Origin of the sequence: Roseiflexus sp. RS-1 (assembly GCF_000016665.1) — a bacterium.
In the GTDB taxonomy this organism is placed as follows: domain Bacteria; phylum Chloroflexota; class Chloroflexia; order Chloroflexales; family Roseiflexaceae; genus Roseiflexus.
The window spans coordinates 2,420,086-2,477,756 of the sequence record NC_009523.1 but is presented as its reverse complement, the minus strand read 5'-3'; the positions used below and the strand labels follow the sequence as shown (position 1 = coordinate 2,477,756).

The window sequence follows — 57,671 nt, the reverse complement described above, 5'->3', positions numbered from 1 at the left end:
CATCGCTGTTCGACAATGGCATCGACCGCGCCACGCTCGATGCCATGATGACCACAGCGCGCGAGTTCTTTCCCGATTTTCGGCGCTACCTGCGCGCCAAAGCCAGGCTCCTCGGTCTTGAACGCCTCGCCTGGTACGATCTCTTCGCCCCGGTCGGCAGCGGTGGACGCAGCTGGCGCTTCAGCGATGCAGAGGCGTTTATCGTGGCGCAGTTCACGCGCTACTCGACGCGCATGGGCGATTTTGCTGCGCGCGCATTCCGCGAACGCTGGATCGACGCCGAACCGCGCGCAGGAAAAGTCGGCGGCGCGTTCTGTATGTCGCTCCGCCGCGATGAGTCGCGCATTCTGCTGAACCACGATCCCACAGCGGACAGCATGTTTACGCTGGCGCACGAACTCGGGCATGGCTACCACAACCTCAACCTGGCGCAGCAGACGATGCTCAACCGTGATACGCCGATGACCCTGGCAGAAACGGCGAGCATTTTCTGTGAGACGATTGTGCGCAATGCGGCGCTCCAGGACGCCAGCCGCGATGAGACGCTCGAAATCCTCGAGGCGTTCCTCAGCGGCGCGTGTCAGGTGGTGGTTGATATTACGTCACGCTTCCTGTTTGAAACCGCGCTGTTCGAACAACGCGCCACGCGCGATCTGTCGGTCGCCGAGTTGTGCGTGCTGATGATCGACGCGCAGAAACAAACGTATGGCGATGCGCTCGATGAACAAACATTGCATCCATTTATGTGGGCGGTCAAGGGGCACTACTACAGCAGCGGCTTTTCCTTCTACAATTACCCTTACATGTTCGGCTTGCTGTTCGGGTTGGGGCTGTATGCCGCCTATCAGCGTGCGCCCGACGCTTTTCAGGCGCGCTACGACGATCTGCTGGCTTCGACCGGGCTGGCAAGCCCGCTCGAACTGGCAGCGCGCATGGAGATCGATCTGCGCTCACCCGCATTCTGGCGCGCCAGTCTCGAGGTCATTCGCTACGATATTGATCGCTTCGAGTCGCTGGCAGTTGCGACATGAACCCGGAACGTTTGTGGACTGCGACACTGCGCGAACTGCCGCATGGCGCGGCAGTGACGCGCATCCTGGCAGCAGCAATCGCCGCCGTCGAGCCGGGCGCTGCGGTCCGCCGCTTTCTGCGTCGTGAGGGAGAAACGCTGGTTGCCGGAGACGTTACATACGACCTCCGCGCATTTGATCGAGTCTGGATCATTGGCGCCGGCAAGGCAGGGGCGCCAATGGCAGTCGCTGCCGCCGGGATCGTCGGTGAACGCCTGACCGGTGGGACAGTCGTCGTCAAAGAAGGGCACCTGACGGCAGACCACGTCGCGGCGCTGCAACCGCAGGTTGAGCTGCTCGAAGCCGGTCATCCGCTCCCCGATACGCGCGGCGTCGCTGCCGGCGAACGCATTGCCGCGCTGCTCACGCAGTTGGGCGAACGCGACCTGGTGCTGGCGTTGATCTCCGGCGGCGGCTCGGCGCTGTTGACACGACCGGCGCCGGGGATAAGCCTGGACGACATGCAAAAACTGACAGGGGTGTTGCTGGCATGTGGCGCATCGATCAACGAAATCAACACCCTTCGTCGCCACCTCGACACCCTGAAGGGCGGCGGGCTGGCGCGCCTGGCAGCGCCGGCAACCGTCATCACCCTCGTGCTGTCCGATGTCGTCGGCGACCCGCTCGACGTTATCGCCTCCGGTCCCACCGTCGCCGACCCGACAACCTTTGCCGATGCACTTGACGTGCTTGAACGCTACAACGTCCTGCACCAGACTCCGGTCGCTATTCTCAGGCGGCTGGAAAGCGGCGTGCGCGGCGAGATCGCCGAGACCCCCAAGCCAGGCGATCCGGCGCTGGCGCGGGTCGGCAACCTGATCATCGGCAGCAACCGTCTGGCGGCGGAAGCCGCACTGGCAGCGGCGCACCGTGAAGGTTTCAACGCATTGATCCTGACGACATTTCTACAGGGTGAGGCGCGGGTCGTTGGACGGGTCCTGGCAGCCATTGCCCGCGAGATCGCAGACAACAATCGTCCGATCAGTCGCCCCGCATGCGTCATCGCAGGTGGCGAGACCACCGTCACCCTGCGTGGTGACGGACGCGGCGGGCGCAACCAGGAACTGGCGCTCGCCGCAGTCGCCGATCTCGCCGCTGCACCGGGGGCGCTGCTGGTCGCGCTGGCGACCGATGGCGGCGATGGCCCGACCGACGCGGCGGGAGCGGTGGTCAGCGCCGCGACCCTCCAGCGCGCCAGAGATCTGGGACTCGACGTTGCCGCAGCACTGGCGCGCAACGACAGCTACCCCTTCTTCGATGCCCTGGGCGATCTGCTGCGACCCGGATCAACCCATACCAACGTCAACGATCTGGCGCTCGTCGTGGTGGTGTGACCGCCGGGTAAGAGCAGTCGAGGTCGTAGATGCGCAGGCGGAGAGCTTCGCCGAGGCGGTCGGCGAGTTTCTTCTGCAACATCGCTGTGCTCCGCTTCCGTGTGCTATACTATATTCACGATACAAGATACAGCACAGATGTAGCGCCAGGGGAAGAGCGGCATGCACCAGGTCAAACTTGATGAAGCGACGACCCGGCTATCGAGCTTGATCGATGCCGCCGTCCGTGGCGAGGTCGTCTTGATCACAACCGATGATCAGCAGATCGTCCAGCTCGTGCCGGTCAAACATGCCAGGCGCCTGCGTCGCTTTGGCAGCGCCAAAGGGCTGATCCACATGGCGGATGACTTTGATGCTCCGCTCGACGACTTTGGCGAGTACATGGCGTGAAACTGCTCCTCGATACCCATAGCTTCATCTGGTTCGTGGAGGGCAATCCCGCGCTCAGCTCGCACGCACGAACGCTCATCGAAGAACCGACCAATGAAGTATTCCTGAGCATGGCTAGCGTGTGGGAGATGGCGATCAAAGTGAGCCTGGGCAAGCTGCGCTTGAGCCAGCCCTTCGACTTGTTTATTCCCTACCAACTCTTGTTGAACGACATTATCTTGCTCGACATCGCGGTGCGGCATGCGTTGCTGGTCGCCACACTGCCCTTTCATCATCGTGATCCATTTGATCGCCTGCTGATCGCCCAAATTCTGGTCGAAGGCTGGCCCCTTATCAGTGCTGATAGCATCTTTGACACATATGGGGTGAATCGGCTCTGGTAAGAGTCGTCGTACAACTGTCACAACGTGACAGAACTTTTCTTGAACGATTTGCTGCCCTGCCCAAACACGGGCGTACACGCCGTTATCTTGCCCGAAGGCCGGAAGATCTTTATCCGGGACACCCTGATCTATGCTACAAATACTCAGTACAATTGAGTGCCGGATGGTGGCCTGGCACTAACCTGAGCCGAGTCCAGATAGAGCGCATCATTGAAATGGCTTGTGAGGTAGCCGGGGTCAAATACGGGCGCGAGCTTTCAGTCAATCTCGGTGAATGAAGGCGCAGTCTAACACCACACCGTGCTCAACCTGACCCGGCACGTCGGCTCTTTCTACACCAACGTCAGCTATCTGGCGCTCGTCGTGGTGGTGTGACCGCCGGGTAAGAGCAGTCGAGGTCGTAGATGCGCAGGCGGAGAGCTTCGCCGAGGCGGTCGGCGATTTTCTTCTGCAACATCGCTGTGCTCCGCTTTGACTGGATTTCTCTCTGTGGTATGATGAGAAGCGGGATGGCAAGTCCACGATCAACCGATCATCATGCAAAATAAGGCATCGTAAAATGACCTGTTTCGACGACGAGGAGATGACCTATGCCCAGACCAATACAAGTCAAACCACTCGAAAACTACCGAATCTGGGTAAAGTTTTCAGATGGCGTCGAAGGAACCATTGATTTATCCTATCTCGTTGGTCACGGTGTTTTTGCTCTCTGGAATGATTACCAGGAATTTCAGAAGGTTCGCATCGGATCGAGCGGCGAGATTGCCTGGAGCGAGGATATTGATATCTGTCCAGACGCAATCTATCTCAAAATTACTGGACAAAAGCCCGAAGACCTTTTTCCCAGGCTACGCGAGTTGAGTGTCCAGCATGCCTGAAATCAGCCGATTCTTCGGCATTGTTATCAAGATATACTATGAAGATCATCCACCGCCTCATTTTCATGCAGAGTATGGTGAACACGAAGCCTTGATAGATATTCGCACGCTTGTTGTCATCGGAGGTCACCTCCCGCCTCGCGCACTGGGACTTGTTGTGGAGTGGGCTTCTCAGCATCAAACGCAATTGCTGGTTTTGTGGGAACGGGCAGTCCAGCAACAGTCGTTGTATAAACTCCCGCCGCTCACCTGACCTGCGCTTCCAGCCGACCGCTTCGCTCGCTGCGCTCTGCACGGCGCCTCATCTGCGAACCGTCATAGCGACGCGCAGCATGATCGAACTATGAACGAATTCAGAACTGGATTCGGTGCAACAAGACTCTGAGCATAGCTTCTATCATCTTTCCTGGGAACAGGGTGACTTCTTATGATTCTGGAAGAACACATCGAAGAAATCCGATCAGGGATTAAGGCTGGCCGTTTTACCAACGAAGCTGCGGTATCGCAGGGCATTGTACTGCGCTTGTTGCATGCCCTTTCGTGGCCGTCTTACGACACTCAGGTCGTATGGACTGAATACTCATTGGAAGGAAGGATTTTCACACACGTCTCTGTCTGCTGATATATGATCACAGTTGAAATCATTGTGACCGGCAATGAGGTGCTGCTGGGCGATGTGCTGGACACAAACACGAACTGGATGTGCAAACGAATCACCGCTTTTGGGGGACGTGTCGAGCGCGCCGTGATCGTCCGCGATGAAATGGACGCAATCGTCCGCGAGGTCCGATCAAGCCTGGAACGCTCCGTCAGATTGATCGTCACAATTGGCGGCATGGGACCGACGTGGGACGATATAACAGTCGCCGCAGTTGCGCACGCCGTCAATCGACCCTTGCTGCTGCACCCGCAGGCGCTCGCCATCGTGCAACAGCGATACGAGCATTTTGCCCGTGAGGGCGCAGTGCACGATCCAGCGATCACCCCTGAACGCGAGAAAATGGCGTATCTGCCCGAAGGCGCATATCCGCTCGACAATCCGATCGGCGCAGCGCTGGGCGTAGTGCTCGACCTGGAATCCTCCACGATCATCTGCCTCCCCGGCGTCCCGGCAGAACTGAAGGGGATCGTTGAAGGACCACTGCAACCGCTGCTTCGACGCCTGTTCGGCGAGCGCGTCTTCATCGAGCGCCTGGTGATCGTCAACTGCACCGACGAATCGATCCTGGCGCCTGCGCTTCACACAGTAGCAGAGCGTCATCCCGACGTATACATCAAGTCCAGAGCGCAACGCTTCGGTCCTGACGTAACGTTCCGGATCACCCTCTCAACAACCGGGCGTTCCAGGGAGATCGCAGAACAACAGATTGCAGCGGCGATCCAGGAACTGGGGCAGACGTTGAGCGCCGTCGGCATCTCGATAGATGCGATTGAGGAGCAGTGATATGGGACAACTTCCAGTCTCACATCAAAAACCATTGATGGAGGCAGCGGACAGGGCAGCTGCCTCCATCGAGCTTATGGTCTTTGAGCAATTATTCTGCTCCAGCCCGCGCAGGCGGGCTTTGCTCCGTATAGCCGAGGGCTCCAGCCCCACGGCTATACGGGATACCGGATTTATAGCAGTTCTCAAATACGTTGACTCTCGTCCGGGTCTGCCGCGTTGCGCGAGGCGCCCACTTCCAGCGACGGGTGTGGGGGCACGGCATGCCGTGCCCCCCACGGCGCCGCCTCGAGGTGGCACGTGAAGCGCTCGTTTCCAGCGACGGGTGCAGCCCCGTCTGACAGACCTTGCAAGACCTGCGCGCGCTCTCCGCGCCTCCGCGCCTCCGCGTGAGCCGGTCTGATGCACACGGAGACGCGGAACACGCGAAGGGATGGCGTACACGGCGTCCGCTTTCGATGGCGGGTGCAACCCTGCCCAACAAGACCAATCTTTATGAGAACTGCTATAATGCTCAATCTTCATGAGCCTTCTACCGGTCAGGCGCCTCCTGACCGACCGACGACGGCAGCGCCGTGCCGAAGAGGGACAGGTACATCAGACGGTAGACATCAGTGTTGTCGAAGCGCCCGCGGAACGTGCGCCGCAGTTCCGCAGCGTTCAGACCCTGAGCACGCGAGAGGATACCACCCGATACGTCGGGCGTGCCCACCCAGCTTACCGCGAATGCCATTCGCCTGCCATACGCATCAGGCTCGCTCAGGAACGGCGGCGAGTTGCGCCCGTAGCGCCCATCGAGCGGTGAACGCACATTTTGCGCACTGACACCAGTCGGGTTGTTATTGTAGTCCGCCACATTCCTGGCCGGATCCCACGCGCCAACCTGCAAGCCACCCGCATCGCTATCCGCTGCGGTAAGGATCAGCGTGTTGCGATTGCGCTGCTGGAAGCGCTGCACAACCTCGATCACATCATTCGCATGCTTCAGACCGGTAAGCGTACCGATCGCGTTGTCGTTGTTACCGAAGTTGTCCACGCTTTCCGTTTCGACAACCATCATGAACGGCTTTCCTGCCTGCCGTGAGCAGCGCTGAATGATCGTCAGCGCAAGATCGGTCATCTCAGCGGCGGTTGGCGGGTTATAACCGAGCGTGCCGGGGCGGCTGCCAAAGAGGATCAGGTTGGTGCGCTTGTCGTTGACATCGATGGAAGGATCGACCAGACCCGCGCTGATCAGGCGTTCCTCTGGCACGTCGTTGAAAATATCATCGGCAGCGAACAGACCGAGCACATACGGCGCATACCGGCGGTCGCTATTCACGCGCTCACGCAGCGCCTCGAACTCGGCGCGGGTGCGCACGATCACATACCCCTTCGCCTCGAACTCTTTGAGCAGGTTGCGACCATCCGTGCGGCTGGGACCGGCGCCGGTGATCGGATCGAGGTGGACATGACAGTCGAGCGTTATGGCATCCGGCGCACACTGCGGCGTGCCGACCGGCAGGAAGAAACTCTCGCCGCCAGCAAGAATGATGTGTGGCGGCTGCTCGCCCTCGAAACCTGGACGACCGTCGAGGATCTGGCGGACAATTTCGTTGTCGAGGTTGCGGTTGCCGACCTCAGAGACGAAAGCGGCTGTGCCAGGCTCGGCAATATCGCCATCGTTTACCAGCGCCACCGGGTGACCGTTATTGATCGCTTCGCGCATGATACTGCCGGGATAGCCGGAGAGCGCTCGAATGCTGCGAGCGGCATCACCGTCGCCATCCTTGCCAAACGATCCAAGACCTTCGACTTTGTAGCCAAAGGCGTGGGTGGTCGCGCCGCCATTCGACGTTCCCGTCAGAATGTCCTCCATGTGCCCCCGATAGGCCGCCATCTCAGGCAGTGTGTCCCAGGGGCTCAGCGCATCAGGACCGTACCAGTAGATGCGCGCGGCGCTCCAGTGGTTCAAGCCAGCGCCGTCGGGATGGATGAAGATGACGTTGCCGGTGCGCCGCGAACCCTGCAATTCCGGGATGCCCGTACCTGCCGCTGTCGCAGAGACCGTTGCGATCAGCAGGATAACTGTACCAATCAGACCGAGCGTGCGTTTTCCTCCGAACATGGCGTTCCACTCCTTACTGCTGTCTGTTTCCACAGCCACGCGAGCCACGCATACAATTGCACGGTGAACCGGCCGGTCATTCGGTTAGAAGATGCCGGGGAACATGCCGTGAATGCCGGGCAAAGACTTTACGGCGGCGCGATCTATCGGCGACGCAAATACCATCCGCATTCGCGACTCACCGGTGAACAGCGCGAGAAGCCAGGATGACCTGGCACACTCACACGTGCAAATTTGACTTCAGGCTCAGGAGGAAGTATAACCAGTGCAACTTAAGCAGCATTCAATGAGAGGTAAAGAGGAGGTTATCAAGTGTCAGTAAATGGTTAATTATTAAAAAATTGTAATTATTGGAAAGATTCACAAAAAAGATGCATCCACTTTATATTTTTCTTCGTAAACGTCAGCCCCATATCCTTTGAGAAGAAGCAAGGGGATCACACAATGAAATCATACTGGCTTCTGATCCTGATCGTCATTGGTTTCATCCTGATTATTACCGGTTTCGTGTACAACGTCGTGTTTGCTGGCATTCCATACCAGGATCCGCCGCCTGAGCTGGTTGCGCGCTACAACATGCACGCTACGATTGCTCAGACGATAACTACGACCGGAATAATTACTATGCTTGCAGGGATTGTTGGGAGTATCGTTCTTCGGCTCTTGCGACGATAAGCAACGTAGATTCTGTCATTGTTTCCACCTTCAGCGTTCCCCGCGTTTGCCCTGCCATTCGGCGCGCAACAGGTCGGTAAGGATGCTCATAAACCGGAGATTATGGATCGTCGCCAGGCGATAGAAGAGGGTTTCGCCGATTGCGTGCAAATGGTGCAGATAGCCAAGCGAATAGTGCGTACAGGTGTAGCAGTCGCAACCGGGAAAGATCGGCAAGGTGGACTTGATATACCGATCGTCCTGGATGTAGATGGAGTGAAACCAGCGATCAACGAGGCGAAACGCAGGCGTGTGCGGATCGGCAGCAAAGGCGTACAGGCGTCCATTCCGCGCATCGCGCGTCGGCAGAGCGCTATCGAACATCTGATAGCCCATTCGCGCGCAGGCCGCCACATACTCCGGGTGACCGACGCCAAGCGCGTGGAGCGGTAGATGCGCCGGGATCAGTTCGCGGGTGAGCGCCAGCATGTCGGTCAGCAGGTTACCCGCCGAGTCGAGGGGCCATCCGCCATAGCCATACCCGTCGAAACCGATCTCGAGCAATGCTTCAGCGCATTCGCGCCGTAATTCGGCGATGCCTCCGCCCTGGACGACCGCAAACAGCAGCGGACGTTCATCGTCCATTCGACGCATCGCAAGTTGACGTTCAAACTCCTGTTTGCAACGCGCCGCCCAACGGATGGTTCGCCGTACCGAGGCGCGCTGTTCGGTCGGTGTATCATCCACGTGGGTGCAATCGTCCAGACAGACCACAATATCGGCGCCATATGCCAGTTGCAACTGAATGCATTTCTCCGGCGTTAACTGAAATTTGCGCCCTGCACCTTCCGGCTGGAATACGATCCCCTGGTCACTGAGCCGACCCTGCTTCGGATTCTGGCGGATCAGCGAGTATGCCTGAAAACCACCCGAATCGGTCATGATCGGACCGTCCCAGCCAGCCATTGCGTGAAGACCACCCAGCGCCTGAATGGTCGATGAGCCTGGCTTCTGCATCAGGTGGAATGTGTTCATCACCAGCGCATGCACGCCAGCAGCCCGCACATCGCCAGCATCGGCGGCGCGCACCGTGCCGAATGTGGCGTCCGGCAGAAAGGCGGGCAGTGGCAATCTTCCCCGGCGTGTCGGCAATTCGTCGCTGTGTGCAGACATGGCTGGCAGTATACCACGCAGATGCGGAGATGCGTCAGGTTGCAACTTTTAACGCTTTCTCTACGTCTTTTCGACAGTACGTACTGTTTTGATCACGCAGGAAGAGGTTTTTCATGAACCGTCCATGGCAGCGTCGTCTCATTGCATTTGGCGCGATCGCGCTCGGTATCGTCTACCTGATCAATCCTACAGCAGGATTCCTCGAGTTGATTCCCGATGCTCTGCCATTCGTCGGTAATCTCGACGAGGCAGCGGCGACCACCCTGGTGATCTGGGGGATTCAGGCATGGCGTCAGGCGCCTCTGGCGTTACCGGCATTGCCAGAAAAACGCGATCCATCGAAACCGGCGCACAACCGGTAAACGTGTGGCGCGTGATCCACAGATCCTGAAGCGCAAAACCCGACGCCGGTCGTTCACCATCCGGTCGCAACCAGCATCAGCGGGAGCAGTTCCATATCGGCGTCAGCAACAAGCGCGTCATACTCGCGCAACCTGGCTGGCGTCAACTGCTGTCGCGCACTGTTCTGCGAGATCAACGGCAATACACGCCGCGACATCTCATCACCCGTTTCAATGACAAACGCTCCGGCGCGCACCTCCCGCCACCCTGCATCCCGGATCAGCGTGGCAAGATCGACAGCCGGTTCGGGGGTCGTCAGCAGCAGATCCACTCTTCTGCGCTCACGTTCTGCAAGCAATGCCTGGATCCAATCGCGTAGACGAACTGACCAGAACGTCCAGGCAGTGGTTGCCGTAACAACGACCAGCCATCCTCCGGGTCGCACGACGCGCCGCAGTTCGCGGAGCGCCGTGCGTTGATCATGCAGCATCCCCAGCGTCGCCAGGCATACTGCCGCGCCGCAGCACGCCGTGCGTAGCGGCAGCATATGCGCATCACCTGCGATTGCCCACATTCCGCCGCGCGCCGCCGCCGACAACGCTTCCCGGTCGCAATCAATGCCGACAAGAGATCCGGCAACGTTGAGCGTTGAGCGAAGGAGCGCCGTCTTGTGCCCGGCGCCGCACCCCACATCGAGGAGCGGACCTTCCGGCAACGGCAGAGCGCCGAGGATCATCTCCAAAACCGACGCCATCGGCGCATGAAGCGCTGCACTATTGTCGATATTCATCGTAAAACTGATATGTATACGCTATCGATATAATAGGCACTAAAGCCGTAGCCTTGTCGCCATGCACCCTGGGATGCGCTGGCGATGCAGGTTGTAGACATGAGGATGCCCTGATGGATTTCTTCGAACTGATACGCCTCAACCTTCTCTCACCAATGGCACTCGCATTTGTACTGGGAATCGTCGCCACTCTGGTACGAAGTGACCTTCACTTCCCGGATGCATTGTACACGGCATTATCGATCTATCTGTTGCTGGCGATCGGATTGAAGGGCGGCGCGGAACTTTCGGTGACGCCCCTGGCGCAGTTGTGGGCGCCGCTCCTGGCAGCTCTCCTGCTCGGCGTTGGCATTCCTATCTGGTGCTATGCCATCCTTCGTGCACTGGGCAGGTTCGGCGTCGCCGATGCCGCCGCGATTGCCGCACACTATGGCTCGGTGTCCGCCGTGACATTTGGCGCCAGCCTGACGTTTCTGGAAAGCGTTCGAATGCCGTATGAAGGATTCGCGCCAACGCTGGTCGCCGTCATGGAAATTCCCGGCATCATTGTCGCGCTGGTCATTGCACGTCTGCGTCTCGGTCAGGTTGGCTCGTGGCGCAGCGTATTGCACGAGGTGTTGGCTGGCAGGAGCATTCTGCTCCTGTTTGGCGGTCTGGTGATCGGTGCAGCCGCGGGCAAAGAAGGAGTCGCCCAGGTGGCGCCGCTGTTCGTGGACCCATTCAAGGGCGCATTGACCTTCTTCCTGCTCGAAATGGGCATGGTTGCTGCCCGCCAGTTCCGCGATGTTGCCAGAGCCGGGAAGTTTCTGATCGGCTTCGGTATTGTTATGCCTGTTCTGCATGGCATACTCGGCATCTGGCTCGGCAGTCTTGCGGGCCTGTCACCCGGCGGCAGCATGGTGCTGGGGGTGCTGGCTGCCAGTGCATCCTACATCGCTGCGCCAGCGGCAGTGCGCATCGCGTTGCCGCAAGCCAATCCAGGGTATTATTTGACTGCTTCGCTGGTGATCACTTTTCCATTCAACCTGACGCTTGGGTTACCACTCTATCTTGCGATCACCCGCGCAATCTTCGGCATCTAGCCCGGAACCGCTCCTGATCACTCCGCCTCCGGTTTCGGCGGAGCGATCAGGCCGCGCTGCACGGCAACCAGCGCCGCCTGCGTGCGATTGCTGACCCCAAGTTTCTGGAAGATCTCACTCAGGCGGTTGCCGACCGTCTTTTCCGAAAGAAACAGGCGCTGCGCGATGGTGCGGTTGTCGTAGCCAGCCGCCAGGAGGGTGAGAATGTCCCGTTCGCGCTCTGTCAACTGTTCGGCATCCTGATCAACACTCAGGCGACGAAACTCATCGAATACCTTCAACGTCACGGTTGGATCGAGCGCCGCCTCACCGCGATACACCCGCTCGATCACGTCGATCAGTTCGTCGGCGTCGGCATCTTTCAGCAGATAGGCGCGCGCACCGGCTTTGATGGCTTCGAACAGGTGCTGATCCTGACGATACATGGTCAGCATAATGATCTTGACCTCCGGGTGCGATTGGGCAAGTTGACGCGCCACGGCGACACCGTCGATCTCCGGCATCTGAATATCGAGCAGCACAATGTCGGGCTGAAGCGCTGCAACCTGCGCCAGCACCTCGCGTCCGGTGGACGCTTCGCCGACGATGACGAATCCTGCTTTGCGCTCCAGCAGTTCGCGCAACCCCTGACGAAACATGCGATGGTCGTCGGCGAGGAGAATACGAATTTCACTGCTCATATGCGTCCCCTATTTCGCTTGATTTGACGCGGCAACTCTGCCGTTCAGAGGAAAGCGCAGCCATGCTGCACTCCAGAATTCCAACCTTCAACCTTGAACCGCCTTCTCCCTGGCGCCCATCGGCAGGGGGATCCAGGCGCGCAACTCCGTCCCTGCGCCGGGACGCGAGAGGATCGTCAGTTGCCCGCGCAACGCTGCCAGACGTTCACGCATCTGGCGCAACCCTACATGCCCCGGCGCGTCAGGCAACGCACCCGGATCAAACCCCCGTCCATCGTCGCGCACCACAATTTGCAACCCTTCATCGACCCGTCCGATCATCACCTCGACGCGCGTTGCCGCCGCGTGTTTGGCGACATTGGTCAACGCTTCCTGGACGACACGGAATGCAACTGCTTCAATCTCCGGCGGAATGGTGGACGGCGTACCCGTCAGATCAACATCGATGTCCCAGTTATGTTGACCGGCAAACTCAACGATATAGCGCCGCAACCCGCCCACGAAGCCCAATTCGTCGAACTGCACCGGGCGCAGTGCAAAGATCGCCCGTCGTAATTCGCGGATCTGCTCACGCAGCGTGGTTTTCAGTTCCAGCAATTCGGCGCGTAAACGCTGCGGATCATGCTCGATCCAGTCCAGCCACAGATCGACGCGCATGCGCATAAACGCCAGGCTCTGCGCAATACCATCGTGAATATCACGTGCGATACGGGCGCGCTCTTCGGCGATTGCGCGTTCCAGCTGATAGATAGCGCGCTCCTCGCGTGAACGTCGCCGGGCGCTGGCGATTGCTTCGGCAACCTCGTTCGCAATGGTTTCCAGCAATGCCAGTTCATCGCTGGCAACGGGGAGTGAATCTTCAAGATGGAGTTCAATCCAACCCAGCAACGCCATACCGTCGTGGAGCGGCAACACCAGGCAGGCGCAGCCGGATCTTTCGATCATCTGCGGTTGACGGGCGGTCGCCACGCTATCGGCGATACCCAACGCTCTGCGTAAACGGGAGAGTTCCTCTCCCGGCATCCCCTGGGCGCGCGCCTCGACAAACCCGTTCGGGTTGAGCAGCACCACTGCCGTCGCCCGCGCCGGAACCAGACGCCGCGGGAACGTCATCGCCGCATCGAGAATGTCATCGAGGGTCGCCGAATCGACAATCCGCCGGTTGACTTCGCTGAGCAGCGCCAGCTGGCTGTAGGCGCGCTGCTGGTCGCGCAACGCCTGTTCCAGTCCGGTCTGGTACCGCTGCTCCTGGCGACTGACCCATGTCAGCGTCAACCAGACCGCCAGACCGCCAAGAAGCCCCCAGGCTGCTACATCGCCGAGGACGCGCGTGATCGGTGTGTCGGGTTCGAACCATAATGCCTCGAGCATCCGTCCGATGGCAAACGCCAGACCAATGGCGCCTCCGAGCAACCAGCGCAGGCGCAGCAGAACCTGCCAGTACATTTTTGGCGCTTCATCTGCACGCGGGGTCAGCTCTGAATCGATCACGTCCATCCCCGTCCTGCGCTTGTGTTCAGCCACGCTTTCCCCAGTGGTTCCCGGTTCTCAGTTCCTGGTTCCTGGTTCCTGGTTCTCTCATTGTAGCGTAAAACGAAAAACGCGGACGACCTGAATGCCGCCCGCGTCTGACCACTACATCGTCTCACCTCTACGCCGCCAGCGCGCCGCGACCACGTTCCTGACGCGCCATCGCGCGCAGTCGGGCAATGCGCTCTTCGGTGGGCGGATGGGTGCTGAACCAGCGCATCATCCCGCCAGCGCCGCTCAGCGGATTCACAATGTAGAGCGAAGCTGTCGCCGGGTTCATCTGCATAACCCCTCGCTGCGCCGCCCACTCAATCTTCTCCAGCGCGCTCGCCAGCGGCAACGGATCGCCCAGGATGCGGGCGCCGAGTTCGTCCGCCTGGAATTCGCGCGCCCGCGAGATGCCGAGCTGGATGAGCGTTGCCGCGATCGGTGCAACAATCACGAGCAGCAGTTCACCAATCGGGTTGCCGCCTTCGTCGTCATCACCGCCGCTAAACATGCTGAAGATCTGGCTCCACATCCACATATCGGCGATTGCCGCAATAGCGCCTGCGATTGTCGCCGTCACTGCTGAGATCAGCGTGTCGCGGTTCTTGATATGCGCCAGTTCGTGCGCAATAACCCCGGCAAGCTCCTCTTTCGTCAGCAGGCGGCTGATGCCGGTGGTTACCGCCACAACCCCTTTGCTGGGGCTACGACCGGTTGCGAACGCATTCGGCACATCTTCATCAATGATGTAGAGCCTGGGCATGGGCAACCCGGCGCGCGCACTCAACTGCTCGACCGTCTGGTAGAACCACGGCGCTTCCTCGCGGCTCACCTCGCGGGCGCCCGCCATGCGCAGCACAATGCTGTCGGAGAACCAGTACGCGCCCAGATTCATTACAGCCGCAAAAACAACCGCGATGATCAGTCCGAATGTTCCACCCAACGCATTGCCGATGACCAGAAACAACGCGGTCAGCGCTGCCATCAGCGCAAAAAGTTTGATAACGTTTTTTCCCATGCAACCCCTCCCACCGGTTACCGGATTGTGTCGTTCTTCACGCACCCCATGGTAGCGCACTGCATCAGAAGACGACAGGGTAGGAATACCCGCTCTCGAACAGGAACCTTCCCGCATTTTCCCGGAAGAACAATGTCGAGAAACCAGCATCAACAGAATATTATGTCAAATAAACCCCGGATCAGCATCATCACCCCCAGAGCGCCGCAGAGAGATGCCTGCTACGGTTAACAGGATGACGCCGATGACTTCCAGGGCAGTCTGCTATCCTTTCTGATCAAAAACGCGAGTTCGCCGGGGAAGACGAAACGCTGCACGTCCCACTGCCTGCCAGCGACGAGCGCCTCAAACTGGCGTTCGTAGGTTGCACCCATCCCCTTGCGTCGCCCGCCCAGGGTCTGCACCGGGTACGACACCAGCACGAATGGCGCATCGAGCGTTTCCACGAGACGCGCCGCAGCGCCACGCTCGATCTGATCCAGCACCGGCGCTATCTTCAACGCCAGCGCCAGATCAACCGGCGGACCGCCGGGATCGGTCGTCTGATCGCGCACCTCTGCGTTACCGGGAATGCCGATGAGCGCCATAAAGCGTCCGATGAACTCGATGAGGGCGCTATCGATGTCGCTGGCATAGTAGACGGCGTCATCGGCAAGCGGCATCCAGGGTATCGCCAGCGGGTTCAGCCCACAGCCAACATCCAGGACCGACCGGATGGGTGGAAGGGCGGCATATATGGTGGCGTAAAAATGGAGCAGGAACGGCAGTCGTTCGCGGGTCGACGCATGCTGCGCCATCAGGTACAGCGTAGCGCGCAGGAAGGAAGCATCGAGATGCGCCACGCGTGGGTTCGCCTGCGCCGCCTGGAGAAGCGTCTCGTCGGAAGGGGTCACCGGCGGGAGCGCAGTACCCCTCTGTAAAAGCGTCAACCAGCGCTCCACGTCGATCCGCTGTTCGACATACGCTCCGACAACCTGATGCAACCGGTTCTTCGTCGCCTTGATCGCCTCCCGGAGATTGCGACGAACGGCGAGTTCGCGCACTGCAAGGGTGCGCACCAGGGTTGGGGCGATGGAGCGGTACTTTGGCGCCGCCAGGATGGCATCGACGACAGCATCGATCTGACCGGCATCGCTCAGCGCCTTGCGTCCTGGCGGTGAATGTTCAGCATCTTCGGGCATTGCGAGTACGGGCACGGCATGCCGTGCCCCAACAGGCGGTGACGGTACAGGCACGGCATGCCCTGCCGCAACACGACCGGCGGTGACGGTACGGGCACGGCATGCCCTGCCGCAACAGGAGTACGGGCACGGCATGCCGTGCCCCAACTTGACGTTCAACCTCCCTCCGCCTTCCCGCGCATCCGAGGGCTTTCCCACGGCACATCGGGGACGCCAGCGTTCGCATTCGCAAACCGCGCAGCAACGAACAGCAGGTCTGAAAGGCGATTCAGATACACAGCGACCTGCGGATTGACCGGTTCGTTGTGGCTCAGCGCCACAACCCGCCGTTCGGCGCGGCGACAGATCGTGCGCGCCAGATGAAGGTAAGCGGCAGATAACGAACCACCCGGCAGAATGAACTGGCGCAATGGTTCCAATCGCGCCTCCAGTTCATCGATTGCCTGCTCCAACGCCTGCACCGCCTCCTGGTCGATACGTGGAATATTCGCCGCCTCCCCAGGCGTCGCCAGGTCGGCGCCGACGACGAAGAGATCGTTCTGAACCCGCGCCAGCAGCGCGTCGAGTTCTGCGCCGACGCCTGCCGCGCGCGCGACGCCGATTGCCGCATTGCACTCATCGACAGTGCCGTATGCCTGAACGCGGGGCGCATCCTTGGGGACGCGCAACCCGCCCCACAACCCGGTTTCGCCCTCGTCGCCCGTTCGCGTATAGATCTTCACTGCACCACTCCTCTCTCAGTCGAGCCGCAGCGCAATATGCAACTCGCGCAACTGACGCTCATCGACCGGTGATGGCGCATTGGTCATCAGATCGACCGCCTGCTGCGTCTTCGGGAATGCCATCACCTCGCGGATCGTGACTTCATCGGCAAGGATCATGCAAATGCGGTCGATGCCGGGGGCAATGCCGCCGTGCGGCGGTGCGCCGTACTCGAACGCTTCCAGCATATGCCCGAACTGACGCATTGCCGTTTCGCGGTCGATGCCGAGCAGGTCGAACAGGCGTTGCTGCACATCACGGCGATGGATACGGATCGATCCGCCGCCAGCTTCGTATCCGTTCAGGATCAGGTCATACGCTTTGGCGCGCACCCTGCCGGGGTCGGTGTCCATCAGGTGCAGGTCCTCATCCTTTGGCGCTGTGAATGGGTGATGCACTGCATCCCAGCGCTGCTCCTCCTCGTTCCACTCGACGAGCGGAAAATCGATCACCCAGGCCCACGCCAGCACATTCGGATCGGCAAGGTTAAGGCGTGCACCAAATTCGCGCCGCAGGCGATCCAGGGTTTGCGCCACAATCTTCGGCGGATCTGCAACGATCAGCAACAGATCGCCGGGTGCGCCTTCCATGCGGCGAATGATGGCAGCCATTTCATCGGGTGACACCTGCCTGCCAAAACTGGAGCGCACCTCGCCCCCTTCGCCTGGCACAACCGCCCACAGCAATCCTCTGGCGCCCGCCTGCTTCGCCAGTTCAACCACCTCGTCGATCTGTTTGCGCGAGTAACTCCCGGCGCCGGGAATGCGCAATCCCTTCACCTGCCCGCCGGTATCGAGCGCTGCGCGAAAGACGCCGAACGAACTGGCAGCCACCACATCGCTCACATCGACCAGTTCCAGACCGTAGCGCAGATCCGGCTTGTCCGACCCAAAACGCTCCATCGCCTCGGCGTATGTCAGGCGCGGGAAGGGCGTCACTAACCGCTTATGCGGTACAATTTCACGACACAACGCAGTGAACAGACGCTCAATGATATCGAGCACATCGCCCTGATCGACAAAACTCATCTCCATGTCGAGTTGCGTGAATTCGGGCTGCCGGTCGGCGCGCTGATCCTCATCGCGGAAGCAGCGCGCGATCTGGAAGTAGCGATCGAATCCGGCGACCATGAGCAGTTGCTTCAACTGCTGCGGCGACTGCGGCAACGCATAGAATTTGCCCGGATGCAATCGACTCGGCACCAGATAGTCGCGCGCACCCTCTGGCGTCGATTTGATCAGGATCGGCGTCTCGATCTCGACAAACCCCTCGCGGTCGAGGAAATCGCGGATGAACTTGACGATCCGATGGCGCAGCATGATATTCCGCTGCATCCGTTCGCGCCGGAGATCGAGATAGCGATATTTCAGGCGAAGCGTCTCCTCTTCACCACCTTCCTTATTGATGTAGAGCGGCGGCGTTTTTGCCGGGTTGAGCACCGTCGCCTCGGTTGCGTGGACTTCGATCATACCGGTGGCAATATCGGGATTGTACGCCTCCTCCGGGCGCTGCACCACCCTGCCGCGCACTTGAAGCACGTACTCCACGCGCGCATCGCTGGCGACAGCATGCGCCACCGGCGAATCAGCCGAGTCAAAGACAATCTGTGTGATACCATACCGGTCGCGCAGGTCAATAAAAATCAACGGACCGTGGTCGCGGCGGCGATGCACCCAACCAGCGAGCAGCACCTCCTGACCGATGTGTTCTGCACGCAACTCGCCGCAGGTGTGGCTGCGGTACATGATGGAACTCCTTTATAATCGCATATCGGGATATCGACGATCCTGTGCAATCGTAGAGATCGCCATTATAGCCGCACAAGAAAGGGCTGTCCAACACCATGCGCAAGCGTGTCGTCATTCTTGGCGTCGCTATCGATGATGTGCTGATGGATGAAGCCATTGCCGCAGTTGCCCGGTTCATTGACGAAGGCGGTCCACACCAGATCGTGACGGTCAATCCGGAGTTTGTGATGGAAGCGCGACGCAATCGCGCCTTTCGACGGGTGCTTGCCGCTGCCGACCTGGCAACACCCGACGGGTTTGGGATCATCCTGGCGGCGCGCTGGCGCGGGACGCCGTTGCGCGGGCGCGTGACCGGCATCGACCTGACCGAACGCATTGCTGCTGAGGCGGCGCGACGCGGTTGGTCGCTGTTCCTCCTCGGCGCGGCGCCAGGCGTCGCAGAGCGCGCTGCGGCAGCCCTGCAACGGGCGAATCCGGGTCTGCGCATCGCCGGATGCTACGCTGGCTCGCCGCGCCCGTCCGACGAACCGCTGATCCGCGAACGCATCCTTGCCGCCAGACCCGACGTGCTCCTGGTGGCATATGGGCACCCGGCGCAGGATCTGTGGATTGCACGCAATCAACCGCTCCTGCGTGTGCCGGTCGCCATCGGCGTCGGGGGAACCTTCGATGAACTGGCAGGCGTCGTGCCGCGTGCACCGGCGCTGATGCAACGCCTGGGGTTGAAATGGCTCTATCGCCTGATCGTGCAACCCTGGCGCTGGCGACGGATTATGACGGCGGCACCGCTCTTTCTATGGACGGTGCTGCGCGAGGGGCGCGCCTTCGATGCGCTGCACGCTGAATAGTAGCGCACGCGGCACATGGAAGAAACCCTTGTAATTGCCACCCTTGCTGCTCAGCACCGGTTCGCCGCGACGGTCGCAGTAACCGAACCACTCGCCATAGACCGGATCGACAAATGTGCGGAAGGCGTACTCATCCACCCGTTCCAGCCAGCGCAACCAGCGTTCCTCGCCGGTCGATGTGTACGCCAGCACCAGCGCATAGATCGCCTCGGTATGCGGCCACCAGAGTTTCATCGTCGACTCGAGTTGCAGCGTGGGTTTTCCTTCGATATCCATGAAGTAGTACAACCCGCCGTACTCACGGTCCCAACCATACTCCAGCGATCCTTCCAGCGCATCGAGCGCCAGTTGCCGGTGCTGCTCGTCAGGGACGAATTCCAGCATATGGAGCAGAAACCAGGCGACCTCAATCGCATGACCGGGGTTGAACAGGCGACCTTCGGGCCAGGCGCGCAGGTCGCGCCCATCGAGTGCGACATGCTCGACGAGAATGCGCCGCTGTGGATCATAGTGGCGGGTCACGCCATCCATCGCGTCGCGGATGACCTGGAGGTAGCGCGGATCATCAGAGACACGCGCCAGTTCGATCGCCATGCTCGCCAGCACCATCACATTCGCCAGATTGCTGATCGGCGGGTTGCCGATCAGCACCGGACGGTCGAGCAAGACCGGATTGCGGATCCACGCATCGATCTTCCAGAAGATCTCAACGGCTTCATCGAAACAACTGGCGTCACCGGTTGCGCGGGCATATTCGAGCAACCCCAACATGTAGAACACAGCGGCATACGGTTTGCGCTGATAGAAATACGGTTCCCCTTCGCGGGTCAGACTGAAATAGACGCGCCCCTGCGGATCGCGACCATAACGGCGCATGAACCGACAGATGAGCGTTGCCGCATCGAGAAACTCCTGACGCCGCTCGAACTCGTTGTAGAGCCGCGAAAACATCCAGACCGCCCGCCCCTGCATCCACATGTACTTCTTCGTGTCATAGACCGTCCCATCGCGATCAAGGCAGGTGAACTGTCCGCCGTACTCGCGATCCAGCGAATGGTTCAACCAGAACGAAATGACCGACTCCAGATTCGTGCGATAGCGCTCCGCATATGCTGCGAGCATGGTTTCTCTCCGTGGCTTGGTGTGCATCGCTTTTTGCACGGGTATGGTACACCATCCCGGCGCAGCATGGAATGCGGAGCATGAGCCATGTTCCAGACTTCTACCTGGGCATCAACCGTCGATACTCGACTGCCATGCACCGGTTCATCACCACTTTCAACCCGGCTGCCTCAGCGCGCGCTGCTGCTTCCTCGTTCACAATCGACAACTGCATCCACACCGCCCCCGCACCTGCCGCAATAGCGTCCTCAATGACCGGCATCACCGTTTCAGGGCGGCGAAAGATGTCCACAATATCGATCTTTTCCGGCACATCCCGCAACGTGGCGTATGGCTTCTCGCCAAGCACCTGAATATTCAGATTCACCAGACGCGGATTGACCGGAATGATCCGGTATCCCTGACGCTGCAAAAACTCGGCGACCATATACGAGTCGCGCTCAGGGTCATCACTGATGCCAACTACGGCAACAGTACGCGCAGCGGTGAGTAACTCACGAATCTCCTGATCACTGGTCAACACAAGAACCTCCTTCCCATAGCGACGCGGCGCCTCAACCGCGCTTTCCTGTTTATCGTATGTCGAAAAGAGCCAGCGTGCAACCGACACCTGCCACGCATGTGGTATGATGACTTACCCGACACTCATCTGCATTCGTCGCGGGGAGAGAAGTTCTGATGAACATTCTGCGTTACATGCTGATCTTCGTGCCCATTGCGTTTCTGGCAGAATGGTTCTTCCCCAACCCGCTGCTCGTCTTTGCCCTTTCCTGTATCGCCCTGATCCCGCTCGCCGGTCTGCTCGGCGAGGCGACCGAAGAACTCGCCATCCACGTCGGTCCGAAAGTCGGCGGGTTGCTGAACGCCACCCTGGGCAATGCCGCCGAACTGATCATCACGATCGTCGCGCTGCGCGAAGGAAAGATCGAACTGGTCAAAGCATCGATCACCGGCTCGATTCTGGGCAACCTGCTGCTTATCCTCGGTCTCAGCCTGCTGCTCGGCGGTCTGCGTCACGGCATTCAAACGTTTGATCGCAATCTGACCGGCGTCGCGGCGACGATGATGATGCTCTCGGTTGTTGGTATGATGATCCCAACGCTCTTTGAGTTACTTCGCGACGTGCAGAGCAGGAAGTCGGTCGATGGCGAGAGCAACTGGCTCGAAGGCGTGCAGTTGCTGGCCGTGTATCTGATCACCGGTCTCGGATTCTTTTTTGTGGTGACGCCGGGCGCCCATGGCGGCTGAGCAATTGTACTCAGGCAAATGAACGCTATGCTCAACACGATACATCTGCAAACATTTCTGGCAGTGGTCGAAACCGGAAGCTACAGCGCTGCGGCAGAACGTCTCCATCTGTCTCAACCGGCTGTAAGTAATCACATACGAGCACTCGAAGCGCAACTTGACCAGGTGCGCCTCTTTCGACGGGTCGGGCAGCAGATGCTGCCAACCCATGCTGGCGAAGAACTGGTTGCAGTCGCGCGCGAAATGCTGGAACTGGCAACGCGCGCAGAAGAGCACATCCGCAGCCTGCGTGGTCAGATTGGCGGTCGGGTGATGATCGGCTGCACACCCGCAGGCGCAGAAGCGCTGCTCTCGCGAATACTCAAAGCATTTCACGAGCGGCATCCGGCAGTGAGTCTTGCCGTCAGCGTCGCCCTGCCTGAGATCCTGCTCGACCGACTCGCCCGCCAGCACATTCACATCGCGCTGATCGAGGAAAAGCAGAGCCCCCGCAGCTGGATCGTGCAACTCCTCGGCAGTGAGCCGCTTGAACTGATTGCGCCGCGCACCCATGAGATCACGCACCGTGGGTTGATAACGCCAGACGCGCTCCGCCATTTTCCGCTGATCATGCCGCTCAACGGGAGTGCTGCGCGGCGCCTTATCGAAGAGCGGCTCCGCTCAGGCAAACCGGCGCGTACCGACATTAACATTGTCCTGGAGACCGACAGTGTTACTGCGGCGATCGAAGCGGTTCGCAACGGGCTCGGGATGGCGTTTGTCCCACGATCCTGTCTGACGCATCACTCTGATGTCAGCATCGTGCCGGTCGATGGGCTGAATCTTCAGCAGGAATGGTTTGCACTCCGCGCGCGTGAACAAACCACATCGCGCGCCGTGCAGGAGGCATTTGCCTTCCTGACCGGTCCGGATGTTCGCACCATTCTGCACCATGCTGGCATTCAATCGCCGCTGGAGACGAAAACACGGGACAAGATCGCAAAAACGGAAAGGAGACGTTCGTGATTCATACCGCATTTGTAACGACCAGTCGGGGCTTACGCCGCGATACGGTTCCGATGCGCCTGTTCGAGAAAGCCAAACGCCTGGGGGTCTGGAATCCCAGCGATATTGACTTCAGCCAGGATGTGCGCGACTGGCAAACGCTTACGGCAGACGAACGCGATCTGGTGCTGCGTCTGACATCGCTGTTTCAGGCGGGCGAGGAGGCGGTCACGCTCGATCTGCTGCCGCTCGTCGCCACAATTGCTGCCGAAGGACGCATCGAAGAAGAACTCTTCCTGACCAGTTTTCTGTGGGAGGAAGCCAAGCACACCGACTTCTTCAACCGTTTTCTGACCGAAGTCACCGGGGTGACGGGGGATCTGAGCCACTACCATACGTCGAATTACCGCGCACTCATCCACGAGGCGTTACCGGCTGCCATGGGGCGTCTGCGCGACGATCCGTCACCGGAGGCGCAGGCGATAGCATCGCTCACCTACAACATGATCGTCGAAGGAGTGCTGGCGGAGACCGGGTATCACGCCTATTTCACTATGCTCGAACGGCGCGACCTGATGCCGGGCACACGCAAGGGGATCGGTTTGCTGAAGCAGGACGAATCACGCCATATCGCCTATGGCGTCTATCTCCTGTCGCGCCTGATCAATGCCGAACCACGCCTGTGGGACGTCATTGTTGAGCGGATGAATGAACTGGTGGTGTACGCGATGGGGGTCATCGATGATGCCTTTGCCTGTTATGAGGTCGTTCCATTCGGGTTGAGCCACGACGATTTCATGCATTTTGCCATGGGGCAGTTCCAGCGACGCCTTGACCGGATCGAGCGCGCACGCGATCAGACGCTGGAGTCTATCGAGGAAGAAGCGCCCGATTCACCGTCGTCCTCGTAGGGACGCAGCGCCGCTGCGTCCCTGCGCCGCTGCGTCCCTGCGCCGCTGCGTCCCTGCGCCGCTGCGTCCCTGCGCCGCTGCGTCCCTGCGCCGGGTCACCGCAGCGCTGCGTCCCCACGCCGGGTCGCCGCAGCGCTGCGTTCCTACGTTCGCACGTCCCTGCGTCCCTCCTGGGTACACTCTGCAATTACGTCGCTGGTGCGTCCGTCACTTCCGGCGCCAGCGTTTGCGCCGGATTCGTCACTGCTGGAGCAGCGCCGTACACTTCTGCACGCGCCTCGGCAATCAGGTCGCCCCAACGTTCACCAGCCTCGCTGAATGCCACTTTCGTGCGCTCAGCCACCGCGCCCAGCGTCGCTTTCGTCCGGTCAGCGGCGATCATGCCGCCTTTGACAATCGCCTTCGTCACCGGGCGCAACGCTGGCACAACGACCGGCGCTGCAACAACAGCGGCAACACCGACCACAATGTTGGGAATGCCAAAAACGGTCTTCTCGAACAGAACTTCACCAACAGTCTCGAGCAGCGCCATTGCTCTCTCCTTTCTGGTTCAACGGTTGTTATGACCCTAAACAATAGCATATCCGACGCACAGTAACAGGAAGGGTATCGAAACATAGGGGAAAGAAATCTTTACGCTGGATCAGGGTTTCATTTGTCTGCTTCAGGTTGACATCTTCCCTTCCAGAACCTTCCTACCCGTACCCTGCAACGCGCAACACCCCTGCACCTGATCATGGTACAATGCGCTCACTATGGCAGAGGGACAGGTCATATGCGCACCTATCGCATCGTTCTCAGCGGTCTGGGTCATGTGGGCCGCAGTTTTCTCGCCATCATGCAATCGCAGGCGTCGCTTCTCGCCACGCGCTACGGTGTTGCGCTTCGCCTGGTTGCAGCCGCCGACTCGGGAGGCGCAGCAATTGACGATTCTGGGTTGGACCCGGCATCGATCCTGGCGCTCAAACAGCGACAGCAGAGCGTGGCAGCGCTCCCTCTCCACGGCATCCCTGGTATGACCCCCGTCGATGTCGTCCGCAGCATCGAGGCGGACATTCTGCTCGAAGCGACACCCGTCAACCTGAAGCACGGTCAACCGGGTCTTGACACAGTGCGCACGGCATTGCGACGCGGGATGCACACGGTGCTGGCAAACAAAGGACCGCTGGCGCTGGCGTATGCGGAGCTGGCTGCGCTCAGCGATATGGGCGAGGTCTCTGAGGAGCGCGGCGACCCGCGCGACTGGCCCGCACTGCGTTTCAGCGCATGCGTTGGCGGCGCACTACCAACCATCGCCATTGGACGACGCGATCTCGCCGGTGCGCGCATCCTGCGGGTCGAGGCAGTGCTGAACGGAACCACCCAGGGCATTCTCCGGGCGATGGAACAGGGCGTCTCTTACGCTGACGCACTGGCGGAGATGCAGCGGCGCGGTCTGGCAGAAACCGATCCGTCGCTCGATGTCGAGGGGTGGGATGCCGCCAGCAAACTGACCATCGTTGCCAACGCGGTGCTGCACCGCCCAACGACGCTCGCCGATGTAGCGGTGCGTGGTATCACCGGATTGACGACCGACGACCTGCGAGCGGCGCTCGAACGCGGCGAGCGGATCGTTCTGCTCTGCCTGGCGGAACGGCAGGCAGAGGATTTCCATCTCAGTGTCCAACCGACGCCGCTGCCCCTCTCCCATCCTCTGGCGCGTATGAGCGCCGACGAAATGGGGGTTGTCTACACGACCGACATTGCTGGCAGACAAACCGCCACGACGCTTGAAACCGATCCGACGCCAACCGCCGCAGCAATGCTGCGCGATATCCTCGACATTGCAGCGTGTTGATTCCGTGCGAAGTCTATGATGCACCCTCTTCCGTTTCAAAACATCGAAGCCGCTCGTGAACGCATTGCACCGTTTATCCGACGCACGCCACTCGTGCCGCTGCCCGCATTGCGCAGCGATTTCCATCCAAACCTGCGGCTCAAACTGGAAAATCTCCAGGTCTCTGGATCATTCAAAGCGCGTGGAGTGTTCAACCACCTGCTGCAACTCGATGAGGCGCAGCGGAAGCGCGGCGTGATCGCCGCTTCCGGCGGCAATCACGGGTTGGCGCTGGCATACGCTGCCTGGCGTCTGGGTATTCCTGCGACCGTGTACCTCCCGGCGCGCGCCTCCGCCGATCGGGAACAACGCATTGCCGCCTGGGGAGCGCGTATCTTCCGCTACGGCGACACGTGGGACGATGCCCATCAGCGCGCAATTGCACACGCGGCAGACGAGGGATTGTACTATGTCCACCCCTTCGACGACATCCGCACCCTGGAAGGACAGGGAACGCTCGGTCTCGAAATCCTCGCCGATGTTCCAGTCGTCGATCTCGCGCTGATCGCCGTCGGCGGCGGCGGGTTGATCGGGGGTGTGGCTGCCGCACTCAAGCAGGCCCGCCCCGGCATTCGTATTATCGGCGTCGAACCGACCGGCGCCCCAACCATGACCGTCAGCCTCAACGCCGGTCGGCTGGTGGAACTGCCCGCCGTCCACAGCATCGCCGACACCCTCTCACCACGCGCCCTCAGTGAACGCACCCTCGACCTGGCGCTGCGTTATGTCAATGAAGTCGCGCTGGTAACCGATGCGCAGATGGTCGAAGCCATGCGCTGGCTCTGGACGGAGTGCAATCAACTGGTCGAACCGGCTGGCGCCGCGGTGATTGCTGCGCTCCAGAGCGGCGCCGTAGACGTTGCGCGCTATGCAGCGCCGGTTGCCATCATCTGCGGCGGCAATGTCGATGCAGCGTGCGTTTTTGCGGGATACGCCACAGGGTAGGCGTGACGCTCCTGCTGCACACCATGCTCAACGCTCCAACCCTCAACCTTCAACCTTCAACGCCCCAACCTTCAACCTTCAACCTCCAACGCCCCAACCTTCAACCTTCAACGCCCCAACCTTCAACCTTCAACGCCCCAACCTTCAACCCCACTTGACAAATGCACGCTCCTTCGGATATACTCACAGCGGTATCAGTGCAACGAGTGTCATCCGTATGAACCGACGAAACGCCAGCCTCCTCCTTAGCCTTATCCTTGTAGCCCTGATTATTATCACGGGCTTATAGGCGTTTGGGAGGCAGCGCGCGGCGAGACGCACAATACGAACGACACGAGCCCCTCCCAAACCCACGGGAGGGGCTCTTCGTTTGGGGTCATACGATGTCGCAATGATGCGCAACCGTTGCCGGTCACGGTCGAACCCGACCAGTCCCCGTAAGCGACAGAGAAGTCGCTGATGCGCCACTGATGCGCGATCAGGCGCCGATGACGGCGACGCCTGCGCTTGCGTGTGCGTTGCACATCAGGCGCTATCAGGAAAGAAGAAGACGAAACAGTGACGCTATCCGCAACAACCGGCTCACCATTCCAGAGAAAGGGAGGAAACAGATGTCCGAAAAGCGCACCGGCGCTCAGGTGATGTGTGAGGCGCTGATCCGCAATGGGGTCGAAGTGATGTTCGGCATCCCCGGCGGCGCGATCATGCCGTTCTACTACGCGATGTGGGAGTACCGCGATAAGCTGCGCCACGTGCTCTGTCGCCACGAACAGGGCGCAGGACACGCCGCCGAAGGGTATGCGCGCGCTACCGGTCGGTTGGGTGTGTGCATCGGCACCAGCGGACCCGGCGCGACCAACCTGGTGACGCCACTTGCCGACGCAATGATGGACAGTACGCCAATTCTGGCAATCACCGGACAGGTCGGGTCGCATGTGCTCGGCAAGGATGCCTTTCAGGAGACCGACATTACCGGCATTACCATGCCGATCACCAAACACAACTACCTGGTGAAACGCGCCGAAGACCTGCCCTACGTGTTTGAGGAAGCGATCTATATCGCTACCACCGGGCGCCCTGGTCCGGTGTTGATCGATGTGACGAAGGATGCCCAGCAGGCCACCATCGTCCCCGACTGGAATATCAAACTCGACCTCCCCGGCTATAAGCCGAACTACCGCCCCAATCTCAAGCAGGTACGCGAAGCGATCAAACTGATCCTGAGCGCGAAGAAACCGCTGATCATCGCCGGTCACGGGATCATTATGTCCGGCGCCGTCGAGGAACTGCGCGCCTTCGCCGAGCGCACCCGCATCCCGGTGATTACCACCCTCCACGGCATCGGCGCCTTCCCCGAAGACCATCCGCTCAGCATCGGCATGCCGGGCATGCACGGCTGGGTGCATGTCAATCGCGCCATTCAGGAGTGCGATGTGCTGTTCAATATCGGCGGGCGCTTCGATGACCGGGTCACCGGCAAGGCAAGCACCTTCGCTCCCAATGCAAAGGTCATCCATGTGGACATCGACCCCTCCGAGATCGGCAAGAACGTCAAAGTGACCGTGCCGATCGTCGCTGATGCGCGCCTGGCGTTGCAGGCGTTCCTCGATGAGTTCCCGCCCGACCGCGAGGCGTTCGCCGAACTGCACGGGCACGCTTCCGACTGGATGGAGCACATTCGCGAAATGCAGGCGAAGCACCAACCGAAGCAGCAGTACCTCAACCGCGCCGACACCGAGAACATGAGCCTGCCGCCGCACGATGTGTATGCGGCACTGACAAAGGCGCTCAACAGCCGCGGCAACTACCGCGTCGTCACCGACGTCGGGCAGCATCAGATGTGGGCGGCGCAACTGATCGACTGGTACCGTCCGCGCACCCATATCACCTCCGGCGGCGCAGGAACCATGGGTTTCGCCGTACCGGCAGCACTCGGCGTTGCGATTGCCCACCCGAATGATACGGTCTGGGTGATCTGCGGCGATGGCGGCTTCCAGATGACCAATCAGGAGATGGCGACCATCGTGCAGGAAGGGATCAAGAATATCAAGATCGCAGTGATCAACAACGGCTATCTGGGCATGGTGCGCCAGTGGCAGGAACTGTTCGAGAACAAGCGCTACAGCGGCACGCCCCTCTCCGGTCCCGATTTCGCAAAACTGGCGGAGGCGTACTACTGGAAGGGGATCACGGTCGAGCATACCAGTCAGGTCGAGGCCGCTATCGAAGAAGCGTATGCCACCGACGGACCGGTGCTGATCGACTTCCGCGTTGAGCGCGAGGTCAATGTGTTCCCGATGGTGCCGCAGAACAAGAGCATCGGCGAAATGATCCTGGAGTCGCCGCATCAATCATAGGCTGGCGGAACAGCCCGGCTTTCTGAAACGCAACAAAGGAACGATCATGAAAAAACATACCATCGTCGCACTTGTGCAGGACCGCCCTGGCGTGCTGAGTCGGGTGGTCGGTCTCATCCGACGGCGCGGATACAATATCGAAAGTCTGGCTGTCGGTCACAGCGAAACTCCCGGTGTCAGTCGGATGACGATCGTAGTGGAATGGGAGGATGTCGAACAGGTGGTCAAACAACTCTACCGCCTGATCGAAGTATTGAAGGTGAGTGATGTCACCAACGACCCAACCGTCGAACGCGAAATGGCGCTGATGAAACTGCATGCGCCGCCGGCAAAACGCCCGGAGATCGTCGCCCTTACCGAAGTGTTCGACGCCAAGATCGTCGATGTCGGCGCCAATACCATGGTGATCGAGATGACCGGTTCGCCATCCAAGGTGCAAAACTTCATCGATGTGATCCGTCCCTATGGAATCCGCGAGATGATGCGCACCGGACGAATTGCGATGGTGCGCGGCGCACGCGGGCATAATGCGGAAGAGTATGTCGAGAACGCCAATGGGCATGCCGAGCGCGTGCCGGTGATGAACTAGACGGAGTGAGAGGGCGCAGCAGTCGCCCATCGATGAGATGCTGACGACCGGGGATGACTGCTGCACCCCGGCAGGAGAATGCAACGCGACTATGGCAAACATTTACTACGAAAATCACGCCGATCTTTCTCGCCTTGCCGGACGGACTATCGCCGTCATCGGGTTCGGCAGCCAGGGGCACGCGCACGCCCTGAATCTCAGGGATAGCGGTTGTGATGTTGTTGTCGGTCTCTATCACGGGTCGAAGAGCTGGAGCAAGGCGGAAGGGTTGGGGCTGAAGGTGCTGCCCGTCGCCGACGCTGCAAAAGAAGCGCAGATCATCATGCTGGCGCTCCCCGATACGGCGCAGGCGGCGATCTACCGCGACGAGATCGGTCCGTCCATGACGCCCGGCAAGACGCTGATGTTCGCCCATGGCTTCAACATTCGCTTCGGACAGATCGTGCCGCCGGAGGGCGTCGATGTCAGCATGGTCGCACCCAAAGCGCCCGGTCACCGGGTACGCGAGGTCTATACGCAGGGCGGCGGCGTCCCGGCGCTCGTCGCTGTGCATCAGGACGCTTCGGGGCACGCACTGGCAGACGCGCTGGCATATGCCCGCGGGCTTGGCTGTACCCGCGCTGGCGTTATCGAGACGACGTTTGCCGAAGAAACCGAAACCGATCTGTTCGGTGAACAGGTGGTATTGTGCGGCGGTGTGTCGGCGCTGGTCAAAGCCGCGTTCGAGACCCTGGTCGAAGCCGGGTATCAACCGGAAGTCGCGTATTTCGAGTGCATGCACGAACTCAAGTTGATCGTCGATCTCTTCTACCAGGGCGGTCTCAACTATATGCGCTATTCGGTCAGCGATACGGCAGAGTGGGGCGATTACACTGCCGGTCCGAAGATCATCACCGACGAGACGCGCGCAACGATGAAACGCATTCTGGCGGATATTCAGAGCGGCGCGTTCGCCGAAGACTGGATCGAAGAGAACCATAATGGTCGCCCGCGCTTCAATGCGTACCGCACCCGTGACATCTCGCATCCCATCGAGCAGGTGGGGCGTGAGTTGCGCCGGATGATGCCGTTCGTCAACCCGCGCGAGGTTGTACCGGGTGAAGGCGGGGCGTGAAGAACCAGTAAAGGAGAAACCAGCGCTATGGAGGATCATGTACGCATCTTCGATACCACCCTGCGCGATGGTGAACAGGCGCCCGGCTGCACAATGACCCTGGAAGAAAAACTGGAGGTAGCGCGGCAACTTGCGCGCCTGGGCGTCGACATCATCGAAGCCGGCTTCCCGGCAGCGTCCCCCGGCGACTGGGCGGCAGTCCACGAGATCGCCAGAACCGTCGGAACGCCGGACGGTCCGATCATCGCAGCCCTGGCGCGCGCCAATAAGGACGACATCGATAAAGCCTGGAGCGCCATTCAACCCGCCGCGAAGAAACGTATCCACACCTTTATCTCCTCGTCCGACATTCACATTGAACATCAGTTGCGTTCGACCCGCGAAGAAGTGCTGGAGCGCGCACGCATGATGGTGCGCTACGCCCGTTCGCTGTGCGACGATGTCGAGTTCTCGCCGATGGACGCGACCCGCTCCGACCCGGAGTATGTCTACCGCATGCTCGCGGCAGTGGTCGAAGAGGGCGCCACCACGCTCAACATTCCTGATACCGTCGGTTACGCCACCCCCGAAGAGTACGCCGAACTGATCGCCGGTATCTATCGTCACGTCCCCGGCGCGGAGAAGGTCATCATTTCCACCCACTGCCACGACGACCTGGGCATGGCGGTGGCGAATTCGCTGGCAGGCGTGCGCGCTGGCGCGCGTCAGATTGAATGCACCATCAATGGCATTGGCGAACGCGCTGGCAACGCTTCACTCGAAGAAGTCGTGATGGCGTTGAAAACACGCCGATCGTTCTTTGGAGTCGATACACGGATCAACACCCGCGAACTGGCGCGCAGCAGTCGCCTGGTGAGCACCATTATCGGCATGCCGGTGCCGCCCAACAAGGCGATTGTCGGCGCCAACGCCTTCGCCCACGAGTCCGGCATTCATCAGGACGGCGTCCTGAAGCACCGGATGACCTACGAAATTATGGACGCAACAACCATCGGTCTCGATGGGAATGCGATTGTGCTCGGCAAACATTCGGGACGCAATGCGCTGCGCACCAAACTCGCCGCTATGGGGTATGAGTTCGACAGCGAGGAAGAATTCAACCAGGTCTTCCAGCGCTTCAAGGAACTGTGCGACAAAAAGAAGGTTGTCGATGATCGCGACCTGGAAGTGCTGGCAACCGGCGGTTCGCTCCACACCCCCGACCTCTACCGCCTGGACCACGTGCAGGTTACCTGCGGCACCGGCGTGACACCGGTGGCGACGGTACGCATCACCGATCCTGACGGCAACACGCACACCACCGCCGCCCACGGCACCGGTCCGGTCGATGCGATCTACAAAGCGATCGACAAAATTGTCGGGCGACCGAATGAACTGATCGAATTCTCGATCAAGGCGGTGACCGAGGGGATCGATGCGGTTGCTGAGGTTTCAGTTCGCATTCGCGAACCGGGTAATGAAGTCCAGGAGGGCGAGTATCGCGTCGGGCGCCACCGCGGACCGCAGATCTACAGCGGCTACAGCGCCAACACCGATACCATCGTCGCGGCTGCCGAGTCGTACATGACGGCGCTCAACAAGATGATCGCGGCGCGGCAGGAACGTCTCAGCGCTGAAAACGCTGCGTATGCCGCCGGATATGATCGCAACAAGCCAACGTATGCGGTCGACCTGTTCGGCAAGAATGCAACCGAGTGAACGCGCGCGGCTGGAACGGCGACGACCGGCGCCAGGCGTGCAAGAGACCGAACTATCATGACCTGTTCAATCGCGTATCTTGGTCCTCCCGGTTCCTACAGCGAGATTGCGGCGCTGGCGTATGGCGGGGAACGGGCGATCTGCATTCCGCTGGCAAGCATGCCAGCAGTTGTCACCGCCGTCGAAACCGGCGCTGCAACCGCCGGCATCCTGCCGATCGAAAATGTGCTCGAAGGGAGCGTGACCACCACGCTCGATCTGCTCATCCACGAGACCGACCTGCGTATTGCAGGTGAGACGGTTATCCCGATCCGGCACTACCTGGTTGGGCGCCCTGGTCTGGCGCTGCACGAGATTAAGGTACTCTACGGACACCCGCAGTCGCTGGGGCAGTGTCGGCGTTTCATCGAACGTTGCCTGCCCGGCGTGGCCACCGTCGCATCCCTGAGCAACAGCGCGGCGCCCGCCGAGGCGCTGGCGGACGAACGTCCGGCGGCGGCGATCGGCACCCTGCGCGCAGCAGAACTCGTCGGCGCAGCGGTGATTGCGAGCGATATTCAGGATCGCTCCGGGAATGTCACCCGCTTCATCGCACTGGGGCGTCACGACCATCCGCCGACCGGCGACGATAAGACCAGTTTCTGCTTCGGCTTCGACCGCGAAGATCGACCGGGCGTGCTGGTGGACGCTCTTCAGGAACTGGCGTCGGTGGGCATCAATATGACCAAACTCGAATCCCGCCCTTCGAAAGAAGTGCTGGGACAGTACATCTTTCTGGTTGACATCAACGGTCACCGCGAAGATCCGACGGTGGCCGCCGCTCTGGAGCGTATTCGCGCAAAAACGGGACTGTTCAAGGTTTTCGGCAGCTACCCGCGCTGGCGTGGGCCGCAGTAGATGCCTGATGTTTGATGTATTGTGCGCAAGGAGCCTGTTATGCAGATTCTGCTCTACGATACCACCCTGCGCGACGGAACGCAGCGTGAGGGTCTCTCGCTCTCTGTTGAGGATAAACTCAAGATCGCGCGTGAACTCGATCTGCTCGGCGTTCACTATATCGAAGGGGGATGGCCCGGATCGAACCCTAAAGACGCTGAGTTCTTCCAGCGCATCAGGCGCGTCACCCTGCGCCACGCGAAAATCGCCGCCTTCGGCAGCACCCGCCACGCCGACGCCACCTGCGACGCCGACGCCAACATTCAGGCGCTGGTCGAAGCCGATACCCCTGTCGTCACGCTGGTCGGCAAAAGCTCGACGCTCCATGTCGAGAAGGTGCTCGAAACGACGCCCCGGGAAAACCTGGCGATGATCGGCGATAGCGTCGCGTATTTCAAAGAACGCGGCAAAGAGGTTGTCTACGATGCCGAGCATTTCTTTGATGGCTACAAACTTGATGCCGCATATGCGCTGGCGACTCTGACCGCAGCCGCGCGCGCTGGCGCCGATTGTCTGGTGCTGTGCGACACGAACGGCGGCAGTCTGCCGGATGAAGTCGCTGCGGTCGTCCAGGTCGTGCGCCAACACCTGGCACAGGAAGGGTTCGATGTCGGCACACCAGACGCGCGCCTGACGCTCGGCATTCATACGCACAACGACGGCGCCCTTGCTGTCGCCAACGCCATTGCCGCCGTGCGCGCCGGATGCATCCACGTTCAGGGAACGATCAACGGCTACGGCGAACGCTGCGGCAACATGGACCTGATCCCGCTGATCGCCAACCTGCAACTGAAACTCGGCTACCGCTGCGTCACTCCCGAACAACTCCGCCGCCTGACCGAGGTGTCGCACTATGTGGCTGCGGTCGCCAACCTCAACCCCGACACTCACGCACCATTTGTCGGTCATTCCGCTTTTGCGCATAAAGGCGGCATTCATGTCGCCGCCGTCGCCAAGATACCCGACAGTTACCAGCATATCGATCCTGAACTGGTCGGCAACCGCATGCGCATTGTGGTGAGTGAACTGTCGGGGCGCGGCAACGTGCGGATGCGCGCGCAGGAACTCGGTCTCGAACTGAACGGGAACGAGCGCGTAGTGCTGCAACGGATCAAAGAACTGGAGAACCGCGGCTTCCAGTTCGAGGCAGCCGAAGGATCATTCGAGATGCTGGTGCGCCGCGCCGCGCCGGACTATGAACCGCCGTTCGAGTTGCTCGACTTTACCGTCGTCGTCAGCAAGCATGGCGACCGGGATATGACCTCGCAGGCGATGGTGAAACTCCGGGTCGGCGACGAGGTGATGCATACCGCCGCCGAAGGCGCCGGACCGGTCAACGCCCTCGACAGGGCGATCCGCAAGGCGTTGCTGCCGCACTATCCCGAACTCGCCGATGTGCAGCTGGTGGATTACAAAGTGCGTATTGTGGACGAACACCTGGGCACTGCCGCCAAACCGCGCGTGCTGATCGAGTCGGCGCGCGGCGAGGAGCGCTGGAGCACGGTCGGTTGTTCGGAGAATATTATCGAAGCCAGTTTCATGGCGCTGTGGGATAGCCTGGAATTGCCGCTTGCGCGACGACGGGCGATGGCAAAGGCGACGACTGAGTCGCTTCAAGGCTGATATAATTGACTTCACTGCAAAAACGCACCGCCGAGACGCTGGGATTACAGAGAACGGCAAAAACTAACATGAGCGTCCTCTGAAAACGCCGCACCGCTGCGGTGAAACGTTGCAGCACGCTCATCATTGCGCCAGGCGCAACGGCGCCGGTTCACACTGCTGTGAAAGGAGAAATCCAATGCCTATCCGCGAATCGAAGTATATCTGGTTCAACGGCGAGATGGTTCCCTGGGAAAAGGCGACCGTCCACGTTATGACGCACGCCCTGCACTACGGATCATCGGTCTTCGAGGGAATCCGCGCCTACGAAACGCCCCAGGGCGCTGCGATTTTCCGCCTGCGCGAACACATCCGCCGTCTCTTCGATTCGTGCCGGATCTACCGGATGGATCCGCCATTCACGCCGGATCAGGTGTTCGAAGCCTGCCGTGCGGTAGTGCGCGAGAACGGCTTGCAGAACGCCTATATCCGCCCGCTGGTGTGGCGCGGCTACGGCGAGATGGGGCTGAACCCGCTGCGCTCACCGGTCGAGGTGATGGTCGCCGCAATGGAATGGGGCGCCTACCTGGGCGCCGAAGGGCTTGAACACGGCGTGGATGTGCATGTTTCCTCCTGGCAGCGGGTCGCGCCGAATACCCTGCCGGCGATGGCGAAGGCTGGCGGTAACTACCTTTCATCGCAGTTGATCGTGATGGAAGCGGCACGCAACGGCTACGCCGAAGGCATTGCGCTCGATGTGCATGGATGGCTGTCGGAAGGATCGGGCGAAAACCTGTTCCTCATCCGCGACGGCGTCATCTACACGCCGCCGGTCACCGCCGCGCTGCTGCCCGGCATTACCCGCGACGCGGTGATCACCCTGGCGCAGCAACTCGGCTACCAGGTGCGCGAGCAAAATCTGCCGCGCGAGATGCTCTACCTGGCGGATGAACTCTTCTTTACCGGCACCGCCGCAGAAGTGACGCCGATCCGCTCGGTCGATAAGTTGCCCGTCGGCAGCGGAAAGCGCGGACCGATCACAACCGCCATTCAGAAAGCGTTCTTCGGGCTGTTCTCCGGCGAAACAGAAGATCGCTGGGGATGGTTGACACCGGCGGCGGAGTGAGCATTGAACACTGCCGGAAACTGGCACATCTATCTATTGAACCAACAGGAACCGCTATGACACCTCGCACGCTGTTTGATAAAGTCTGGGATGCCCATATCGTTCGACCGCAGACGGCGGAAACCCCTGCAGTGATCTACATCGATCTGCATCTCATTCACGAAGTCACATCGCCGCAGGCGTTCACCGAACTGCGGCAGCGCGGTCTGAAGGTGCGCCGACCGGATCGTACCCTGGCGACGATGGATCATTCGACGCCAACCACGCCACGCGGCGCCGACGGGATCATCCCGGTCGTCGATGCGCAGGCGGCAGCGCAACTCCGCCAACTCGAGCAAAATTGCGCTGAGTTCGGCATCCCGCTCTTTGCACTGGGAAGCGAATACCAGGGCATCGTTCACGTCATCGGTCCTGAACAGGGGCTGACGCAGCCGGGCATGACCATTGTCTGCGGCGACAGCCACACCAGTACGCATGGCGCATTCGGCGCACTGGCGTTTGGCATCGGCACGTCCGAGGTCGCCCATGTGCTGGCGACGCAGTGCCTGATCCAGACCCGCCCCAAAACCATGGAAGTGCGCGTTGATGGGCGACTGGCGCCGGGCGTGACGGCCAAAGACATCATCCTGGCGATCATCGCGCGCTACGGCGTCGGCGCCGGTACCGGACACGTCTTCGAGTACACCGGCGAAACCATCCGGGCGCTGTCAATGGAAGAACGCATGACGATCTGCAACATGTCGATTGAAGGCGGTGCGCGCGCTGGTATGATCGCCCCCGATGACACTACATTCGAATATATTGCTGGACGACCGTTTGCGCCAAAAGGGAAAGCCTGGGACGAAGCTGTAGCGTACTGGCGCACCCTCCCCACCGACGAGGGTGCAGTCTATGACCGGATCATCACGCTCGACGCATCGCAACTGACACCGATGATCACTTACGGCACAAACCCTGGTATGGGCATGCCGATCGACGGGCGCATTCCGACGCCGGAAGAGTTGCCTGATCCGGCGGCGCGCCAGGCGCTCGACAAAGCGCTGCGTTACATGGACCTGCGCCCCGGACAACCCCTCCTCGGACACAAGATCGATGTTGTGTTCCTGGGGAGTTGCACTAACTCGCGGATTTCAGATCTGCGAATGGCGGCGCGGCTTCTGAAAGGACGCAAGATCGCCGATGGCGTGCGGATGATGGTCGTTCCCGGATCGCAGCAGGTCAAAAAGCAGGCGGAAGCCGAAGGTCTGCACGAGATTTTCCGCGCAGCCGGCGCCGAATGGCGCGAAGCCGGATGCTCGGCGTGCCTGGGCATGAACGATGACAAAGTGCCCCCCGGCAGGTACGCCGTCTCAACGAGCAATCGCAACTTCGAAGGGCGCCAGGGACCGGGAGCGCGCACCTTCCTCGCCAGTCCGCTCACTGCCGTCGCTTCTGCTATCGAAGGCGCGGTCGCCGACCCGCGCAGGTATCTGGGTGGATGAGGAGAATCTCAGAGAGAGTGGAGGTAACTCTCAGGCTGCCTGGCGTTCAGCGATTGAAATCGCCTCTGGAAGGCTTGTCGCCGGGCGTCCGCCTGCGTGGACGCCGCCACGGCGACCGCATAGGCGGTCGCCCGGCGCGAAACGTCCTCTCAGGCGCGGTTTCAACCGCATGCCTGAGCAGCAACGGCAGGAGGTAACTCCTCAGGCTGCCGGGCGTTCAGCGATTGAAATCGCCTCTGGGAAGGCTTTTCGCCGGGCGTCCGCCTGCGTGGACGCCGCCACGGCGACCGCATAGGCGGTCGCCCGGCGCGAAGCGTCCTCTCAGGCGCGGTTTCAACCGCACGCCTGAGCAGCAACGGCAGGAGGTAACTCCTCAGGCTGCTTGGCGTTCAGCGCGTGCAATCGCCTCTGGAAGGCTTTTCGCCGGGCGTCCGCCTGCGTGGACGCCGCCACGGCGACCGCTTAGGCGGTCGCCCGGCGCCAGGCGTCCTCTCAGGCGCGGTTTCAACCGCATGCCTGAGCAGCAACGGCAGGAGGTAACTCCTCAGGCTGCCGGGCGTTCAGCGATTGAAATCGCCTCTGGGAAGGCTTTTCGCCGGGCGTCCGCCTGCGTGGACGCCGCCACGGCGACCGCATAGGCGGTCGCCCGGCGCGAAGCGTCCTCTCAGGCGCGGTTTCAACCGCACGCCTGAGCAGCAACGGCCGGAGGTAACTCCTCAGGCTGCCGGGCGTTCAGCGATTGAAATCGCCTCTGGAAGGCTTTTCGCCGGGCGTCCGCCTGCGTGGACGCCGCCACGGCGACCGCCCAGGCGGTCGCCCGGCGCGAAGCGTCCTCTCAGGCGCGGTTTCAACCGCACGCCTGAGCAGCAACGGCCGGAGGTAACTCCTCAGCCGGGCGTTCAGCGATTGAAATCGCCTCTGGAAGGCTTTTCGCCGGGCGTCCGCCTGCGTGGACGCCGCCACGGCGACCGCCCAGGCGGTCACCCGGCGCCAGGCGTCCTCTCAGGCGCGGTTTCAACCGCATGCCTGAGCAGTTACGAGTGGAGGGTTGAGCCGGCAACGGCAGATGGAGGTCCGCTATGCCGCTCACTATGCGAATGAGAATATAGGAGCAATCACATGCAACCCATTTCGGTCATCACCGGGCGCATTGTCGCCCTTCCGGTCCAGGATATCGATACCGATCAGATCATTCCCGCCCGCTATCTCAAAGTCACCGACAAATCGGGACTGGCGGAGGGATTGTTCTACGCCTGGCGCTTCGACGCCGATGGCAAGCCCAACCCTGATTTCGTGCTGAACCGTCCAGAAACGCAGGGCGCTACCATCCTGGTTGCCGGGCGCAACTTCGGGTGCGGTTCATCACGCGAACATGCTCCCTGGGCGCTGCTGGGGTACGGGTTCAAGGCAGTCATCAGTCCCTACTTCGCCGACATTTTCCGCAACAATGCACTAAAGAACGGCTTGCTGACCGTCCAGGTAGACGATGAAACCTATCAGCAACTGGTCAGCCTCTTCGATGAAGACCCGACCACCACGGTCACCATTGACCTGGCAGCGCAGACGGTCACCCTTCCCGACGGTCGCGGCGTCCACTTCCCGATCGATCCGTTCACCAAACACTGCCTGCTGCACGGCGTCGATCAGATGGGATTTCTGCTCAATGAAGAAGCCGCCATCAGCGCGTATGAAGCCTCGCGTCCGGCGCGCGTCGTCACGACAGCAAGGAGCTGACAGGTAGTGACGCGCCTGATTGGACTGATACGCTACATCATTATTGTCGCAGTGCTGGCGACCCTCATTGCAGCAACGGCGCTGATCCTGTTTGGCACAGTTGAAACATATGTGGTCATACGCGATGTTTTTTCAAAAGGCGAGTTTACCTCGAAAGTCGCCAAAGCGCTGTTGCTCAGTTTTATCGAGATCACCGACATTTTCCTGCTGGCGACGGTGCTCTACATTGTTGCACTGGGATTGTACGAATTGTTCATCGACCACCAGGTGCCGGTGCCAAACTGGCTCGAAATCCGCACCCTCGATGATCTGAAAGACAAACTGATCGGCGTTATCATCGTCGTTATCGGTGTCGGATTTCTCGGTCAATTCACCACCTGGAACGGCGAGACGAACCTGCTGATTTCGGGCGGCGGCGCGGCGCTGGTTATCGCGGCGCTCACCTTCTTTCTCGGTCAGAAAAGCAAAAAGGACAAAGACCAGGACAAAGAATAGACGGAGCAGGACATGCATGCGGTTATCACTGCGCTTCCCGGAGACGGCATCGGACCGGAAGTGGTTGCTGAGGGGAGGCGTGTTCTCGAAGCGGTTGGAGAGCGTTTCGGACATACCTTCGACATGCGCGAAGCGCTGATCGGCGGATGCGCCATCGACGCCGTTGGAACGGCGCTGCCAGACGAAACCCTGCGCCTGTGCCGCGAGTCGGATGCGGTGCTTCTCGGCGCAGTCGGCGGTCCAAAATGGGATAACCCGGACGCGCCGGTGCGTCCCGAACAGGGACTGCTCGGCATCCGCAAGGCGCTGGGACTGTTCGCCAACCTGCGCCCGGTCACATTGCACCCGCGCCTGATCGCCGCGTCGCCGCTGCGCCCCGAACGATTGCAGGGAGTTGATCTGATCGTTGTACGTGAACTGACCGGCGGCATCTATTTTGGCGAAAAAGGGCGCGATACGACCCCTGATGGCGGCGAGAGCGCCTATGACGAATGCGTCTACACCACGGCTGAGATCGAGCGGATCGTGCGGACAGCCGCAACCCTGGCGCGTCAGCGGCGCAAAAAAGTGACCTCGGTGGACAAAGCGAACGTGCTGGAAACCTCACGCCTGTGGCGCAGCGTCACAACACGCGTGATGCGCGACGAGTTCCCCGACGTGCATCTGGAACACATGCTGGTCGACGCATGCGCCATGCACCTCATCCGCCGTCCCTCAGACTTCGACGTGATCGTGACCGAAAACATGTTCGGTGACATTCTGACCGATGAAGCATCGATGCTGGCAGGATCGATGGGGATGCTTCCATCCGCATCGCTCGGCGCACCCGGCGACACCGGCAGGACGACGCGGATGGGGTTGTACGAACCCATCCACGGCTCAGCGCCCGACATCGCCGGCAAAGGGATCGCCAACCCGCTGGCAACCATCCTGAGTGTAGCGCTGCTTCTGCGACACTCGCTGGGGCTGGAGCGCGAAGCGCGCGCCGTTGAAACCGCCGTCTGGCGCACCATCGAGGATGGCATCGTCACCGCCGACATTGCTGCGCCAGATGAGCGCCCCGCAACCACGACCGACGTCGGCGCGGCAGTGGCAGCGCGGGTCATCGTCGGGTAACTGGTATATTCGGACGATATGCGCCGCGCTTTCGCAACTCGTCGGGCAAAGGTCGAAAAGGCGGGTCGTTCAAATCGATGTGTCAACGATTCTATCGACGTTTTGGGCAGCAGAAAGGGAAGGAGCGTGTTTCGCAACTTGACGCGGTTTTGGCGCAAGAATCGGGTTGCGAAACGCGCCCGTTCATGCTAGTATACGGGTGTCATGGCGACGCACCAGGAAGGCTCAGGAACGACGAAGCGTGATCGTCGCAGTCGGGAATATGGATGGACGCAGGTGCGAGGGTCGGGATTGAGGAATTTTCGGCTCGCTGAAGAGCACTGAAACGGAGAAGCGCCGCTTTTTCGAGTTGTACCGCGTCTGGATTGAGGAATTTTCGGCTCGCTGAAGAGCACTGAAACGTCAACGCCGAAGCGCGTGAGGTGTCCCACGCGCCCATTGAGGAATTTTCGGCTCGCTGAAGAGCACTGAAACACCGACAGCACGCGCGGGTAGCATTTCGCCGCCTCCGAATTGAGGAATTTTCGGCTCGCTGAAGAGCACTGAAACTCGCCGCGCGGGATGTTCAGCAGGTTCGGCTCGCCGATTGAGGAATTTTCGGCTCGCTGAAGAGCACTGAAACGACGCGATGCGCATCAACCAGCGCTACCTCGACCTCGATTGAGGAATTTTCGGCTCGCTGAAGAGCACTGAAACACATCGGCATCAGACCGTTGCCGGTGTGGATGATCAATTGAGGAATTTTCGGCTCGCTGAAGAGCACTGAAACTCAATGGGCTGGTCGGGCTGTGCGATATGACGAACACATTGAGGAATTTTCGGCTCGCTGAAGAGCACTGAAACCAACACCCCGCGCCGCGTCCGCAACCAGCGCGCGGTCGAATTGAGGAATTTTCGGCTCGCTGAAGAGCACTGAAACCGTCCCGGCGCATCGGCAAGCCTTGGGACGGACTGAAATTGAGGAATTTTCGGCTCGCTGAAGAGCACTGAAACTCGCGCTCAACGAAAACGTCGGCAAACCAAAAACCTGATTGAGGAATTTTCGGCTCGCTGAAGAGCACTGAAACGACCGTCGCCAACTCGATCAGCGTCGGCAGCAACGTCAGAAATTGAGGAATTTTCGGCTCGCTGAAGAGCACTGAAACCTAGGCGCGCAAACGGCTAGGGCTAGCCTATAGTAATTGAGGAATTTTCGGCTCGCTGAAGAGCACTGAAACACTCGCGGTCAACGCGCGCGCCGTTTTCTGTTCTGGATTGAGGAATTTTCGGCTCGCTGAAGAGCACTGAAACGCTGTTGTTCCATCAGCAGTACCAGTGTCACAACACATCGATTGAGGAATTTTCGGCTCGCTGAAGAGCACTGAAACGTTCGTTGCGGGCGCGGCTTCGCACACCGAATCAATATAATTGAGGAATTTTCGGCTCGCTGAAGAGCACTGAAACTTCGCGCGCGAAACGCGGAAGTCGTTCTCCAGTTCGCGATTGAGGAATTTTCGGCTCGCTGAAGAGCACTGAAACTTGAGACGCCCGTCCCGACCGACGGCGAATAAATGAACAATTGAGGAATTTTCGGCTCGCTGAAGAGCACTGAAACTTTGCCGACCGGATGACAACGATATTCGGGTAGTTGTATTGAGGAATTTTCGGCTCGCTGAAGAGCACTGAAACGGCGGTGTACCGGGGCGCGAATAGTGGGAATGTTAGATTGAGGAATTTTCGGCTCGCTGAAGAGCACTGAAACCGCGGAGGCGGAAGAACTGATTCGCGCTCTTTTTGAATTGAGGAATTTTCGGCTCGCTGAAGAGCACTGAAACCCGCGACGAAGCGCTTGATGTGGTTCAATCGCTGAATTGAGGAATTTTCGGCTCGCTGAAGAGCACTGAAACGAAGAAGAACCGGTCGCTGGCGGGCGCGGTCTCGCATTGAGGAATTTTCGGCTCGCTGAAGAGCACTGAAACGCGTTCGCCCGGCGGCGGGGGAAGGTGTGACGGGCGATATTGAGGAATTTTCGGCTCGCTGAAGAGCACTGAAACGAACGGCTGGGTCGCGGAGCAGCAGCGCCACCAACATTGAGGAATTTTCGGCTCGCTGAAGAGCACTGAAACACGCGCTGCTTGCGGCGCTCGACGACTGGGGCGCAGAATTGAGGAATTTTCGGCTCGCTGAAGAGCACTGAAACATTGACGGTCGCTGGGAAGCGAACGCTACTATCGAAAATTGAGGAATTTTCGGCTCGCTGAAGAGCACTGAAACCTTGAGCGCGAGATCAACGTGTACGTTGAGACCAAAATTGAGGAATTTTCGGCTCGCTGAAGAGCACTGAAACGTCGTTGTCCTTCGCAACAGCGACCGATACTACGACCATTGAGGAATTTTCGGCTCGCTGAAGAGCACTGAAACTTGACAGACGGGAACTTGTGTGCTAGGCTAACGACCGGATTGAGGAATTTTCGGCTCGCTGAAGAGCACTGAAACGCATCAAGAACTTGAGGACTGGACGAAAGCGGTCGATTGAGGAATTTTCGGCTCGCTGAAGAGCACTGAAACACGTCGGCGTCGGCGAGAATAATCAAACGCGCTTTGATTGAGGAATTTTCGGCTCGCTGAAGAGCACTGAAACCACTGAATTCTCGGAAGAATTGCGCCGCTTCGTCGAATTGAGGAATTTTCGGCTCGCTGAAGAGCACTGAAACCGTTTCGCGCGCGAACGGCGCGCCGGAACCGGCGACGATTGAGGAATTTTCGGCTCGCTGAAGAGCACTGAAACTCAATCGGACGCACCTCCAACCCCACCGCATTATGAATTGAGGAATTTTCGGCTCGCTGAAGAGCACTGAAACGCGCCGAGGCGCTGCTCTATAAGGCGCTGCGACTGCATTGAGGAATTTTCGGCTCGCTGAAGAGCACTGAAACGGACGCGCCGGCGCTGGGGGTGCGCGACCCGAAGGCGATTGAGGAATTTTCGGCTCGCTGAAGAGCACTGAAACACCGAATCCGACAAGCCCCGTCCGACAACGGATGGATTGAGGAATTTTCGGCTCGCTGAAGAGCACTGAAACGCGATCTTCAAGTGTGGATGCACCCGCCCGGTCAGCATTGAGGAATTTTCGGCTCGCTGAAGAGCACTGAAACTTTTCGCCGCGTTTGCCCGGCGACCGCTCCTCACGCATTGAGGAATTTTCGGCTCGCTGAAGAGCACTGAAACAGTCGTCTGCGCGCGCTACCTCAACGACGCCGAGAAATTGAGGAATTTTCGGCTCGCTGAAGAGCACTGAAACGCCGCGCGGGGCGTCGGCAAGGAGACGCTGCAGGCGCATTGAGGAATTTTCGGCTCGCTGAAGAGCACTGAAACGCGCGTCGGCGAACCAAAATCCGGCGTTTGTCTGCCAATTGAGGAATTTTCGGCTCGCTGAAGAGCACTGAAACGACGCGATGCGCATCAACCAGCGCTACCTCGACATCGAGAATTGAGGAATTTTCGGCTCGCTGAAGAGCACTGAAACCGGCGCGGGCGCGGTCGATCTCGAAGCGCAATTCCTCATTGAGGAATTTTCGGCTCGCTGAAGAGCACTGAAACTCTGCTTCGTAAAATGCGGTCATTTTGTCGGGTCGTATTGAGGAATTTTCGGCTCGCTGAAGAGCACTGAAACTCAAGAACTTGATTCGACGTTTGGCTTTTGGCCGCAATCAAATTGAGGAATTTTCGGCTCGCTGAAGAGCACTGAAACTCCGGCGCGCCACCAACCGCGCCGCCGCTCGCTTACATTGAGGAATTTTCGGCTCGCTGAAGAGCACTGAAACGCGGTCGATTGCACGCGCTGGGTGGATGTCGATGATGATTGAGGAATTTTCGGCTCGCTGAAGAGCACTGAAACCGCTAACTCAGCGACCTAAACACCCGCCACGCGCTCCATTGAGGAATTTTCGGCTCGCTGAAGAGCACTGAAACGTCAAGCAACGTCGTGTAGCCGCACTCGGTCACACAATTGAGGAATTTTCGGCTCGCTGAAGAGCACTGAAACCTCACAATTCGTATAATTGCGCTGATGTTCGGAAAAATTGAGGAATTTTCGGCTCGCTGAAGAGCACTGAAACGCGACAAGCGCCATATGATCACCCCCCTTCTGCCAAATTGAGGAATTTTCGGCTCGCTGAAGAGCACTGAAACGTCCTTCCGCGCATCGTCCAGCGTCTGGTAGACGCTATTGAGGAATTTTCGGCTCGCTGAAGAGCACTGAAACTGATACGTTCCTGAGAGCGGTTTATGACCACTATCGAATTGAGGAATTTTCGGCTCGCTGAAGAGCACTGAAACCACTCGACAGCCCAGCGCGCCGCGTCGAACCAGACGGAATTGAGGAATTTTCGGCTCGCTGAAGAGCACTGAAACTTCACCATATTCTTCAGTAATTCGCGGATATCGGCAAAATTGAGGAATTTTCGGCTCGCTGAAGAGCACTGAAACGAAATCTCCGTTGAGTTCGCGGCGAAACTGAAGACGATTGAGGAATTTTCGGCTCGCTGAAGAGCACTGAAACGTCGAACTCGATCCATCCCCACTTTGAGACATCCCTTCCGATTGAGGAATTTTCGGCTCGCTGAAGAGCACTGAAACCTCAACCGGTTGGTTCTGGAACGTCAGCGTTGTCGGTGATTGAGGAATTTTCGGCTCGCTGAAGAGCACTGAAACACGACCGGAAACCCCGCCGGCGTCGGCGGGGTTCCATTGAGGAATTTTCGGCTCGCTGAAGAGCACTGAAACTCTATGCGCGTCAATTTCGATTCGTACCGGGTTGCATTGAGGAATTTTCGGCTCGCTGAAGAGCACTGAAACCTAGGCGCGCATACGGCTAGCGCAAGCGCGTGGTAACATTGAGGAATTTTCGGCTCGCTGAAGAGCACTGAAACGTCTGCTTTCGGTACACCAGTAGCCCCGATATGCCAAATTGAGGAATTTTCGGCTCGCTGAAGAGCACTGAAACCTCTCACCGTCCGAGCGTAGCCTACAACGGTCACAATATTGAGGAATTTTCGGCTCGCTGAAGAGCACTGAAACGTATGTAACATTTTTGCGCACAACAAGACATAGATTCGATTGAGGAATTTTCGGCTCGCTGAAGAGCACTGAAACATTCGTGATATGATGTTTTACGGAGTTTCACGGTGTTTCATTGAGGAATTTTCGGCTCGCTGAAGAGCACTGAAACTTTTGGACTTCCCACATATAACGTATCACCTCTCTATTGAGGAATTTTCGGCTCGCTGAAGAGCACTGAAACACAAAAACACCGTCTTTGCTTAGCCCTTTGAACCCGATTGAGGAATTTTCGGCTCGCTGAAGAGCACTGAAACAGACGATACGCGCGGCGAAAATGCGCGCTACCAGAACATTGAGGAATTTTCGGCTCGCTGAAGAGCACTGAAACCTGTACCAAAACCCTATCATCATAATGCCGATAGCCTACATTGAGGAATTTTCGGCTCGCTGAAGAGCACTGAAACTACACTTGCTGATACGGCGTATAAGGCTTATCTTGAATTGAGGAATTTTCGGCTCGCTGAAGAGCACTGAAACCTGATTAGTACCAGGGGAGTTGAACCCGTCACTACCGATTGAGGAATTTTCGGCTCGCTGAAGAGCACTGAAACAGATGAACCGCAAGGGCAAGGCAGAGACAGTACGGGTATTGAGGAATTTTCGGCTCGCTGAAGAGCACTGAAACCTGATTAGTACCAGGGGAGTTGAACCCGTCACTACCGATTGAGGAATTTTCGGCTCGCTGAAGAGCACTGAAACAGACGATACGCGCGGCGAAAATGCGCGCTACCAGAATTGAGGAATTTTCGGCTCGCTGAAGAGCACTGAAACTGATTGAGGTTGATTATGGATAAACTGAAAATATTAGATTGAGGAATTTTCGGCTCGCTGAAGAGCACTGAAACGCCTGTACCATTGCTTCATACCTGTGCTGTCGCAGATTGAGGAATTTTCGGCTCGCTGAAGAGCACTGAAACGACATTGTGTGTCAGGCAATGCGTGTACGCGCGCGATAAATTGAGGAATTTTCGGCTCGCTGAAGAGCACTGAAACTTCCCTATCCAAGCGGGCTTGTATAAACCCGCGCGCATTGAGGAATTTTCGGCTCGCTGAAGAGCACTGAAACCCTGAATAATTGCGTTTAGGATTGTGCGGATATTAGATTGAGGAATTTTCGGCTCGCTGAAGAGCACTGAAACCGTCAGGTAGCCGCTAGGCGCGCAAATGGCAAGGGCATTGAGGAATTTTCGGCTCGCTGAAGAGCACTGAAACTTTATCACGTCAACAGGAGAGGATCATATGCGCGTCAATTGAGGAATTTTCGGCTCGCTGAAGAGCACTGAAACGCAATTGCTGGCTACGATCCTAAATGCGCTCTCCTGATTGAGGAATTTTCGGCTCGCTGAAGAGCACTGAAACTTCAACAACGGTAAACCTGAATCTTGCGTACTCACGATTGAGGAATTTTCGGCTCGCTGAAGAGCACTGAAACGGATCGGATCGAACGCGCATTACAGCGCTCGACTGCATTGAGGAATTTTCGGCTCGCTGAAGAGCACTGAAACAACACGGGACTTTGATATGCCTAATCTTCAGTGGCGACATTGAGGAATTTTCGGCTCGCTGAAGAGCACTGAAACATAGGGCGTATAACGACGATCCGCCGCTCCGGGTTAATTGAGGAATTTTCGGCTCGCTGAAGAGCACTGAAACAAAATCGCCGGATTTTCCGCAAAATTGGGGCTTGACAATTGAGGAATTTTCGGCTCGCTGAAGAGCACTGAAACACGACGCGGATGTCTGGCAGCGCGCGGCGCGCTGGGCGATTGAGGAATTTTCGGCTCGCTGAAGAGCACTGAAACAGTTTCTCGACGACGGCGGGGCGGTGTTCCGGAATGATTGAGGAATTTTCGGCTCGCTGAAGAGCACTGAAACCCAGACCTCGATATCAATGATTTTCGGGTCTTGGAACATTGAGGAATTTTCGGCTCGCTGAAGAGCACTGAAACGTTTCCAGACGCCTATCAACTCGCCCTCGTATTCACGATTGAGGAATTTTCGGCTCGCTGAAGAGCACTGAAACAATCCGCCAGCAGCGCGTCGACGTTGACCGTTACGCCGAATTGAGGAATTTTCGGCTCGCTGAAGAGCACTGAAACCTGTTCAAACCGCGAGCGTTCGGCGTCGGTCGGTCGAATTGAGGAATTTTCGGCTCGCTGAAGAGCACTGAAACCGCTCCTCACCGACGGTTCCCAGAGGTGCAAGAGTTATTGAGGAATTTTCGGCTCGCTGAAGAGCACTGAAACGCCGTCTTTGCTTCGCCTCACGCTCAGACGGGAGTATTGAGGAATTTTCGGCTCGCTGAAGAGCACTGAAACTCCGGCGCAACGAAGGCGCTGCGGAAGTCGAGATCGGATTGAGGAATTTTCGGCTCGCTGAAGAGCACTGAAACGGGGCGACAACCACAGCGTCACCGCCGCGTTGATGATTGAGGAATTTTCGGCTCGCTGAAGAGCACTGAAACTGAGATCACATTGACAGTGCTGTACAACGAGGACTCAAATTGAGGAATTTTCGGCTCGCTGAAGAGCACTGAAACTCGTTGTCTTTCAGCAGTGTCACAACACAGCATCTTATTGAGGAATTTTCGGCTCGCTGAAGAGCACTGAAACGTTGTAACTTCCGACGACGCGGATCGACCGCGCGGCATTGAGGAATTTTCGGCTCGCTGAAGAGCACTGAAACTTGCACAACTGACGCAACACGCGCGCCGACGGAACCATTGAGGAATTTTCGGCTCGCTGAAGAGCACTGAAACGGGATGGACGAGCGGCGGGTGGCGCTGATGGTGCGTATTGAGGAATTTTCGGCTCGCTGAAGAGCACTGAAACCCAGACTTCGACGAGTGCGACGGCTTCTGTGTAATATTGAGGAATTTTCGGCTCGCTGAAGAGCACTGAAACAACGGTTGGATTGAGATCGTCCACATCGCACCCGTCCGCATTGAGGAATTTTCGGCTCGCTGAAGAGCACTGAAACTCGCGCTGGTGGAAGTCTGGCAGCGCGGCGGGTTGTTATTGAGGAATTTTCGGCTCGCTGAAGAGCACTGAAACTTCTAACCGGATTTCGGTGTTGTTCGCGCGACGCGATTGAGGAATTTTCGGCTCGCTGAAGAGCACTGAAACCGCCGCGCGGTCTATCGTCTGAAGTAACGCATCAAATTGAGGAATTTTCGGCTCGCTGAAGAGCACTGAAACGATGCGCGATTCCGGCGTCAAGCGTATCGAAAACGTCATTGAGGAATTTTCGGCTCGCTGAAGAGCACTGAAACCTCGCCGAGAACCCAAGTATGAAAGCCCTTCGCGCGCATTGAGGAATTTTCGGCTCGCTGAAGAGCACTGAAACCCAGATGCGGGATCGTCCGGTCGCGCCGAACTTGCATTGAGGAATTTTCGGCTCGCTGAAGAGCACTGAAACTGGTATAATAAGAATGGAGGGGGCGGAGAGCGCCCCATTGAGGAATTTTCGGCTCGCTGAAGAGCACTGAAACTTCGGGCGAGGCGATGGGCGCGGGCTGTCACAACACGATTGAGGAATTTTCGGCTCGCTGAAGAGCACTGAAACACAAACCCATCCACACCGAAGCGCGTGAGGTGACCCATTGAGGAATTTTCGGCTCGCTGAAGAGCACTGAAACTCGCCCTTTCGCAATCGCCGCCGGTCTCCGAAAGAGATTGAGGAATTTTCGGCTCGCTGAAGAGCACTGAAACAGAAACTCGTACACCGGCGCGGTTCGTTCCGCGTGTCGATTGAGGAATTTTCGGCTCGCTGAAGAGCACTGAAACAACTGGTGTTGATACTGCTCCGGAAGATGTGTTCCTATTGAGGAATTTTCGGCTCGCTGAAGAGCACTGAAACGGTGCGCCCCGGTCTCGACCCGCGAACTTCTCGTATTTATTGAGGAATTTTCGGCTCGCTGAAGAGCACTGAAACCGATGTATCGACTTGTGATACATCCTGGCGCGCCGTAGATTGAGGAATTTTCGGCTCGCTGAAGAGCACTGAAACCCGACGCGCTGGCGATCCAGTCGCCGTTACCGACGCATTGAGGAATTTTCGGCTCGCTGAAGAGCACTGAAACGTCACGCCGGACTAAGCGCGCTCGATTACGTCTGGATTGAGGAATTTTCGGCTCGCTGAAGAGCACTGAAACTCCGTCTTTCACCAACCAACCGCCAGTACTATACTTATTGAGGAATTTTCGGCTCGCTGAAGAGCACTGAAACCGCTCGCGGGCGAGATTGATGAGCACGCCGATCCCGCTATTGAGGAATTTTCGGCTCGCTGAAGAGCACTGAAACATGTTCCGCGCATCAACCTCGATGCTCCAGCGGGCGACATTGAGGAATTTTCGGCTCGCTGAAGAGCACTGAAACGCCTGAATAGCCTAATTGATAGACAATAGACGATATTTCAGGGATTTCGGCTCATTTTTGGCTGTTGAAGAGCATTGAAACTTGTCACCGTATTGGTTTCCGCTCGCCGACAGGCAAATTTCGGCTCATTTTTGGCTGTTGAAGAGCATTGAAACCCAGCAGGTTGATCGGCTATCGCATATCGCCTATCGGCTATCATCTATCAGCTCTCGGCTATCACCTATTACTACAGTTGGAGTTGTGGTATGCTCTACCTCTGTGGCAAACGAACTGAACGGAGGCATGGAAGATGCCGTCAGCATCAGACGACCTGCGCCCCCCGGATGAGCGGGATATTGACGTATAGCGCCGCTATTGGGGCGCTGTGGTCAATCGCCTCCGCACCGCGTTTGCGCGCTCAAAGTCGCAGGAGAGCGCAATGGCCTATCTGGGCGGCTTGCTCAGCCCGGCCGAGCGCAAGAATGGCTGGCAACTGGCCGAAATCATCGGCCATCCCAACCCCTATCGCGTGCAGGAGTTGCTGAGCCGGGCTATCTGGGACCCCGACGAGCTGCGCGACCGGCTGCGGCGCGATGTGCTGGACTATCTGGGCGACCCAGACGCGATTGGCGTGCTGGACGAGACGGGCTTCCTCAAGAAAGGCGCCACGTCGGTGGGGGTGGCGCACCAGGGCTGCGGCGCCGCTGGACGGGTCGAGAACTGCCAGGCGGGGGTCGTGCTGACCTATGCCAGCGCCCACGGCCAGACCCTGCTCGACCGCGCGCGCTATCTGCCGCGCAGCTGGACGGACGACTCCGAGCGCTGTCGCCGGGCCGGGATCCCAGCGAGCGCACCTTTGCCACCACACCCGAGCTGGCCCGCCAGCCGCTTGAACGGGCCTACGCGGCGGGGGTAACCTCTGCCGCCATCGCTGGCGATAGCGTCTACGGCGACGACCGCGAGCTGCGCCAGTGGTTGGAGGCGCGTCATCAGCCTTCCGTCGTGACCATCTCCAGCACGGAACACCGCTGGCTGGGCCACGAGTCCTGGAGCCTGGCCGACCTGTCCGCGCGGCTGGCCACCAGGCCGTGGGAGCGCCTGAGTTGTGGCGCAGGCAGCCAGGGGCCGCGCTGGTATGACTGGCGGCGCGTCCGGTTGAACGGCCCGGCCGCGCCGGGCGGACGGCGCTGGCTGGTGCTGCGCCGCAGCTGCACCGATCCGACCGAGGTCAGGGCCTATGGGCCGGAGGCCACGCCCCTGGACACGCAGGTGCGGGTGATTGGCAAGCGCTGGACGGTCGAGGAGAGCATCCAGACCGGCAAAAGCGAGGTCGGCCTGGACGAGTGCGAGGTACGCTCGTGGACTGGCTGGTATCGGCATAGCACCCTGGCGATGTAGGCGCACGCCGTTCTGAGGGTGCTCCGCCATCAGGAGGGCGCCGTGGAGGCACCCGAAAAAGGGGGCCCGCAGACTGCAGGAGCGCGCAGTCTGGCGCGCTTCAAGGCGCGCCGCGCCTGCGGTGCGGGTGAGCAGTGGGGAGGGTCGTCAGCTCTTCTGGAACGTGGTGCTCGCCGTGGCCCAGCCGTGCGCGCACATCCTGCACTGGTCGTGGCAGCGGCGCTGCCATCACGCCCTGGCCCAAGCGGCCCATTGCCGCCGCCGCGCCCGGCAGCTCCCGCCGGTGGTTGTGGCTGCTGCGGATGGCCTGAACCTGCCCGCGCCAGCGGTGATCGCGCTGCCGAACGGGGAGCCTCCCGCCGTGGAGGGCGCCAACCCTCCAGGTGAAGCCACCCGTGAGGAGATCATCGCGCAGGTTTGGGCACGCGTAGCCCCCTTGCTGCCCGTGCCGCGACGGGCAGGACGCCAGATCGTTCACGATCGGCGTCAGATCTTGGAGGCGATGGTGCATGTGATGCACACGGATTGCGGCTGGAGCGCCCTGCCATCCCATTTTCCTCCCGGGAAGACGGTTCACGATCACTCCGTCACGTGGCGCAAGACCGGCATCTGGGCGCAGATCTGGGTGGGGCTCAGATTGCCGGGCGCCCGCCCATTCGAGCAACTCCAACTGTAGTAAGAGCCTATCCGAATAACCCGGCTGCAAGCGAAGTGATCAAGCCACAGGCGAAGAAGTCACGGTTATTCGGATAGGCTCTAAGAACTGCTATAAGTTCTCAATCTTCATAATGCTCTCGCTCCCGTGACAGGTCACACCGCTGCATGCGGGCAAGATGCCCGCGTACCCAGGCCGCTGCCTTGCGGGCAGGATGCCCGCGTACCCGGGCCGCTGCATGCGGGCAAGATGCCCGCGTACCCGGGCCGCTGCCTTGCGGGCAGGATGCCCGCGTACCCGGGCCGCTGCATGCGGGCAGGATGCCCGCGTACCCGGGCCGCTGCATGCGGGCAAGATGCCCGCGTACCCAGGCCGCTGCATGCGGGCAGGATGCCCGCGTACCCGGGCCGCTGCCTTGCGGGCAGGATGCCCGCGTACCCTGCGTACCGGGCGGGCGGGATGCCTGCGTACCCGGGCCGCGCGGGGACGCGCACCGTTCCAGCGCGCCAGAAACATCTCACAAACACCATTCGTTGCCCCGGCAGGAATGCACCCCGTCCCTGGTATCGACTGTCGCCACCCTCAGAGTCCTTCATCAGCGAAGCTTTGGGGGAAGCTGGCACAGGCTGAACACTCTGTTGTGATACCTTCACTTTTAGTTGCGACCCTGTAACCTTTGCCACGGGATGCCTCTGGTATCGTACTACTTCGATGTTGTGTGATTGCAACGCGGAGTTGTTGCCTCACTTTCCTGAGAAATCGTCGTTTTTGTTATAGTGACGGCAGAGTTGCCGACTACAGCGCAGGATTGAAGCGCTACGGACGCTCTTTCATGATAGTAGTAGTCAACAGGCGTCTGGAAAGGTATCGTGTCGAACTTGCAGCACATTCTGGTTGTCGACAACGATCCGGTTGCTGCGATGGTGACCCAACAGGGGCTGCAACTCCTCCTCGGTAAGGATGTTGAGGTCTCACTGGCGCCATCGCCGGGAGCGGCCTGGTTGCGCTGTATGCGCGAATCTGTCGATCTGTTGATCGTCGATCCAAGCCCGCCCGGTCGCGCTGCTGCCGCGTTGATCAAAGCGCTCCACGACGAACGTCCCCATATTCCGGTCGTGGTGCTGACTGCCTACGATACGCCGCGTCTGCGCTCGCAGATGAAGCGGATGGGCGTCCGTCATTATCTGGCAAAGCCGGTGGAACTGGCGGAACTGAAGAATACGGTCAGCGGCGTGCTGGCTTCCCTCAATAACGCTCAGGCATCGCCGGTTATGCATTGAGCGCCCTGCGACGTTGTGCTTCGTGGATGTGCGAAGTCATGCGTCTGCGGTTATGGTATTCACGACGCTCCCCCTGAATACGCCTTTCATCCCTTCGCTTTGATCGCCGCCAGGAAATCGGCGACGGTGAATGCCGGATTGCGGTGATACGCCGGTTCGAGCATGACGTCACCGATCTGCCGGTAGCGCGCGGCGCGGTCATGCACCAGATGCGGGTAGCAGCGCGCCAGTGTTGCTGCGGGGGATTCATCGGGTCGAGGCTGGTACATGCCATTCCAGACGATTGGACGTGGACGTGCGAGATATTCCTCCAGCAACTGCTTCCGCAGTTCCGGATCATCCGCCAGGTAAACCATCGTTGCGTGTCGCCTGATGCGCTGGATCAGCGCAGCGTCGAGGTAGATGACGCTGCCGGTCATATCGATGACGATATTGTCCTCTTCGGCGATGCGTTCCGCGATCCTGACCATCACCTCCTGTTCGCAGGCGAGATAGGTGCGTTCACGTGCGGCATAGTGCGCTTCATACGGAAACCCCATCCAGCGCCCGATGTCGTAGACCGTGACCGTGTCGGCGTTGTGTTCGATCCGGAGGCGTTCCGCAATCAGGTCGTCGCAGTGCAACGTGGTGAATCCAGCATCGGCGAGTCGCGCCGCCCAGCGTGACTTGCCGATGCCTGCCATGCCGATCAAGCCGATGACCACGCTTTACCTCTGAAGTCGGGCTGCAAGTTCCACAAATGCGTCGAGTGTCTGCGGATTGGCCATGGCGTCGCGGTTGGCTGCTTTTTCTGGAGGAACGCCGCGCAGGATTTTTTTGATCGGCACTTCCAGTTTTTTGCCGTTCAGCGTGCGCGGCACGTCGGGAATGGCAATGATGACATCGGGGACGTGGCGCGGCGAGAGCGCCGCACGGATCGTTGCGCGTATGCGCTCTTTCAGTGCGTCATCGAGAGTCACGCCAGTTTCGAGCGCGACAAACAGATACATGGTGGCGGTTCCGTCAGGGTTTTCCAGATCGATCACCAGACTATCGCGCACTTCGGCGATGCCTTCGACTGCACGGTACATTTCGCTGGTACCCATCCGCACGCCGTGGCGGTTGATCGTCGAGTCGGAACGACCGTAGATGACCAGCGTTCCGCGTTCGGTCAGTTTGACCCAGTCGCCATGACGCCAGACGCCGGGATAGACGTCGAAGTAACTGGTACGGTAGCGCGAGCCGTCGGCGTCGCCCCAGAAGAAGAGCGGCATCGAGGGGAGCGGGGCAGTGACGACCAGTTCACCGACATCGCCGACCAGCGAGTTTCCCTGCTCGTCGAAGACGTCGACGCGCGCACCCAGGCACCGGCACTGGATTTCTCCGGCAGTCACCGGGAGCAGCGGGCACCCGCCGACGAAGGCGGTGCAGACGTCGGTGCCGCCGCTGAGTGAAACCAGCCAGAGGTCGCGCCTGACGCGCTCGTAGACCCACCGGAACCCTTCGACCGGCAGCGGTGATCCGGTCGATCCGATTGCCCGCAGGCTTGACAGGTCGAACGTCGTTCCCGGTGCAATGTTGGCTTTACGACAGGCGGTGAGGTAGGCGGCGCTCGTGCCGAACAGGGTCATGCGGGTGTCGGCAGCGAATCGCCAGAGGGCGTGCATATCGGGCCAGGCAGGGTTGCCGTCGTAGAGCAGCAGCGTACTTCCCACCAGCAATCCGCTGGTCAGGAAGTTCCACATCATCCATCCGGTGGTGGTGAACCAGAAGAAACGGTCCTGCGGTCCCAGGTCGAGGTGCAGCGCCAGCGATTTCAAATGTTCGAGCAGGATGCCGCCATGCCCCTGGACAATCGGCTTGGGCAGACCGGTCGTTCCCGATGAGTAGAGGATCCAGAGCGGATGGTCGAACGGAACCGGTTCGAAACGGAGCGATGCGTCGTGGCGGAGGCACTCGTTCCACGGGATGGCGTCGGCTACCTGTGCGTCCGGGTCGAGATACGGTACAATCACCACATGTTCGACGCTCGTGAGCGTCGAGCGCAGTTCTGCCAGTGCGGCGCGGCGGTCGAACGCCCGACCGCCGTAGCGGTACCCATCAACGGCGATCAGCACCCGCGGTTCAATCTGACGGAAACGGTCGGCAACGCTGGCAACCCCCATTTCGGGCGAGCAACTCGACCAGATGGCGCCGAGGGATGCACAGGCCAGGAATGCAATGACGGCATGCGGCGTATCTGGCAGCACGGCTGCCACCCGGTCGCCCCGCCGAACGCCGAGCATCTCCAGGTGAGCGGCAACCGAGGCGACCTGGCGCTGCAATTCAGCCCACGTCAGCGTCTGAAGTGCCTCGCCTTCGGACTGGAACAGGATGGCAGGACGATCGGCGCTGGCGTGACGGAAGGCGTGCGCTGCGTAGTTGAGCGTCGCGCCGGGGAACCAGACCGCGCCGGGCATGCGGGCGTCGGCGAGGACGGCGTGCGGCTGCGTCGTCGCCTGGATATCGAAAAAATCCCAGATCGACTGCCAGAAATCGGACAGTTCGGTGACCGACCAGCGCCAGAGCGCGTGGTAATCGGCGAATGTCACACCGCGGGTCTGCGCCAGCCAGTCGATATACCGCTGCATAACACTGGCGCGCATCATGTCGGGGGAGGGCGACCAGAGCAGATCGCCTTCACGCACAGTTGGTTCAGCCATACTCAACCCCAGCCTGTCACATTTGCTTTCATGACTTCGCTGCAAAAATGCACCGCTGAGACGCCGAGAGCGCAGAGAACCCTGAAAACGAACCACGATGGATGCATGGCGCAGCATGCGGGTGCGTGATGCGCGAGAGAATCCTCCTCTGCGAACGCCGCGCCGCTGCGGTGACCTATCCTTTTTGCAGCGGACTCTTTCATCAAGCGTCCACCCGTGCCAGGCGTTGCCGCAGCAGGTGATCGGCGAGCACCAGCGCCAGCATCGCCTCGGCGATTGGAACCAGCCGTGGGAGCACGGTCGGGTCGTGGCGACCGTGGATTTCGATCGCAGCGGGATTTCCGGCGCGATCGACCGTGTGTTGCGGACGGGCGATGGACGCTGGCGGTTTGGCAGCGATGCGCAGCACGATCTCTTCGCCGGTGCTGATGCCGCCGAGAATACCGCCGTGATGGTTGGACGCGGTTCCGATTGTGCCATCATCGCGGCGCACGAACGGGTCATTGTGGGTCGAGCCGGTCATATATGCGACACCGAACCCCTCGCCGAACTCAACCCCTTTGATCGCCGGGATGCTGAACATTGCCTTGCCAATATCCGCCTGCAATTTGTCGAAGACCGGCTCGCCGAGACCGGGAGGAACGCCACGGGCGCGCACTTCGACCACGCCGCCGAGCGAGTCGAGGCTGCGCCGCGCCTGTTCGACACGCTCGACCATCAGGGCGGCAACCCGCGCATCCGGGCAGCGCATGATGTTGCGCTCGATTTCGCTCTCATCAATAACCTCGGCTTTCAGATCGCCGAGTTGCGATGTCCACGCAATGACCGAAATGCCGTAGCGCGCAAGGAGCAGTTTCGCAATCGCGCCGCCAGCGACACGCCCGATCGTCTCGCGTGCGCTGCTCCGTCCACCGCCGCGCCAGTCGCGAAAGCCATACTTCGCGTCCCACGTGTAATCGGCGTGACCGGGGCGGTAGAGGTGCTTGATGGTATCGTAGTGCCCCGGCTTCGCATCGGTATTGAAGACCAGCATGCTGATGGGGGCGCCGGTCGAACGTCCCTCGAACACCCCCGACAGGATCTGCACCTGATCGGGTTCCTGACGCGCCGATGTTACCCGGCTCTGCCCGACCCGGCGACGATCCAGTTCGCGCTGGATGAACGCTTCCGAAATCTCGATACCTGCCGGGCACCCATCGACCACGCACCCAACTGCGGGTCCGTGCGATTCGCCCCAGGTTGTCAATCGAAAAACCTGTCCAAATGTGTTTCCTGGCATTGATCCTGTTTCCTGTTCAACGTTGTTCCTGCGACGCCAGACGCTCGATCAGCGCCCGATCTTCTCGTAAGCCGGGATTGTCAGGCGCCGCCTGCAACGCCCGGTCGATCATGGAGCGCGCCTTATCGAACTGCTTCAAGCGCGCATATGCCAGTCCCAGTGCGCGCAAATACGTTACGTCATAGGGCG

At 59.5% G+C, this 57,671-nt stretch carries 47 protein-coding genes, 1 pseudogene and 1 CRISPR repeat array (2 of these 49 only partly in view); of the genes and pseudogenes, 31 read left to right on the top strand and 17 right to left on the bottom strand.

All coding sequences use genetic code 11. From position 1 onward, the window contains the following. The 7 genes from ROSERS_RS10335 to ROSERS_RS10305 form a co-directional block, all read left to right on the top strand. Positions 1 to 1,031 carry the 3' portion of a M3 family oligoendopeptidase gene (locus ROSERS_RS10335; protein ID WP_011956730.1) on the top strand. The gene continues 781 nt to the left of window position 1, outside the view, so 1,031 of the gene's 1,812 nt are visible here — the last part of the coding sequence; its start codon lies off the left edge, out of view; its stop codon occupies positions 1,029 to 1,031. Next, positions 1,028 to 2,404, top strand: coding sequence for a glycerate kinase type-2 family protein (locus tag ROSERS_RS10330; RefSeq protein WP_011956729.1), 1,377 nt, complete (start codon positions 1,028 to 1,030; stop codon positions 2,402 to 2,404). Before ROSERS_RS10335 ends, ROSERS_RS10330 begins: the two co-directional genes overlap by 4 nt. A 162-nt stretch (positions 2,405 to 2,566) precedes the next feature. Then, on the top strand, positions 2,567 to 2,794 hold the full coding sequence (locus tag ROSERS_RS10325) for a type II toxin-antitoxin system Phd/YefM family antitoxin (RefSeq protein ID WP_011956728.1): 228 nt from the start codon (positions 2,567 to 2,569) through the stop codon (positions 2,792 to 2,794). Beyond that, positions 2,791 to 3,177: a type II toxin-antitoxin system VapC family toxin gene (locus tag ROSERS_RS10320; protein ID WP_011956727.1), complete on the top strand. Its 387-nt coding sequence runs from the start codon at positions 2,791 to 2,793 to the stop codon at positions 3,175 to 3,177. The genes ROSERS_RS10325 and ROSERS_RS10320 overlap by 4 nt, the downstream gene beginning before the upstream one ends. 590 nt (positions 3,178 to 3,767) lie before the next feature. Further along, the gene (locus ROSERS_RS10315; RefSeq protein WP_011956726.1) at positions 3,768 to 4,055 is read left to right on the top strand and encodes a DUF2442 domain-containing protein; all 288 of its coding nucleotides are present in this window, start codon (positions 3,768 to 3,770) and stop codon (positions 4,053 to 4,055) included. Continuing rightward, on the top strand, positions 4,048 to 4,308 hold the full coding sequence (locus tag ROSERS_RS10310) for a DUF4160 domain-containing protein (protein ID WP_011956725.1): 261 nt from the start codon (positions 4,048 to 4,050) through the stop codon (positions 4,306 to 4,308). Before ROSERS_RS10315 ends, ROSERS_RS10310 begins: the two co-directional genes overlap by 8 nt. A gap of 372 nt (positions 4,309 to 4,680) precedes the next feature. Further along, positions 4,681 to 5,499, top strand: a complete 819-nt coding sequence (locus tag ROSERS_RS10305) for a competence/damage-inducible protein A (protein WP_011956724.1) — start codon at positions 4,681 to 4,683, stop codon at positions 5,497 to 5,499. Between the two features lie 532 nt (positions 5,500 to 6,031). On the opposite strand, the gene ROSERS_RS10300 is transcribed toward ROSERS_RS10305, so the two are convergent. Beyond that, the gene (locus tag ROSERS_RS10300) at positions 6,032 to 7,606 is read right to left on the bottom strand and encodes an alkaline phosphatase (protein WP_011956723.1); all 1,575 of its coding nucleotides are present in this window, start codon (positions 7,604 to 7,606) and stop codon (positions 6,032 to 6,034) included. 444 nt (positions 7,607 to 8,050) lie between these two features. Between ROSERS_RS10300 and ROSERS_RS10295 the strand changes: the two genes are divergently transcribed. Beyond that, positions 8,051 to 8,281 (top strand): hypothetical protein, encoded by a 231-nt coding sequence (locus tag ROSERS_RS10295; protein WP_011956722.1) that lies wholly within the window; start codon positions 8,051 to 8,053, stop codon positions 8,279 to 8,281. Between the two features lie 30 nt (positions 8,282 to 8,311). On the opposite strand, the gene ROSERS_RS10290 is transcribed toward ROSERS_RS10295, so the two are convergent. After that, complete coding sequence (locus ROSERS_RS10290) at positions 8,312 to 9,433, bottom strand: tRNA-ribosyltransferase family protein (RefSeq protein ID WP_011956721.1); 1,122 nt, start codon at positions 9,431 to 9,433, stop codon at positions 8,312 to 8,314. A 113-nt stretch (positions 9,434 to 9,546) separates the two neighbouring features. Here ROSERS_RS10290 and ROSERS_RS10285 point away from each other — a divergent pair, with 113 nt between their 5' ends. Continuing rightward, the gene (locus tag ROSERS_RS10285) at positions 9,547 to 9,795 is read left to right on the top strand and encodes a DUF1232 domain-containing protein (protein WP_011956720.1); all 249 of its coding nucleotides are present in this window, start codon (positions 9,547 to 9,549) and stop codon (positions 9,793 to 9,795) included. A 53-nt stretch (positions 9,796 to 9,848) separates the two neighbouring features. Here ROSERS_RS10285 and ROSERS_RS10280 read toward each other — a convergent pair whose 3' ends face one another. Next, entirely contained in the window at positions 9,849 to 10,565 is a 717-nt protein-coding gene (locus ROSERS_RS10280; RefSeq protein ID WP_011956719.1) for a class I SAM-dependent methyltransferase, read from the bottom strand. 113 nt (positions 10,566 to 10,678) lie between these two features. On the opposite strand from ROSERS_RS10280, the gene ROSERS_RS10275 reads away from it, so the two are divergent. Next, entirely contained in the window at positions 10,679 to 11,647 is a 969-nt protein-coding gene (locus ROSERS_RS10275; RefSeq protein WP_011956718.1) for a sodium-dependent bicarbonate transport family permease, read from the top strand. Positions 11,648 to 11,664: 17 nt separating this feature from the next. Here ROSERS_RS10275 and ROSERS_RS10270 read toward each other — a convergent pair whose 3' ends face one another. From ROSERS_RS10270 to aspS, 6 genes are all read right to left on the bottom strand, one after another. After that, entirely contained in the window at positions 11,665 to 12,327 is a 663-nt protein-coding gene (locus ROSERS_RS10270) for a response regulator (RefSeq protein WP_011956717.1), read from the bottom strand. 87 nt (positions 12,328 to 12,414) lie between these two features. Then, entirely contained in the window at positions 12,415 to 13,824 is a 1,410-nt protein-coding gene (locus ROSERS_RS10265; RefSeq protein ID WP_011956716.1) for a sensor histidine kinase, read from the bottom strand. A 154-nt stretch (positions 13,825 to 13,978) separates the two neighbouring features. After that, a complete protein-coding gene (locus ROSERS_RS10260) occupies positions 13,979 to 14,863 on the bottom strand; it encodes a zinc metalloprotease HtpX (RefSeq protein WP_011956715.1) in 885 nt (294 codons plus the stop codon). A gap of 227 nt (positions 14,864 to 15,090) precedes the next feature. Then, positions 15,091 to 16,059: a 16S rRNA methyltransferase gene (locus ROSERS_RS10255; protein WP_232282814.1), complete on the bottom strand. Its 969-nt coding sequence runs from the start codon at positions 16,057 to 16,059 to the stop codon at positions 15,091 to 15,093. 140 nt (positions 16,060 to 16,199) lie between these two features. Continuing rightward, a complete protein-coding gene (locus ROSERS_RS10250; protein WP_011956713.1) occupies positions 16,200 to 16,766 on the bottom strand; it encodes a cob(I)yrinic acid a,c-diamide adenosyltransferase in 567 nt (188 codons plus the stop codon). A gap of 15 nt (positions 16,767 to 16,781) precedes the next feature. Further along, positions 16,782 to 18,551: an aspartate--tRNA ligase gene (aspS, locus tag ROSERS_RS10245; protein WP_011956712.1), complete on the bottom strand. Its 1,770-nt coding sequence runs from the start codon at positions 18,549 to 18,551 to the stop codon at positions 16,782 to 16,784. A 98-nt stretch (positions 18,552 to 18,649) separates the two neighbouring features. Here aspS and ROSERS_RS10240 point away from each other — a divergent pair, with 98 nt between their 5' ends. Next, on the top strand, positions 18,650 to 19,402 hold the full coding sequence (locus ROSERS_RS10240) for a WecB/TagA/CpsF family glycosyltransferase (protein WP_011956711.1): 753 nt from the start codon (positions 18,650 to 18,652) through the stop codon (positions 19,400 to 19,402). Here the strand turns inward: ROSERS_RS10240 and ROSERS_RS10235 are convergent. Together ROSERS_RS10235 and ROSERS_RS10230 are read right to left on the bottom strand one after the other, a co-directional pair. Beyond that, a complete protein-coding gene (locus ROSERS_RS10235) occupies positions 19,349 to 20,524 on the bottom strand; it encodes an AGE family epimerase/isomerase (protein WP_011956710.1) in 1,176 nt (391 codons plus the stop codon). The genes ROSERS_RS10240 and ROSERS_RS10235 overlap by 54 nt on opposite strands. A gap of 100 nt (positions 20,525 to 20,624) precedes the next feature. Beyond that, on the bottom strand, positions 20,625 to 21,047 hold the full coding sequence (locus tag ROSERS_RS10230) for a CoA-binding protein (protein WP_041335127.1): 423 nt from the start codon (positions 21,045 to 21,047) through the stop codon (positions 20,625 to 20,627). Between the two features lie 155 nt (positions 21,048 to 21,202). On the opposite strand from ROSERS_RS10230, the gene ROSERS_RS10225 reads away from it, so the two are divergent. Genes ROSERS_RS10225 through ROSERS_RS10215 form a run of 3 tightly spaced genes read left to right on the top strand, consistent with a single transcriptional unit; the run spans position 21,203 to position 23,667 of the window. After that, positions 21,203 to 21,772 carry a sodium/calcium exchanger membrane region gene (locus ROSERS_RS10225; protein WP_011956708.1) on the top strand — a complete coding sequence of 190 codons (570 nt, stop codon included), beginning with the start codon at positions 21,203 to 21,205 and terminating at the stop codon, positions 21,770 to 21,772. A 27-nt stretch (positions 21,773 to 21,799) separates the two neighbouring features. After that, positions 21,800 to 22,777: a LysR family transcriptional regulator gene (locus ROSERS_RS10220; protein ID WP_041333440.1), complete on the top strand. Its 978-nt coding sequence runs from the start codon at positions 21,800 to 21,802 to the stop codon at positions 22,775 to 22,777. Continuing rightward, the gene (locus ROSERS_RS10215) at positions 22,774 to 23,667 is read left to right on the top strand and encodes a R2-like ligand-binding oxidase (RefSeq protein ID WP_011956706.1); all 894 of its coding nucleotides are present in this window, start codon (positions 22,774 to 22,776) and stop codon (positions 23,665 to 23,667) included. Before ROSERS_RS10220 ends, ROSERS_RS10215 begins: the two co-directional genes overlap by 4 nt. A 187-nt stretch (positions 23,668 to 23,854) precedes the next feature. Here the strand turns inward: ROSERS_RS10215 and ROSERS_RS10210 are convergent, their stop codons facing one another. After that, positions 23,855 to 24,199, bottom strand: a complete 345-nt coding sequence (locus tag ROSERS_RS10210; RefSeq protein WP_011956705.1) for a DUF5132 domain-containing protein — start codon at positions 24,197 to 24,199, stop codon at positions 23,855 to 23,857. A 243-nt stretch (positions 24,200 to 24,442) separates the two neighbouring features. Here ROSERS_RS10210 and ROSERS_RS10205 point away from each other — a divergent pair, with 243 nt between their 5' ends. The 11 genes from ROSERS_RS10205 to leuC all read left to right on the top strand — a co-directional run bounded on the left by ROSERS_RS10205 (position 24,443) and on the right by leuC (position 37,391). Next, positions 24,443 to 25,504 carry a homoserine dehydrogenase gene (locus ROSERS_RS10205; RefSeq protein WP_011956704.1) on the top strand — a complete coding sequence of 354 codons (1,062 nt, stop codon included), beginning with the start codon at positions 24,443 to 24,445 and terminating at the stop codon, positions 25,502 to 25,504. A gap of 15 nt (positions 25,505 to 25,519) precedes the next feature. After that, complete coding sequence (locus tag ROSERS_RS10200) at positions 25,520 to 26,488, top strand: threonine ammonia-lyase (RefSeq protein ID WP_011956703.1); 969 nt, start codon at positions 25,520 to 25,522, stop codon at positions 26,486 to 26,488. A gap of 2 nt (positions 26,489 to 26,490) precedes the next feature. Continuing rightward, the gene (locus ROSERS_RS25990; protein ID WP_157041026.1) at positions 26,491 to 26,646 is read left to right on the top strand and encodes a hypothetical protein; all 156 of its coding nucleotides are present in this window, start codon (positions 26,491 to 26,493) and stop codon (positions 26,644 to 26,646) included. A gap of 453 nt (positions 26,647 to 27,099) precedes the next feature. After that, positions 27,100 to 28,845, top strand: coding sequence for a biosynthetic-type acetolactate synthase large subunit (gene ilvB, locus ROSERS_RS10195; protein ID WP_011956701.1), 1,746 nt, complete (start codon positions 27,100 to 27,102; stop codon positions 28,843 to 28,845). Between the two features lie 46 nt (positions 28,846 to 28,891). Beyond that, the gene (gene ilvN, locus ROSERS_RS10190; RefSeq protein ID WP_011956700.1) at positions 28,892 to 29,434 is read left to right on the top strand and encodes an acetolactate synthase small subunit; all 543 of its coding nucleotides are present in this window, start codon (positions 28,892 to 28,894) and stop codon (positions 29,432 to 29,434) included. Positions 29,435 to 29,525: 91 nt separating this feature from the next. Continuing rightward, positions 29,526 to 30,548 carry a ketol-acid reductoisomerase gene (gene ilvC, locus ROSERS_RS10185; RefSeq protein WP_011956699.1) on the top strand — a complete coding sequence of 341 codons (1,023 nt, stop codon included), beginning with the start codon at positions 29,526 to 29,528 and terminating at the stop codon, positions 30,546 to 30,548. Positions 30,549 to 30,575: 27 nt separating this feature from the next. Continuing rightward, on the top strand, positions 30,576 to 32,246 hold the full coding sequence (locus ROSERS_RS10180; protein ID WP_011956698.1) for a 2-isopropylmalate synthase: 1,671 nt from the start codon (positions 30,576 to 30,578) through the stop codon (positions 32,244 to 32,246). Positions 32,247 to 32,303: 57 nt separating this feature from the next. Further along, positions 32,304 to 33,143 carry a prephenate dehydratase gene (pheA, locus tag ROSERS_RS10175; protein WP_011956697.1) on the top strand — a complete coding sequence of 280 codons (840 nt, stop codon included), beginning with the start codon at positions 32,304 to 32,306 and terminating at the stop codon, positions 33,141 to 33,143. Between the two features lie 39 nt (positions 33,144 to 33,182). Continuing rightward, a complete protein-coding gene (gene cimA / locus ROSERS_RS10170; protein ID WP_011956696.1) occupies positions 33,183 to 34,805 on the top strand; it encodes a citramalate synthase in 1,623 nt (540 codons plus the stop codon). 178 nt (positions 34,806 to 34,983) lie between these two features. Continuing rightward, on the top strand, positions 34,984 to 35,910 hold the full coding sequence (locus tag ROSERS_RS10165) for a branched-chain amino acid transaminase (protein WP_011956695.1): 927 nt from the start codon (positions 34,984 to 34,986) through the stop codon (positions 35,908 to 35,910). A 56-nt stretch (positions 35,911 to 35,966) separates the two neighbouring features. Beyond that, positions 35,967 to 37,391 (top strand): 3-isopropylmalate dehydratase large subunit, encoded by a 1,425-nt coding sequence (gene leuC / locus ROSERS_RS10160; protein ID WP_011956694.1) that lies wholly within the window; start codon positions 35,967 to 35,969, stop codon positions 37,389 to 37,391. A gap of 716 nt (positions 37,392 to 38,107) precedes the next feature. Here leuC and ROSERS_RS27175 read toward each other — a convergent pair. Beyond that, positions 38,108 to 38,242: a hypothetical protein gene (locus ROSERS_RS27175; RefSeq protein ID WP_269628058.1), complete on the bottom strand. Its 135-nt coding sequence runs from the start codon at positions 38,240 to 38,242 to the stop codon at positions 38,108 to 38,110. Positions 38,243 to 38,510: 268 nt separating this feature from the next. Here ROSERS_RS27175 and leuD point away from each other — a divergent pair, with 268 nt between their 5' ends. The 6 genes and pseudogenes from leuD (at position 38,511) to ROSERS_RS10130 (ending at position 53,522) form a co-directional block, all read left to right on the top strand. Next, positions 38,511 to 39,125 carry a 3-isopropylmalate dehydratase small subunit gene (gene leuD, locus ROSERS_RS10155; protein ID WP_011956693.1) on the top strand — a complete coding sequence of 205 codons (615 nt, stop codon included), beginning with the start codon at positions 38,511 to 38,513 and terminating at the stop codon, positions 39,123 to 39,125. 6 nt (positions 39,126 to 39,131) lie between these two features. Next, positions 39,132 to 39,620, top strand: a complete 489-nt coding sequence (locus tag ROSERS_RS10150; RefSeq protein ID WP_011956692.1) for a YqhA family protein — start codon at positions 39,132 to 39,134, stop codon at positions 39,618 to 39,620. 12 nt (positions 39,621 to 39,632) lie between these two features. Continuing rightward, positions 39,633 to 40,736, top strand: a complete 1,104-nt coding sequence (gene leuB, locus ROSERS_RS10145) for a 3-isopropylmalate dehydrogenase (protein ID WP_011956691.1) — start codon at positions 39,633 to 39,635, stop codon at positions 40,734 to 40,736. 290 nt (positions 40,737 to 41,026) lie between these two features. After that, positions 41,027 to 50,210: direct repeats of the CRISPR family, unit length 37 nt; unit sequence ATTGAGGAATTTTCGGCTCGCTGAAGAGCACTGAAAC. A 418-nt stretch (positions 50,211 to 50,628) separates the two neighbouring features. Beyond that, a pseudogene (locus tag ROSERS_RS27380) lies at positions 50,629 to 51,587 on the top strand (IS701 family transposase). A gap of 127 nt (positions 51,588 to 51,714) precedes the next feature. Further along, positions 51,715 to 52,263 (top strand): transposase, encoded by a 549-nt coding sequence (locus tag ROSERS_RS24105; protein WP_157041025.1) that lies wholly within the window; start codon positions 51,715 to 51,717, stop codon positions 52,261 to 52,263. 848 nt (positions 52,264 to 53,111) lie between these two features. Further along, the gene (locus ROSERS_RS10130) at positions 53,112 to 53,522 is read left to right on the top strand and encodes a response regulator (protein WP_232282813.1); all 411 of its coding nucleotides are present in this window, start codon (positions 53,112 to 53,114) and stop codon (positions 53,520 to 53,522) included. An 86-nt stretch (positions 53,523 to 53,608) separates the two neighbouring features. Here the strand turns inward: ROSERS_RS10130 and ROSERS_RS10125 are convergent, their stop codons facing one another. The 4 genes from ROSERS_RS10125 to ROSERS_RS10110 form a co-directional block, all read right to left on the bottom strand. Continuing rightward, positions 53,609 to 54,226, bottom strand: coding sequence for a shikimate kinase (locus ROSERS_RS10125; protein WP_011956688.1), 618 nt, complete (start codon positions 54,224 to 54,226; stop codon positions 53,609 to 53,611). A gap of 3 nt (positions 54,227 to 54,229) precedes the next feature. Further along, positions 54,230 to 56,203 carry an acetoacetate--CoA ligase gene (locus ROSERS_RS10120; protein ID WP_011956687.1) on the bottom strand — a complete coding sequence of 658 codons (1,974 nt, stop codon included), beginning with the start codon at positions 56,201 to 56,203 and terminating at the stop codon, positions 54,230 to 54,232. A 202-nt stretch (positions 56,204 to 56,405) separates the two neighbouring features. Then, positions 56,406 to 57,482, bottom strand: a complete 1,077-nt coding sequence (gene aroC / locus ROSERS_RS10115) for a chorismate synthase (protein WP_011956686.1) — start codon at positions 57,480 to 57,482, stop codon at positions 56,406 to 56,408. Positions 57,483 to 57,498: 16 nt separating this feature from the next. Beyond that, positions 57,499 to 57,671, bottom strand: partial view of a tetratricopeptide repeat protein gene (locus ROSERS_RS10110; RefSeq protein WP_011956685.1) — the 3' end only. 1,258 nt of this gene lie beyond the right edge of the window; 173 of the gene's 1,431 nt are visible here — the last part of the coding sequence; its start codon lies off the right edge, out of view — the gene reads right to left on this strand; it ends in the stop codon at positions 57,499 to 57,501.

What these genes read in the sequence shown, in the direction of transcription:
- ROSERS_RS10330 (WP_011956729.1), top strand. Translation starts at nt 1,028, where the DNA reads ATGAACCCGGAACGTTTGTGGACTGCGACACTGCGCGAACTGCCGCAT.
- ROSERS_RS10325 (WP_011956728.1), top strand. Translation starts at nt 2,567, where the DNA reads ATGCACCAGGTCAAACTTGATGAAGCGACGACCCGGCTATCGAGCTTG.
- ROSERS_RS10315 (WP_011956726.1), top strand. Translation starts at nt 3,768, where the DNA reads ATGCCCAGACCAATACAAGTCAAACCACTCGAAAACTACCGAATCTGG.
- ROSERS_RS10310 (WP_011956725.1), top strand. Translation starts at nt 4,048, where the DNA reads ATGCCTGAAATCAGCCGATTCTTCGGCATTGTTATCAAGATATACTAT.
- ROSERS_RS10305 (WP_011956724.1), top strand. Translation starts at nt 4,681, where the DNA reads ATGATCACAGTTGAAATCATTGTGACCGGCAATGAGGTGCTGCTGGGC.
- ROSERS_RS10300 (WP_011956723.1), bottom strand. Translation starts at nt 7,606, where the DNA reads ATGTTCGGAGGAAAACGCACGCTCGGTCTGATTGGTACAGTTATCCTG.
- ROSERS_RS10295 (WP_011956722.1), top strand. Translation starts at nt 8,051, where the DNA reads ATGAAATCATACTGGCTTCTGATCCTGATCGTCATTGGTTTCATCCTG.
- ROSERS_RS10290 (WP_011956721.1), bottom strand. Translation starts at nt 9,433, where the DNA reads ATGTCTGCACACAGCGACGAATTGCCGACACGCCGGGGAAGATTGCCA.
- ROSERS_RS10285 (WP_011956720.1), top strand. Translation starts at nt 9,547, where the DNA reads ATGAACCGTCCATGGCAGCGTCGTCTCATTGCATTTGGCGCGATCGCG.
- ROSERS_RS10280 (WP_011956719.1), bottom strand. Translation starts at nt 10,565, where the DNA reads ATGAATATCGACAATAGTGCAGCGCTTCATGCGCCGATGGCGTCGGTT.
- ROSERS_RS10275 (WP_011956718.1), top strand. Translation starts at nt 10,679, where the DNA reads ATGGATTTCTTCGAACTGATACGCCTCAACCTTCTCTCACCAATGGCA.
- ROSERS_RS10270 (WP_011956717.1), bottom strand. Translation starts at nt 12,327, where the DNA reads ATGAGCAGTGAAATTCGTATTCTCCTCGCCGACGACCATCGCATGTTT.
- ROSERS_RS10265 (WP_011956716.1), bottom strand. Translation starts at nt 13,824, where the DNA reads ATGGACGTGATCGATTCAGAGCTGACCCCGCGTGCAGATGAAGCGCCA.
- ROSERS_RS10260 (WP_011956715.1), bottom strand. Translation starts at nt 14,863, where the DNA reads ATGGGAAAAAACGTTATCAAACTTTTTGCGCTGATGGCAGCGCTGACC.
- aspS (WP_011956712.1), bottom strand. Translation starts at nt 18,551, where the DNA reads ATGTACCGCAGCCACACCTGCGGCGAGTTGCGTGCAGAACACATCGGT.
- ROSERS_RS10240 (WP_011956711.1), top strand. Translation starts at nt 18,650, where the DNA reads ATGCGCAAGCGTGTCGTCATTCTTGGCGTCGCTATCGATGATGTGCTG.
- ROSERS_RS10235 (WP_011956710.1), bottom strand. Translation starts at nt 20,524, where the DNA reads ATGCTCGCAGCATATGCGGAGCGCTATCGCACGAATCTGGAGTCGGTC.
- ROSERS_RS10225 (WP_011956708.1), top strand. Translation starts at nt 21,203, where the DNA reads ATGAACATTCTGCGTTACATGCTGATCTTCGTGCCCATTGCGTTTCTG.
- ROSERS_RS10220 (WP_041333440.1), top strand. Translation starts at nt 21,800, where the DNA reads ATGCTCAACACGATACATCTGCAAACATTTCTGGCAGTGGTCGAAACC.
- ROSERS_RS10210 (WP_011956705.1), bottom strand. Translation starts at nt 24,199, where the DNA reads ATGGCGCTGCTCGAGACTGTTGGTGAAGTTCTGTTCGAGAAGACCGTT.
- ROSERS_RS10205 (WP_011956704.1), top strand. Translation starts at nt 24,443, where the DNA reads ATGCGCACCTATCGCATCGTTCTCAGCGGTCTGGGTCATGTGGGCCGC.
- ROSERS_RS10200 (WP_011956703.1), top strand. Translation starts at nt 25,520, where the DNA reads ATGATGCACCCTCTTCCGTTTCAAAACATCGAAGCCGCTCGTGAACGC.
- ilvB (WP_011956701.1), top strand. Translation starts at nt 27,100, where the DNA reads ATGTCCGAAAAGCGCACCGGCGCTCAGGTGATGTGTGAGGCGCTGATC.
- ilvN (WP_011956700.1), top strand. Translation starts at nt 28,892, where the DNA reads ATGAAAAAACATACCATCGTCGCACTTGTGCAGGACCGCCCTGGCGTG.
- ilvC (WP_011956699.1), top strand. Translation starts at nt 29,526, where the DNA reads ATGGCAAACATTTACTACGAAAATCACGCCGATCTTTCTCGCCTTGCC.
- ROSERS_RS10180 (WP_011956698.1), top strand. Translation starts at nt 30,576, where the DNA reads ATGGAGGATCATGTACGCATCTTCGATACCACCCTGCGCGATGGTGAA.
- pheA (WP_011956697.1), top strand. Translation starts at nt 32,304, where the DNA reads ATGACCTGTTCAATCGCGTATCTTGGTCCTCCCGGTTCCTACAGCGAG.
- cimA (WP_011956696.1), top strand. Translation starts at nt 33,183, where the DNA reads ATGCAGATTCTGCTCTACGATACCACCCTGCGCGACGGAACGCAGCGT.
- ROSERS_RS10165 (WP_011956695.1), top strand. Translation starts at nt 34,984, where the DNA reads ATGCCTATCCGCGAATCGAAGTATATCTGGTTCAACGGCGAGATGGTT.
- leuC (WP_011956694.1), top strand. Translation starts at nt 35,967, where the DNA reads ATGACACCTCGCACGCTGTTTGATAAAGTCTGGGATGCCCATATCGTT.
- leuD (WP_011956693.1), top strand. Translation starts at nt 38,511, where the DNA reads ATGCAACCCATTTCGGTCATCACCGGGCGCATTGTCGCCCTTCCGGTC.
- leuB (WP_011956691.1), top strand. Translation starts at nt 39,633, where the DNA reads ATGCATGCGGTTATCACTGCGCTTCCCGGAGACGGCATCGGACCGGAA.
- ROSERS_RS10120 (WP_011956687.1), bottom strand. Translation starts at nt 56,203, where the DNA reads ATGGCTGAACCAACTGTGCGTGAAGGCGATCTGCTCTGGTCGCCCTCC.
- aroC (WP_011956686.1), bottom strand. Translation starts at nt 57,482, where the DNA reads ATGCCAGGAAACACATTTGGACAGGTTTTTCGATTGACAACCTGGGGC.